The following is a 55353-nucleotide window of genomic DNA, read 5'->3' as shown; positions in this document are numbered from 1 at the left end:
AGAAGTCGTCGCACAAGAAGGCAGCGAAGGCTGAAGCCGCTTCGGCAGCTTCGGAGTAAGCCTGTTGTAAGACGCTTCGAGGAACGGCATTCGTTGCCGCTCTTCAGCGCAAAAGGCAGAGCGCCGCAAGGCGTTCTGCCTTTTTGTTTGCCCGCATTTTTTTTGGCCGTTTTTTTCGACATGCACGCCCCGCTGGACGACGCGCGCAGCGCATTTTGACCCGTTCTGACCTGGTCGCGTAACATGCGCGGATTAACCTGAAGCAAGGAGCCTCTCGTGCGATTTTCCCTGCGCCCGTTCTTCGTGCGCTGCGCGCTTGCCGTTGCATTGCCGTTTGCCGCTCTCGCGGCGCTGACGTTCACCACGACGGCAACGTCGAGCATCGCCCAGGCGCAACAGATGCCACCAGGCGCCAGGCAGCCCGGCGAATTTCCGCGCGTGAAGCTCACGGCCGGCATGTTCGTCATCGACGCTGCCGTAGCCGCGAACGACGCGGATCGCGAGCAAGGTCTCATGTACCGCTCGCAGCTCGGGCCCAATGAAGGCATGCTGTTCGTGTTCGGCGAGAACGCCGTGCACTGTTTCTGGATGAAGAACACGTTGATCCCGTTGTCGATCGCTTTTATGCGCGCCGACGGCACGATCACCGACATCGACGAAATGCAGGCCGAAACGACCAACAACCACTGCCCGCGCAACAACGGCGTGTTCGCGCTCGAAATGCCCAAAGGCTGGTTTTCGGCGAAGGGCATCAAGCCCGGCATGAAGATTCAGGGATTGCCGCCGCTGCAGTAACGGCGCCGCCATCACTCACGCTTTCGCACACGGCGCGCGAAGCGCAAGCCGGCCACCCGCTCGCAAGCGGCGCCGGCTTTTTTTGCGCCCGCGAGCGCCGCGACGCATTGGTCGGCCCACCTTTGGCCCCTTCCCGCCTGGCGCCGCCGTGCGCGCCTTCCGCGCCGCGACGCACGTCCTGCAAAAGCGCCGCGCAAGCGCTATCCTATAAATCCCGCGCATGGCGTGTGCCACTCGAGGCTCGCGCGATGCGACGCATCGGGCCGCGCGCTGGCCGCGCCGCGTGCCGCCCGGCAGCTTCCATGGCGCGTCATTCCAAGGAGATCACCGTGCCTCGCAAGACCCCCATCGAGCGCTATCGCAACATCGGGATCAGCGCTCACATCGACGCCGGCAAAACCACGACAACCGAGCGCATCCTTTTCTATACCGGCGTGAATCACAAGCTAGGCGAAGTTCACGACGGCGCGGCGACCATGGACTGGATGGAGCAGGAGCAGGAACGCGGCATCACGATCACCTCGGCCGCGACGACCGCGTTCTGGAAGGGCATGGCCGGCAATTACCCCGAACACCGCATCAACATCATCGACACCCCGGGGCACGTCGATTTCACCATCGAAGTCGAGCGCTCCATGCGCGTGCTCGACGGCGCATGCATGGTGTACGACTCCGTGGGCGGCGTGCAGCCGCAGTCGGAAACCGTGTGGCGCCAGGCGAACAAGTACAAGGTGCCGCGCATTGCGTTCGTCAACAAGATGGACCGCGTGGGCGCGGACTTCTTCCGCGTGCAGCGGCAGATCGGCGAACGTCTGAAGGGTGTGGCCGTGCCGATCCAGATTCCGGTGGGCGCGGAAGATCACTTCCAGGGCGTGGTCGACCTCGTGAAGATGAAGGCGATCGTCTGGGACGACGAGAGCCAGGGCGTGAAGTTCGCGTACGAGGAGATCCCCGCGAACCTCGTCGAGCTCGCGCACGAGTGGCGCGAGAAGATGGTCGAGGCCGCCGCCGAGGCCGATGAAACGCTGCTCGAAAAGTACCTCCACGACCACGAGAGCCTGACCGAGGAGGAAATCAAGGGCGGGCTGCGCAAGCGCACGATCGCCAACGAAATCGTGCCGATGCTCTGTGGCAGCGCATTCAAGAACAAGGGCGTGCAGGCGATGCTCGATGCCGTGATCGACTATCTGCCCTCGCCCGTGGACGTGCCCGCGATTCTCGGCCACGACCTCCACGACAAGGAAATCGAGCGCCATCCGAGCGACGAGGAGCCGTTCTCGGCGCTCGCGTTCAAGATCATGACCGATCCGTTCGTCGGCCAGTTGATCTTCTTCCGCGTCTATTCGGGCGTCGTGAATTCCGGCGACACGGTGCTCAACGCGACCAAGGACAAGAAGGAGCGCCTCGGCCGCATCCTGCAGATGCACGCGAACGAGCGCAAGGAAATCAAGGAAGTGCGCGCGGGCGACATCGCTGCCGCAGTCGGCCTGAAGGAAGCGACGACGGGCGACACGCTCTGCGATCCCGCGCACGCCATCGTGCTCGAACGGATGATCTTCCCCGAGCCCGTGATCTCGCAGGCCGTCGAGCCGAAGACCAAGGCCGACCAGGAGAAGATGGGCATCGCGCTCAATCGTCTCGCGCAGGAAGACCCGTCGTTCCGCGTGCAAACCGACGAGGAATCCGGCCAGACCATCATCTCCGGAATGGGCGAGCTGCACCTCGAAATTCTCGTCGATCGCATGAAGCGCGAGTTCGGCGTAGAAGCGACCGTCGGCAAGCCGCAGGTGGCGTATCGTGAGACCGTGAAGAACAAGGTCGAGGATGTCGAAGGCAAGTTCGTCAAGCAGTCGGGCGGGCGCGGCCAGTATGGCCACGCTGTCATCACGCTCGAACCGCAGGCGCCGGGCAAGGGCTACGAGTTCGTCGACGCCATCAAGGGCGGCGTGATTCCGCGCGAGTTCATCCCGGCGGTCGACAAGGGCATTCAGGAAACGCTCAAGGCGGGTGTGCTCGCGGGCTATCCCGTGGTCGACACGAAGGTCACGCTCACGTTCGGCTCCTACCACGACGTGGACTCCAACGAAAACGCCTTCCGCATGGCGGGCTCGATGGCCTTCAAGGAAGCGATGCGCAAGGCGAAGCCGGTTCTGCTCGAGCCGATGATGGCCGTGGAAGTCGAAACGCCTGAAGATTTCATGGGCAACGTGATGGGCGACCTTTCGAGCCGCCGCGGCATCGTGCAGGGCATGGAGGATATCGCGGGCGGCGGCGGCAAGATCGTGCGCGCCGAAGTGCCGCTCTCGGAGATGTTCGGCTACTCGACGTCGTTGCGTTCGCTCACGCAGGGCCGCGCCACGTACACGATGGAGTTCAAGCACTACGCGGAAACGCCGCAGAACGTGGCCGAAGCGGTCATCAACGCGAAGAAGTCCTGATCGCATGGCCGGGTACGAACCCGGCATGCGCGCCAACCAGCCTGTTCTCGTGCGTTGCCGCGAGAACAGGCTTTTTTCCGCCCGGCATGCGGGGCACCGGCGCGGCGCGGCGCCGAGCACGTCGCTATTTTGGCCGTGCCACAATGCGCCGATGTATCCGCAGGCAAGCGCACGGCTGCCAACGAAAAGGAGACACGACGATGAGCCACGACCACGGCCACGATCATCACGACGACGCGACGCCCGACTGGCGCGAGCACGGCGTGAAGGTGATTCGCGGCGATCAGCTCGACACCAACACCGCGCAAACGCCGGGCATGAACCGCGCTGCCGCAATCAACGCGGCGCGCGTGGGCGCGCAGAAAATCTGGGCGGGCACGGTGACGATCCATCCGAACGCGAAGACGGGCGCGCATCATCACGGCGCATTGGAGAGCGTGATCTACGTCGTGCGCGGACACGCGCGCATGCGTTGGGGCGAACATCTGGAATTCACGGCCGAGGCGGGCCCCGGCGACTTCATCTTCGTGCCGCCCTATGTGCCGCATCAGGAGATCAACGCGAGCACCGACGATCCGCTCGAATGCGTGCTCGTGCGCAGCGACAACGAGGCCGTGGTCGTGAACCTGAACATCGACGCCGTGGAGAAGCCCGAAACGGTCTATTGGGTCGATCCCATTCACCGCCATCCGCACGAGCATTGAGCGCCGAGCCGCACCCACCGCTTCCCACGACGATACGACCTGATGACGAGTACCGCCGCTTCGCTCCGCGCACGCCTGATTCCGCTCTATGCCGCACTCATCGCCGCCAATCTCGGCGCATGGGCGTGGGCGCTGATCGCGTTTCGCCACCATCCGCTGCTGCTCGGCACCGCGTTGCTCGCCTACGGCTTCGGCCTGCGCCATGCGGTGGACGCCGACCACATCGCCGCCATCGACGCCGTCACGCGCAAGCTCATGCAGCGCGGCGAGCGTCCGCTCGGCGTGGGGCTCGCCTTTTCGCTCGGCCATTCGACGGTCGTGATCGTTGCCACGCTCGGCATCGCGCTCACGGCCGTCTCGTTGCATGGCCGCTTCGAGCGGTTCCACGAGATCGGCTCGACCATCGGCACGCTCGTGTCGTCGACGTTCCTGCTGGTGCTCGCGGGCGTGAACCTCGTGATCCTGCGCGACGTGTGGTTGCGCTACCGGCGCGCGCAGCAAGGCGGCGATGCGGCGCTCGCCGCTGCGGTCGTAGCACCCGCGCCCGCGGGCCTCTTTTCGCGCGCGCTGCGTCCGCTCTTCGCGCTCGTCACGAAGAGCTGGCACCTGTACCCCGTGGGCGTGCTGTTCGGCCTCGGCTTCGATACGGCGACCGAAATCGGCCTGCTCACGATCGCCGCTTCCGAAGCGGGCAAGGGCCTGCCGATGTATTCGATCCTCGTGTTCCCCGCGCTCTTCACGGCAGGCATGACGCTTGTCGATTCCACCGACAACGTGCTGATGGTCCACGCCTACGGCTGGGCCATGGACGACCCCAGACGCAAGCTCTACTACAACGCGAGCATCACGTTCGTCTCCGCGCTCGTGGCGATCGTGATCGGCGGCGTGGAGGCGCTCGGGCTCATCGGCGAGAAGCTCGGTGCGAGCGGCGGCGCGTGGTCGTTCGTCGCCGGACTGAACGAGCGCTTCGGCGAGCTGGGTTACGCCATCGTCGCCGCGTTCATCGCGTGCTGGATCGGCTCGGTGCTGTTCCATCGCTGGCGGCGGCCCGCTGCGGCGCGTTGAGTCGGGCCTGCCCTTCTCGCACGGCGCCCGGCCGCGTGCAACCCAACGAAACCCTACCCTTCGCCTCGTTCGCCGAAAGCGCGTAAACTAGGCCCGGCTTTCGTGCTCGATAGCCGGAACACGCTGCACCCCGCTGCAGCCATTCGTCGTCTGCCGTACCGCATGCCGCCGTCGCGCGCCCTCGGGCCGCGCGTCCCCTGAACGGAACCGCACGGAAACCCGCACCGATGAACCGACCGCAGTCCCGCCGTCTGCTCCTGTCCCGCCTCGACCCGCTGCGCCCTCAGGCCGGCGAGCACGGCAACCACGCCCTCGACGAATTCCTTGCCGGCCGCCTCACGCGCCGCGAACTGCTGCGCTATGCGAGCGCGATCGGCCTCACGGCGCTGCCGGCCCTTGCCGGACTCGCCTTCCCTCGCAGCGCCAAAGCGCAAGGCGCGGCCGGGCCCGGCAACCAGACGATCCGCGTGGCGCACCTCATGCCCGCGGGCGCCGTCGATCCGCTCACCGTGACCGACGCGGGCGCGCTGTGCCTTCTGAACCAGACCGGTGAATTCCTCGCCAACGACGACGCCGAAGGCCATCTGCAGCCCGCCCTCGCGCTCTCGTGGCAAGCGAACGCCAAAGCAGACGTCTGGACGTTCAAGCTGCGCCCCAATGTGAAATTCCACGATGGCCAGCCGTTCGGCGCCAAAGACGTGGTGGCGACGTTCGATCGCCTCGCCGATCCGGCAAGCGGGTCGGCGGCGCTCTCGGTGCTCAAGGGCGTGCTCTCGAAAGGCGGCACGAAGGCCATCGACGATCACACCGTCGAGTTCCACCTCGATGCGCCCAACGGCAACTTCGCCTATTACGTTTCTTCGGACAACTACAACGCCGTAATGCTGCCCGCCAACTATGCGGGCAATTACGAAAAGAGCTTCATCGGCACCGGGCCGTTCAAGCTCGGCAAATTCGAGGCCCGGCGCGGCGCGAGTTTCGTGCGCAATCCCGACTACTGGGGCGACAAGGCGCTGCCCGCGCGCGTTGACTTCGCGTTCTATGCCGACGAGCAGGCGCAGTTGCTCGCACTCCAGGGCCATCAGGCCGACGTGATGGGCACCTTCACCGTGCAGGGCGGCATCGGCATACTCAACAATCCCGACTTCAAGGTGATCGGTGTGCGTTCGAGCGCGCACCGCCAGATCCACATGCGCAACGACTCGCCAGCGTTCAAGGACAAACGCGTGCGCCAGGCGCTCGCGCTCGCGCTCGACCGCGACGTGATGGTGCGCGGGCTTTTCAAGGGCCGCGCCGTGGTGGGCAACGACAGCCCGTTCGCGCCCATGTTCCCTTCGACGGCGACCGACGTGCCGCAGCGCAAGATCGATCTCGCGAAGGCTCGCCAGTTGCTCGCGCAGGCGGGCGTCGCCAACGGCTTCGACGCGACGCTCACCACCGAGAAGTACATGGAAATACCGGACCTCGCCGTGGTCGTGCAGAACGCGGCGAAGGCGATCGGCATTCGCATCGCGCTCAAGGTGGAGAGCCAGTCGCAGTACTACGGCGCGGGCACGTCCGGCAAATCGGACTGGCTCGATTCGCCGCTCGGCATTACCGACTACGGGCATCGCGGCGTGCCGAACGTGTTTCTCAACGCGCCGCTCACCTCGGGCGGCACGTGGAATGCTGCGCATTTTCGCAACGCGCAGTACGACAAGCTGGTCGCGCAGTTCGCGGCGACGCTCGACGTGGCCGCGCAGAAGCAGGTGGCGCGGCAGATCCAGACCTTGCTGCTGGAAGAAACGCCCGTGATCATCCCGTACTTCTACGACCAGTTGATCGCACAGCGCGCCGTGCTCTCGGGCGTGCGCTTCACGGCGCTCGCCCAGCTCTATTTCGACCGCGCGACGCTCGCCGCCTGAACGCGGCGCACGACACGAGCGCACCCGAAACGGAGGTTCGATGGCCACTCCGCTCCCACCAGCACCGCATCCGGCCCGCACGACGAACGCCCACTCGTTCGCCGCGCGCGCGGGCGTCGCGCGGTTTCTCGGCCGACGCGCCGCGTGGGCGATGTTCACGCTGTGGCTCCTCTCGGTGCTCGTATTCGCGGGCGGCCAGTTGCTGCCCGGTGACATCGGGCGCGCGGTGCTCGGACCGCTCGCCGACGCTCGCGCCGTCGCGGCCCTCAACCACGAACTGGGCGCGGACCGCCCGCTTCTCGTTCAATATCTCTCGTGGATCACGCATGCCGTGCGCGGCGACTTCGGCATGTCGTGGACCTACAAGCAACCCGTGGCGCCCTTCGTGGGCGAAGCGCTCGCGCAGTCGGCCAGGCTCGGCCTGCTCGCATTCGTCGTGGTGGTGCCGCTCGGTATTGCAGGCGGCGTATGGGCGGCGCTGCACGAAGGCCGTCTCGTCGACCGCGCGATCAGCACGGGCGGGTTGTGCGCGAGCGCCGTGCCGGAGTTCGTCTCGTCGATCGTGCTGATCCTCATCTTCGGCGTATGGCTGCGCTGGCTGCCGATCGAGGCCACCGCGCCGGAAGGCGCGGGCGTGCTGGCTCAATTGCGCCATCTCGTGCTTCCCGTGCTGCCGCTCGTGCTCGTGTTCTTCGGCTATCTCGCGCGTATCGCGCGCGCCGGCACGATCGCGGCGCTCGACGCCGACTACACGCGCACCGCGATCCTCAAGGGGCTGCCGAGCCATGTCGTGATCGTGCGCCACGTGCTGCGCAACGCCCTGCTGCCTACCGTGACGGTGGCGGCCACGCAGCTCGGCTACCTGATCGGCGGGCTCGTCGTAGTCGAGTCGCTGTTCCGCTATCCGGGCATCGGCTCTCTTATCTACAACGCGGCGAAAGCCAAGGACTTCCCGTTGCTCGAAGCGGGTGTGCTCGCCGTGGGCGCGGTGTACACCGTCGCCAATCTCGCCGCCGACGCCCTGCACGCACTGCTCGATCCGCGCTTGCGCACGCCGGGAGGCGCATGAACGATATGGCATCCGAAGCAATTTATCCGGGCGGCTCGGGCGACGAACCGCCGGGCGGCGACCCGCCCGACGATACGCTCAACGACACCCGCGTGCGCGACACGCTGCAGCTCTTGCTGCACTCGCCCTCGTTCGTCGCCGGCGCGTTGATTCTCGTGTGGTGGATCGTCTGCGCGCTCGCAGGAGCGGGGTTCGCGCCGCACGACGCCTATGCGTCCGACCCGCTCAGCTCGCTCATGCCGCCCGATCGCATGCACTGGTGCGGCACCGATCAACTCGGCCGCGACATCTGCTCGCGCGTGATCGTGGGCGCCCGCGACATCCTCACGATCGCGCCGCTCGCGACGCTCGTCGGCACGCTCGCGGGTGCGGCGCTCGGGCTCGTCACGGGCTATTTCGAAGGCGCATTCGGCACGCTCGTCGCGCGCACGCTAGACGCCGTGCTCGCGCTGCCGCTCGTGATCGTGGCGCTCCTCGTGCTGGCCGCCGTGGGCGCCTCGAATCTCGCGGTGGTGCTCGTGATCGGCATTACGTTCGCGCCGCTCGTCGCGGGCACGGTGCGCGCGGCGGTGCTCGCCGAGCGCCATCTCGACTACGTGGCGGCCGCGCGCCTGCGCGGCGCGAGCGCGCTCGCGGTGATGTTCACCGAGATCCTGCCGAACGTGTGGCCGCCCATCGTCGTCGAGGCAACGGTGCGACTGGGCTATGCGATCTTCGCGGTGGCGACGCTCTCGTTCCTCGGCTTTGGCATTCAGCCGCCGTCCGCGGACTGGGGGCTCGCGCTCGCCGAGTCGTATACGCTGCTCGCGGGCGGCGCGTGGTGGACCGTAGCGTTCGACGCGCTCGCCATCGCCTCGCTCGTGGTGGCCGTGAACCTCATCGCCGACAGTTTGGGGGAGGTGCTCGCATCGTGAACCGACCCGCCTCTGCGCGCCCCGCTCTCGCGACCTTCAGCGCCCCGCGCGACGACGACGCACTGGCGCTCGTCGGCCTGACCGTCGCCTACCGCGTGCGCGGCCGCGATCGCGACGTGCTCACCGACATATCGCTGCGCATCCGGCGCGGCGAAGCGTACGGGCTCGTCGGCGAGTCGGGCTGCGGCAAGTCGACGGTCGCGCTGGCCGCGCTGCGCTATCTCCCGCGCAACGGCCGCGTGAAAGCCGGGCGCATCGCGATCGCGGGCGACGACGTACTCGCACTCGACGCCGACGGGCTGCGCATGCTGCGCGCCAACGCCGTTTCGATGGTCTATCAGGATCCCGCCAGCGCGCTCAACCCCACGCTCACGATTGCGCGTCAGCTGAGCGAGGCATTCGAAGCCGCGGGTGCCGACGCGAGCACGGCGCGGGCGCGCTCACACGCGATGCTCGAACGCGTACGCATTGCCGATCCAGGGCGCGTGCTGGCGAGCTACCCGCATCAGCTCTCGGGCGGCATGCAGCAGCGCGTCGTGATCGCGATGGCGCTCGCGTCGAATCCCGCGCTCCTGATTCTCGACGAGCCGACGACGGGCCTCGACGCCACCGTCGAGGCCGAAGTGCTCGACCTCATCGCGAGACTGCGAGCGGAGCTGGGCATGGCGGTGCTGCTCATCAGTCACGACCTCGCGGTGATCGGGCGCATGTGCGAGCGCGTCGGCGTGCTCTACGCGGGGCGGCTCGTGGAGGAAGGCGCCACGCGCGACGTGTTCGAGCGCGCGCGGCATCCGTACACGGTCGGCCTGCTGCGCTGCTTGCCGACGCATGGGCGCAACAAGCATGCAGGCGCGCTCGACACGATACCCGGCGAGTTGCCCGCGCCGGGCGCGAGTACGCCTGGCTGCATCTATGCGCCGCGCTGCCGCCTGGCCGATGCGCGCTGCCGTGAAGTGGCGCCGCCGCCGCACCGCATGACGTCGCCGCATGGCGAGCAGATGTCGCGCTGTCACTATCACGAGCGCGCGATCGAATTGCCGTTTGCGAATCTGAGCGAAAGCGGCGATGGCTTGCATGGCTCCGGCGACCACGATCGCGAAACCGAGCCGCGCGTGGTGCTGCGCGCGCTCGACGTCTCGCGGACCTTCGGGCACGGCGCAAAAGCAGTGCGTGCACTGGACGCCGTATCGATCGAACTGCGCGCAGGCGAGACGCTCGGCCTCGTGGGCGAATCGGGCAGCGGCAAGACGACACTCGCGCGGCTGCTGCTCGGCCTGAACGCACCCGACGCGGGCGGCACCGTCGAACTCGATGGCCAGCGCCTGCACGCCCACGTGGCGCGGCGGCGCGGCGGCGAGCGCGCGGCCCTGCGCGTCGTATTCCAGCATCCCGACGCCTCGCTCAATCGCGCGCTGCCCGTGAAGCGGCTGATTGCGCGCGCACTTGTCCGGCGGCACGACAACGCCATTGACCACGATGCCCCGGACGAGTCGCGCATTGCGGGGCTGCTCGAAGCCGTGCGCGTGCCCGCGCGTTATCTCTCGGCGCGCGCACGGCAACTCTCCGGCGGTCTGAAGCAACGCGTGGCGATCGCTCAGGCGTTCGCGGGCGAGCCGCGTATCGTGATCTGCGACGAGCCGACGTCGGCGCTCGATGTCTCCGTGCAGGCCGCCATCCTCAATCTGCTCGCCCGCCTGCAGCGAGAACGCGGCGTGAGCTATCTGTTCATCTCGCACGATCTCGATGTGGTGCGTTATCTCGCCGATCGCATCGTCGTGCTCTACGCAGGCCGCATCGTGGAGACCGGGCCGGCCGGCGCAGTGTTCGACGGTCCCTGGCATCCCTATACAGAGACGCTGCTCGCGGCACGCTCCCCGGGCCCTTCTTCGACAAGCGGCACGCAGCGCACACCACACGGCTGCCCATTCAGCGCGCGCTGCCCGCGCAAGCTGGGCGCCCTTTGTGACGAGGTGGCCCCGCCGTTTGCCGATGCAGGCGACGGCCATCGCATACTCTGCCACATTCCCATAGACGAATTGCGCGCACTGCAGCGCGCCGCCGCAGACGCACAACCCGCGAACTGACAGTGCGCCGCCGCGCATATTGCGCGCAGATTCGTTGCGCAGTCCGCTTCTGCAACATGCATCGCCCACTTCGGCTGGTGCGTTTCATCATCGAAACGTTTTCAGCGGATTTCCGGGCAGACAGGCGATATATCGATTATCAAGTCCGCCCCGTACGCCACTCCCGGGCCGATGGCACAAAACTGGCTATATCCGCAACGGGCATTCGGACGCCGCTATCCAGCGCGACACACGCGGGGCGTCGCTCCTGGCGATCGGATGACTGGCCGCTCGACGCGCATGTGATCCGCCATCCCGTTCCGCGGGCTCCGGCGATCCACAAGCAGTCCTGCCTAAACCGGTCATCCGGCTCGCGGTCGAACCGGGTGCCTTTGAGGGGACGTTGTACGGAAGTACCGCAGCCGGAGCGAAGCAGATTATTGGCCAGACGGGGATCGGCGCCCGCGCAAAAGGCGGGCAACCCTGCACGGGGGCGTAGGCGGCGGCGTACACGACAGCCGCCTCGCGGGGAGAAAACGATGAAAAATACGGCAATGTGTGCGATGGGAGCGGGTGTGCTGTTTCCCGCGATCGCCGCGCACGCGGGAGGCGCCGACGACATCGTCAACCCGGTGATTCTCGTTGCCGACGCACCACTGCCGGTGAGCGGCGCGGAAGGCTTCGGGGCCTTCGGCGCGGCGGCTGCGCAATCGTTTGCCGGGGGATCGACTGCATCAGGAGCACTCGCGGGAACTGATTCGGAATCCGATTCATCGAATCTCGCGAGTGACGTTTCCACGGTGTTCGCAGCAGACGATTGCGTTCGCTGCCCAGGCGGCACTTGTATTCGGGGCAACGGCGCAAGCCATGGCGGCTCGGGTTCGTCGGGTGCGAGCGGCGGCAGCAGCGGCAGCAGTGGGAGTCACGGCGCGGGCGCTGCGACAGCCAGCACTGGGGGCCCGTCTGGCGGGGCGGGCCTCGGCCGCAGCGGCAGCGCGGCTGCAGGTGGGCCGGGACCGAACGGGTCGGGAGGTGCTTCCGGCAACTCCGGCGGCGGAAAAGGCGGTGGCGGAAACAACAGCGGCGGCAACAAAGGGGGCGGTAGTAATAGCGGGGTAGCAGCTCGGGCAACTGCGGTTGCGGCGCACACGGTGGATCGGCTAGCGGACCTTCGGGCGGACCCGCAGGCGGATCCGGCGGTGGCTTTGGTGGAGGCTTCGGCGGTTTCGGAGGTGGATTCGCAGGTGGATTCGGCAAGGGTGGACCGTCGGGCGGCCCGGGCGGCGGGTACGGCGGCGGCCACGGTGGCGGCCATGGCGGCGGTCATTGATCCTGTACGGCGGTGCAGGCAAGCCGCCGCAGCCACCCCGATCTGGCGCGACGGCCAGGCGCGCCAGTCCTGGCGTCGGCGGCGGCGTTCCGGTCCCCCGGCCGGGGGCCGCCGCCGGGGGCAGGTCGCCGGATACGCGGCACGCACTGCGTTCGGCCGTGGCGGCCTCGCCCGTTGCCTGCTCATCTGCCGCCGCCGCATGCCATGATCGTGCGCACCCGCGGGCACCCGGTCAGCCTTCTAGAGCATCTCCAGCGGACGCTTGCTGCGCGGCGGCTTGAAATACGCGTCGAGCGCCGCGTGGTCCTCGGCGCCGAGAACGAGATCGAGCGCCGCGCGGTTGTCGCGCACGTGCTCCACGCGCCCCGCTTTCGGAATCGCGCATACGCCGCTTCGGCTCAGCAACCACGCCATCGCCACGCGATAAACCGACACCCCGTGCGCATGAGCAATATCGTCGAGGGGCGAGCGCCGCGGCAGGCGCGCGTGATCGACGGGGCTATACGCCATCACCGGCATGCGATGCGACGCGCTCCACGGCAGCAGATCGAATTCGGCGCCGCGCCGTGCGACGTTGTAGAGAATCTGGTTGGTCGCGCAGGCATCGCCGCCCGGCGTCGCGAAGAGTTCTTCCATGTCGTCGGTGTCGAAGTTGCTCACGCCCCAGTGGCGGATCTTGCCCGCGCGCACGAGCGACTCGAAGCCTTCCACGGTTTCCGCCAGCGGCACGCCGCCGCGCCAATGCAGCAGGTAGAGATCGAGCCGGTCGGTGCGGAGACGCTTCAGGCTCGATTCGCACGCGCGCACGACACCGCTGCGGCTCGCGTTGTGCGGATACACCTTGCTCACGAGAAACACCTGCTCGCGCAGGCCCTCCAACGCCTCGCCGACGAGCCGCTCGGTCGCGCCGTCGCCGTACATTTCGGCGGTGTCGATGAGCGTCATGCCAAGCGCGACGCCCTCGCGCAGCGCGGCGATTTCCGCGGCGCGATGCGCGCTGCGCTCGCCCATCTCCCATGTGCCCTGCCCGAGCTTCGGAATGCGTTCGCCGTCCGGCAACGCGACGGTAGCGATATCGGTCGTCATGATGTCCCTTTGCGCCCGCTGCTGCGGCGCTGCTTCGACAACGAGCGACCAGTGTATCGCCTCGTGCGAAGTGCGGTCATACGCACTTTCGCAAGCCGTTCATTAGCGTCTTCGCACGCCGATGACATAAAATTGCCGTTCGCCTTTCATGCCTGCCTCTCATGAACGCTCCCACGGAAGACCGCTGGCGCGACCTGCGCCCGGACCCGGACAACGACACCCCGCTCTATCTGCAACTCGCTCGCAAGCTGAGCGTCGCGATCCACGACAATCGCTGGAACGCGGGCGAAGCGCTGCCATCGGAGCGCGTGCTCGCGGAATCGCTCGGCGTTTCGCGCATCACCGCGCGCAAGGCGATTGCGCTGCTCGTGGAGCAAGGTCTGATTCGCCGCACCCAGGGCGCGGGCAGCTTCATCACGCCGCGTTACGAAGACCCGCTCTCGCGCTTGACGAGCTTCAGCGAAATGCTGCGGCAGCGGGGCTTCACACCCAGTTCGCGCTGGCTCTCGCGCGAAATCCAGCCCGCGAGCCGCGACGAGGTGATCCAGCTCGGTCTCTCGCCCGCCGCGGCCGTCACGCGGCTCAAGCGCCTGCGTCTCGCCGACGGCATCGTGATGGCCGTCGAGAACTCCACCTTTCCCGCCGCGTTGATTCCCGATCCCAACGCCATCGGCGATTCGCTCTACAGTTTCCTCGAGCAGCGCGGCCTCGCGATCGTGCGCGCGCTGCAGCACTTTCGCGCCGTGAACGCGAGCGAGGAAATCGCGCGGCAAATGAGCATCGCGCCCAACGAGGCGCTACTGCTCATCACGCGCGTGGGCTACACCGCCGACCAGCGCGCCATCGAACTCACCGACACGTACTGCCGCAACGACTACTACGATTTCGTCGCGGAATTGCGCAAGTAAGCCTCGCGTATCGGTGCCGCACGCGAGGCGGTCCTCAAGCGATCCACACGGGCGCATCGGTGCCGATCGGCACCGGCGGCCGCGCGTGAAACGCCGGCGTGAGTTCGAGCCGCTCGGCGGGCGCCACCGCGCGCACGCGCCCGAACGGCGAATCGATCTCTTCGAGGCAATCGGCGATGTCGGCGGCAGTCACTTCGGGCGTGCGCTGGCCGTCTTCGAGCGTACCCATCGTTTGCAGCCAGCGGCCCGTTTGCGCGAGGGAAAGGCGCACGTGCCAGCTGCCGCCCTCGCGCATGCGCCGCGCGAGCGCGACCATCGCGCCGAACGCCGCGAGATAGCCCGTGGCGTGATCGAGCGCCTGGCACGGCAGCGGCCGGACCGCGGCGAATGGCGGCGCGTCTGCCTCGTTGCTCGCGCCACGGCCCGACTTCGCGGCGGCGACGCTTTCCGTCCAGACGATGCCGCTCGCCGACTGTACGAGGCTGTCGAAACCGCGCCGCTCGCGCCAGGGCCCGCGATGCCCGTACGCGCTGATGGAGACGCACACGATGCCCGGACGGATCTGCGCCAGCGCTTCGGGCGCGAATCCTCGCGCGGCGAGCGCGCCGGGCCGATAGCCTTGAACGAACACGTCGGCGTCGCGCACGAGCGCACGCAGCTGGTCGCACGCGGCTTCGTCGCGCAAGTCGAGCGTGGCCGAGCGCTTGCTGCGCCCGTTGTCGATCACGAGCGGCGCGATGTTCGGCAGATGCGCGCCGTTGATGAGCAGCACGTCCGCGCCATGCTGACCGAGCGTGCGCCCGGCCACCGGCCCCGCGATGATGCGCGTGAGATCGAGCACGCGCACGCCTTTGAGCGGGCGGGCGCCGGCTTCCGTGCCGCTGACCGCTCGCGGCGCCTCGGCGCTCGCGTCGCCGATGCGCTCGATCTCGAAGAGCGGCAGGCTCGCCACCGCCTTCGCCTGCTCGTGCGCGGCCCACTCGCGCGGCGTGCGCACGAGCGCGGCGCACAGGCCCGCTCGGGCGAGCGCGTCGTCGAGCGCCGCGCCTTCCCAGCCGAGGATCGCGCGCGCCACGGCGTCGCGGTCGTCCGCGCACTGCAGCACGCGCAAGATGCCCGCGAGATGATGCGGGAAATTCGCGTGCAGCTGGATCCAGCGGCCGTCGCCGGTGGGAAAGTGCCCCGTCACAGGATGGCGCAGCTCGGCGGGCGGCTTTCCATCCACATTCAGATACCGCTCGCTGCGGAACGCCGCGAGCGCGCGACGCACGTCGATCGCCACACGCTGCGCGCGACCCGTGCGCAGCTCATGCAGCTGCGCCGCGGCGAGCCCTGCCGCGCCAATGCTCACCGCCGCGAGCGCACCCACGCGGAAGACCGAAGGCAGGCCAGGATCGTCGCCCTCGATGTCGAGCCGGTCGAGCGCGGCAGCGTCGCAGCCGGCGAGCATCCATAGGTGTTCGAGCGCGTGGCGTGGTGTCATGGCGTGCGGTCCTTTTACGGGGGATAACGAGCCGAGGTGATGTCACGGATCGTCGCGCCGCTCGAATCCCGAATCAATCTTGATTATCATGATCAACATAGATTGATTTGTCCTGTTCGAGGAGGCAAGGCACCGTGTCCAGCTATATGACCGCGGAGGAAGCCGCCGCCGAACTCGGTATCAGCCGCGCCACGCTCTATGCGTATGTCAGCCGCGGGCTCATCGCGTCGGCACCTTCGCCCGACGGGCGCCACAACCGCTATGCCGTCGCCGAAGTGCGGCGCCTCGCTCGCCGCAAGGCCGATGGCAAGCGCGCGGGCAAGGTCGCGCAGAAGGTGCTCGACTGGGGCGTGCCCGTGCTCGAATCGTCGATCACGCTGATCGCCGAAGGCAAGCTTTTCTATCGCGGCGAGGACGCCATCGCGCTCGCGCGCCAGGCTTCGCTGGAGGAAGTGGCCGCGCTGCTCTGGCAATGCGCGCCGCGCCGCGTGCTGCAGGCGCCCGAGGCGCCCATCGCGGCGGCGCAATGGTCTGCATGGCTGAAGATCTGGAGCGGGCACACGCCGCTCGAACGCGCGCTCGTGCTCCTGCCCGCCGCCGCCGCGCAAATGCCGCGCATCTGGGCACAGGCCCGCGACGCGCAGATCGACACCGGCGCCATGCTCATGCGCCTGCTCGCGGCGGCGCTCGTTTCCACTGCGCCGTCGAACGAGCCGCTGCACCGGCAGCTAGGCGAGGCATGGGGCGTACGTTCGCGCGCGCAAACCGATCTGTTGCGCGCGGCGCTCGTGCTGTGCGCGGACCATGAATTGAACGCCTCGACGTTCACGGTGCGCTGCATCACGTCCACCGGCACGCATCTGTTCGGCGCGGCAACGGGCGGCCTTGCCGCCCTCGCCGGCCCGCGCCACGGCGGCGAGACCGCTCGCGTGGCCGCGCTCTTCGACGAAGCGGCCCGCGCCGGCGACCTCCATCGCTACCTGGCCGAGCGTCTTGCGCCTGACGAGCGCGGCGCCGCGCCGACGCTCTCCGGCTTCGGCCACCCGCTCTATCCCGCTGGCGACCCGCGCGCTCGCCTGCTGCTCGATCTGCTCGCGCAGCGCGCGAGCGCGCGCTCGCCGATGGACGAAGTCGATGCGCTCGCCCAGGCCGTGGCCGAGACGAGCGGCGCGCGTCCGACGCTCGACTACGCGCTCGCTGCGATCGAGCGCGTGCTGGGGCTACCGCGTGGCGCGGCGTTCACGCTGTTCGCCGTGGGACGCGTGACGGGCTGGGTCGCGCACGCGCTGGAACAAGCCGCCGATGGCCGGCTGATCCGCCCGCGCGCCCGCTACGTGGGCGACATGGCAAGCGATGTCAGCAAGGTCGTGGGGCACATCCCATAACGCACGCCACCGCCTCAGCCCGCTGCCCGAACGCCCCACTGCCCGCGCACCGCCCAGCCGCGCAGCGCCTCGCCGAGGCGCGCGGCCGCACCGCGCGCACCCGCCGCGCGTGCGCGTTCCACATCGACCGGCTCCGCCGTCCGCGCCGGTGCACCAGCGGTTGCGCCGCCCAGCGCGAGAGCGAAGCGCGCCCCTTCACGGCCCGCGCTCGCGTGGACGCGCACGCCCGCTACGAGCCGAATCGACTCGCCGGCGCGCAGCCAGTAGTCGCCGCCGTCGCCTGCGATCGTGAGCCAGAGTTCGCCTTCGCTCACGTGCAAGTGCATTGCCTCGGCCAGCCTCCAGCTTTCGACGGGCTCACCGTATTCCATTTCGAAGATTCGGATTTCGCGCATTGCCGTGCTCCTTGCAGATCGGCCGCCGAAACCCTCGGACGGCCACCGGAAGGCTTGCAGATGCGGACTTGAAGGCTCTTCCCGGTAGGAGCATTATTGCGGTCAGTGCCGCACGACCCCATGCACACTTACGCACAGTTAGCCCGGAACTGTGCAGCCGAAAAATCGAACAGTCCAGGCCGTGTCGAACTTCAGCCCGAAGCGAGACACCAGCGAGATCCCTATGAAACTCGAACTCGATCGCACGAGCGGCGTTCCGCTCACCGACCAGATCGTCAACGGCGTGCAGACCTGGATCCGTTCGCGCGTCGCGCATCCCGGCGCGCGCCTGCCGTCGATCCGCCAGTTCGCGGCCGACTACGCGATCAGCCGCTTTCCCGTGATCGAGGCGTACGACCGGCTCGTCTCGCTCGGCTACCTCGACTCTCGCCACGGCTCGGGCTTCTATGTGAGCGAGTATGCGCGCGCGGGGCTGTCGGGCATGGGCACCTGCGACCTCACGAACGCCGCCGACGAGTCGGGCCATCTGCTCAGCCAGATGGAGCGCGGGGGCGAACTGCTGCAGCTCGACAGCGGCTCGATTCCGGTGGCATGGCGCGACGTCGACGCGATCGGCCAGGCGATCCGCCACGTCTCGCGCAGCGACCCCGCGAGCCTCGTCGACTACGGCACGCCAATGGGAGACGCCACCCTGCGCGAGCACCTGCGCAACCGGCTCGCGCCGCTCGGCATCGCCGCGCAGTCGCAGCAGATCCTCGTCACCGAAGGCGCGAGCGAGGGCTTCGACCTGCTCCTGCGCTACATGCTCAAGCCCGGCGACACGGCCTTCGTCGAGGATCCCGGCTACTACAACCTGTACGGCCTGCTCAAACTGCATGGCGTGCGCCTCGTGGGCATCCGCCGCACGTCGAGCGGGCCCGACCTCGATCACCTGCACGCGATGCTCGCCGAGCACCGCCCGCGCGCGTTCTTCGTCAACACGGTGTTCCACAACCCCACCGGCTCGACGATCGCGCCACCCGTGGCGTTCCGGCTGCTCCAGCTCGCGCGCGAGCACCGCTTCACGATCGTCGAGGACGACATCTACGCCGATTTTCAGGCCGACCCGACCGACCGGCTCGCCGCGCTCGACCAGTTCGAGCACGTCGTGTACGTGGGCGGGCTCTCGAAAACACTCTCCTCGTCGCTGCGGGTGGGTTATGTGGTGGCGAACCCGGCGATCGTGCGCGATCTCGCGGCCATCAAGGCGCTCACCACCATCAGCGGCTCGCGTTTCGCGCAGGCCGTCGCCGCCACGCTGCTCGAGCGCGGCGCCTATCGCAAGTACCTCGACCGGCTGCGCCGGCGCATCGCCGAGGCGCAAGGGTCGGCCACGCGCACGCTCGAAGCCCATGGCTGGGAACTGTTCGGCGGCCCTGCGTCCGCAACGGCCGCAACGGCGAGCGCGGCGCGCGGCTATGCGCAGACGGGCGGCAAGTTCGTCTGGGCCCGCGTGCCGCACGTGGACGATTCGACGCGGCTCGCGGCCTGCGGCGAACCGCTCGGCGTGGCGGTCTCGCCGGGCAGTCACTTCCGCCCGCACGGCGAGCCGAGCCCGTGGATCCGCATCAACGTCGCGCTCACGCATGATCCGCGCGCCCAGGCGTTCTTCGCGGCGGCGGCGCAGCTACGCGGATAAACGCCTCCCGGGGACGCGGCGGCCGCGGCGCCGCGGAACCGCTAACTGCGCGTGCAGGGCGTTTTCCCTACAATGGCGCTTGCCTGCGAGCCCCACTCCCCGCCCATGTCCGAATCCGCCGCCGCGTCCAGCACTGCCCCGTCTCCCCGCTCCTTGTCCGTGATGCTGTGGCTCGTCGCCACCGGCTTCTTCATGCAGACGCTCGATTCGACCATCGTCAACACGGCGTTGCCGGCGATGGCCAGAAGTCTCGGCGAACTACCGTTGCGCATGCAATCAGTCGTGATCGCGTATTCGCTCACGATGGCGGTGATGATTCCGGTGTCGGGCTGGCTCGCGGACAAACTCGGCACACGCCGCGTGTTTCTCGGCGCGATCTTCGTGTTCACCGTCGGCTCGCTGCTGTGCGCGAGCGCGCATACGCTGAACCAGCTCGTGCTCTCGCGCATCGCGCAGGGCGTGGGCGGCGCGATGCTGCTGCCGGTCGGCCGCCTTGCCGTGCTGCGCACGTTTCCAGCCGAGCGCTATCTGCCCGCGCTCTCGTTCGTGGCGATTCCGGGCTTGATCGGCCCGCTCATCGGCCCGACGCTGGGCGGCTGGCTCGTGCAGATCGCCTCGTGGCACTGGATCTTTCTCATTAACGTGCCCGTGGGCGTGGTGGGCTGCGTCGCCACCTTCATCTTCATGCCGGACAGCCGCAACCCCGAGACGCCGCGCTTCGACCTGCCAGGCTACCTGCTGCTCGTCACGGGCATGGTGGCGATCTCGTTCGCCCTCGACGGGCGCGCCGAGTTCGGCATCCAGCACGCCACCGTGCTCGTGCTCTTCATCCTCTCGCTCGCCGCGTTCGTGGCCTACGGCCTGCACGCGGTGCGCACGCCCCAGCCCATCTTCTCGCTCGATCTCTTCAAGATCCACACCTTCAGCGTGGGCCTGCTCGGCAATCTGTTCGCGCGCATCGGCAGCGGCGCGATGCCGTATCTGATACCGCTGCTGCTGCAGGTGGCGCTCGGCTACACGGCGTTCCAGGCAGGTCTCATGATGCTGCCCACCGCAGCCGCGGGCATGTTCTCCAAGCGCCTCGTCACGTATCTCATCATGCGCCACGGCTACCGCCGCGTGCTGGTCTCGAACACGGTGCTGGTCGGCCTCATGATGGCGAGCTTCGCGCTTTCCACGCCCAACGAACCGCTGTGGATGCGCATCGCGCAGCTCGCGCTGTTCGGCGCCGTCAACTCGATGCAGTTCACGGCGATGAACACCCTCACGCTCAAGGATCTCGGTACCGGCGGCGCGAGCAGCGGCAACAGCCTCTTCTCGCTCGTGCAGATGCTCTCAATGAGCCTCGGCGTGACTGTCGCCGGTGCGCTGCTCACCACCTTCACGGGCATCATCGCCCACAAGACGGACGCGAACGTGATCCCGGCGTTCCACGCGACGTTCATTTGCGTCGGCATCATGACGGCGGCCTCCTCGTGGATCTTCGGGCAGCTCTCGCCGGACCTGCGGCGCACCGCGAAGCGGACCGATCCGTCCGAACGGACCTGACAACCGCGCGGCTGAGGCGCCGCGCTTGTCACACTGAGTTGCCACCCTGAACTCGCAGCCGGCGCGCGCACCGCGAAGGTGCAGCGCGCGCCTCCCGGCCGTGCGCGGCTCGCACCCACGACAGCTTCCCGCACCAGCGAGTGCACCATCGAGCGCATCTTTTACGAAACAGCGCGGCCCCTGCATGGCCAATGGCCGCGGGAACCGCGACTTGCATACTTTTTGCTGTCCTATCCTGTAAACTTGACGCTCACGCGTCCAGCCCGCCATGCGCCCCATCGAATATTCCTGACCAGCATGATCGACATCGATCCCCCCGGCTACCAGTCACGCCCGATCGCGGGCGAGGAAGGCGCCCGCCGCACGGTGCTATACGGCGGCTACACCGTCTTCAGCGTGTTTCAGCCCGTGTTTTCGGTCGCGCACCGGCGCGCGATCGGCTATCACGCATCACTGCGCGCGCACGACGAGCAGGGCCAGCAGGCGCCGTCGCAGGAGGTGTTCACGCAGGCGGCGCGGCGCGGCGACCTGCTGGAACTCGGCCGCCTCGCGGAATCGCTGCATCTGGGCAATTTCAACGCCTTCGATTCGCATGACGAATGGCTGTTCCTGAGCCTGCATCCGGCCGCGCTCATGGACACGAGCTACGGCGACGCCCTGCTTGCCGGCCTCAAGGCGCTCGGCCTGCAGCCGCAGCGCGTGGTGCTCGAAGTGTCGGAGCAGGCAGGCGGCGAGAACTCGCGCTTCGCGGAAATCATCGACGGGCTGCGCAAGGCGGGCTTCGTGATCGCGCTGGATGGCTTCGGCGCGAAGCATTCCAACATCGACCGCGTGTGGCAAGTGCGCCCCGACATCGTCACGCTCGACCGCAGCCTGCTCGCCCAGGCGAGCCGCCACGCGCATATCGAGCGCGTGCTGCCGGGGCTCGTCTCGATGCTGCACGAGTCCGGCCAGCTCGTGCTGGTGGGCGGTTTGTCGACCGAGCGCGACGCGCTGATCGCGCTGGAGAGCAACGCCGATTTCGTGCAGGGCGCCTGGTTTGCACCGCCCGATGTCGAGCCGGTGCCGCCCGCCAAGGCCGCACAGCTCATGGAAGACCTTTCCGCGCGCCTGCGCGAGTCCGTGAGCGCGCGCGAACGGGCACAATGCGCGCGCCTCGCACCCTACGTGAACGCGATCGAGGCCGCAGCGAAGCAGCTTGCCGGGGGCGCGAGCATGAGCGACGCCACCTTGCCGCTGCTCGGCCTCGACGACACGGCGCGCTGCTTTCTGCTCGATGCGTCCGGCCGCCAGATCGGCGACAACGTGCTGCCCGACGGCCGCACGTCGCAACGCGCCAAGCGCTTTCGGCCGCTGCTGCATTCGGAGGGGGCGAGCTGGGAGCGGCGGCCTTACTTCATCGGTGCGATGAAGACGCCGGGCAGCGTTCAGTTCACGCCGCCCTATCTGTCGATCAACGAGGCGCACCTGTGTGTGACAGCCTCGATCTCCGCGCAAACGCCGCACGGCGTGCAAGTGCTTTGCGTCGACATCAACTGGGAATCGGCGGCACGGCGCGTGTAGTTCACGCGACGAGCGGCTCGGCAAGCGTCGTCGCGCCGCCGTCCACGGCCCACGCCCGCGCGGTGGCGGCGCGCGTCAAGGCCGCACTGCTTTCCGTGGCAATGCGGGCGAGCAGCTTGTGCACCGCCTCGCCGCCGAAGGCGCGATTGGCCGCCGAGAGCGCGCGCCCAGCGCCCGCTGCGGCAACGCAGACAACCGGCTCGAGCCGACCGTCCCCGCCGTCGCACAGATGCAGCCAGGCCGCCAGCTCGCCGTCCTGCGCGACCAGCACCACGCCCGGTTCGCCTTCCAGCGAGAGCGCTTCCGCCCGCAGCAAAGACGCGGTGGGCGCCTCGTGCCCAGCCCGGCTGCTGGAAACGCCAGCCACGCTCGCCGCGACCAGCGCGGTTGCCGTCACGCCCAGCAGATCCATCAATCCCGCGCGATCCTGTGCATGCAGCACGTCGCGCAACCGCTCCACGGTGCGTGCATGGCGAGCCTTGTCCGCCGGAGCCGCGTGGGGCGCGGCCTCGCGCGCCAGCCGCAGGCGGGCGCGCCGCACGATCTGGCGGCAATGCTCGTTCGTGCAGCCGGTGAGCGCGCCGATCTGCGCGTAGTCGCAGTCGAAGGCCTCGCGCAGCACGAACACGGCCTGCTCGAGCGGTCCCAATCGCTCCAGCATGAGCATCAGCGCGTCCGAGAGCCGCGCCGCGCGCAGGCCCGCTTCCTCCGCCGAGGGTGCCGCCTCCTCGATCCACGCCGGCTCATATTCGCCCGCGCTCTCGCGCCGCAAGCGCCGCAGCCTGTCGATGGCGAGCCGCACGGTGACCGTGGCGAGCCAGCCGTGCGGTGCGCGCAACGCCTTCGCGTCGGCGGCGCGCCAACGGAACCAGGCGTCCTGCACGACGTCCTCGGCCTCCGCGCGGCTGCCCAGCACGCGCGAGGCCAGCGCGATCAGCCGCCCGCGCGCCTCGCCGAAGGCGGCGGCGCGGCGCGCTTCGGTCCACTCTTCGCACCACGTCTCTTCTTGCGGACCGGGTTCGTCGTGCGCCGGGGTCGCAGTCTCATTGCGCGCGACGTCCTCTCCACTCGCTCCGAGACGCGTCGAATCGATTGCCTGGGTCATCCTCTTCGCTCCTTCGCAGTGCCTGTTTCGCTCCTGCCGTTGTCCTCATGACGATCTGAACCCGGCCCGCGTGACAAACGCGTGCGAAAAAATTTTCGTCACGCGGCGGTCGCGCCGGGCGTCATGTGGGCAGTGGCGCGAGTGCGCCGCCAACTTCAACTGCGCCGATGGAAAAACGCGAGGATTCTCATGCCGCTCTTTGCCCCAACTTCTGCTTCGCCTTTCGCCCCACCCTTTGAACCGCATCATGCAGCATTGCCGCCGAGCGCGCTCAATCTCGTCCCGACCGTGATCGAAACTTCGGGTCGCGGCGAGCGCGCCTACGACATCTACTCGCGGCTGCTGCGCGAGCGCATCGTGTTCCTCGTCGGGCCGGTGACCGAGCAGACCGCGAGCCTCGTGGTCGCGCAGCTGCTCTTTCTCGAAGCGGAAAATCCGGAAAAGGACATCAGCCTCTATATCAACTCGCCGGGCGGTTCGGTCTACGACGGACTCGCGATCCACGACACGATGCAGTTCATCAAGCCCGATGTCTCGACGCTCTGCACCGGTTTCGCCGCCAGCATGGGCTCGTTTCTGCTCGCCGCGGGCACACACGGAAAACGATTCGCACTGCCAAACGCACGTATCATGATCCACCAGCCTTCCGGCGGCGGCCAGGGCACCGCCGCCGACGTCGAACTGCAGGCGCGCGAGATCATTTACCAGCGTGAACGCCTGAACGCGATGCTCGCTGCACACACCGGGCGCGACATCGAGCAGGTCGCGCACGACAGCGACCGCGACAACTTCATGTCGGCGCAGGCCGCGGCCGACTACGGCCTGATCGACCGCGTGCTGACTTCGCGCGATGATGCGCTACTGCGCTAAAGCGTCGGGCGGCGGCTCGCTGGCTCAAACTCGTGTTCGTTGAAGATGCCGCTTCGGGTCTGGGCAAAGCGATGCATCACGTCTCGTTCGAGAAGCTGTTTCGCCGGATGGGTCACGTGCTCGATGCAGGAAACCCTCGCCGCGTTTGCGTGAAGCGGCGTGAAGCGATTCGCGCACAAGCAAAAAAGCCCTCGATAAAATCGAGGGCTTTTTCATGCGCCCCGCAAACCGGCGGCGCAAGCAACGGACTTCGAATTACGCGAAGTTCTGCGCTGCGAAGTTCCAGTTCACGATGTTCCAGAACGCTTCGACGAACTTCGGACGCGCGTTGCGGTAATCGATGTAGTAAGCGTGTTCCCACACGTCGATCGTGAGGAGCGGCTTGGCGTCGGTCGTGAGCGGCGTGGCGGCGTTGCTGGTCGACACGATGTCGAGCGAGCCGTCAGCCTTCTTCACGAGCCACGTCCAACCCGAGCCGAAGTTGCCGACTGCGGCCTTCGTGAAGGCTTCCTTGAATGCGTCGTAGGAACCCCACTTGGCGTTGATCGCGTCGCCGAGCGCGCCCGACGGTGCGCCACCGCCCTGCGGGGAGAGGCTGTTCCAGAAGAACGTGTGATTCCAGATCTGGGCCGCGTTGTTGAACACGCCGCCCGACGACTTCTTGACGATCTCTTCGAGCGAGAGCTTTTCGAACTCGGTGCCCGGAACGAGGTTGTTCAGATTCGTGACGTAAGCCTGGTGGTGCTTGCCGTAGTGGAACTCGAGCGTCTCTTCCGACATGTGCGGAGCGAGGGCGTTCTTCGCGAACGGCAGCGGCGGGAGCGTAAATGACATGATGCGGTTCCTTCGTCGTGTTATGGGGAGTTCTGCGTGACAACCGGCATGGAGCACTCGATTGTAGGCGAGTTGGAATAACCCCGCAAACGCGCGGCCTTTATGCCGGTGATCCTTTTCCGCGGGGCTTTTGCGCATGTTCGGCCTCGCAGTTTTGCGCCGGTTCCCCGGGGGTCGATGGTGCAGTTGCTGCAGCGGCTGCAAGCCGCACGACGCGCCGTTTAGCGGCGCTCGCACAGTGCTTCCGACGCCGCGCGCGCGGATGCTTGCATGCCGCAATGCCGCTGCAAGATTCGCGCAACGGTCATGCAAACTTCCGGCAACGAAACGGCAACAATCGCCAGCACGCGCCAGCCGCCACAGCACGGCGTCGCGGCAGCGCGATCGCGCCAGCCCTTGCGTCGGGAGCAAGTCGCGCGCCTGGCGGCTTGCCTCGCGGCCCGTCGTTAGAAGCCGTCCGCCAGACGCGGCTGCACATCGGCGAGCGCGACGTCGGCGCTGCCTTGCGCGAGATGCACCGTGAGCCGCTTGCCGGGCTTGAGCGCGGCGGGCGAGCGCACGGCGGCACCGGTTTGCGCATCGAGCAGCGCCGCATAGCCGCGCTCGAACGTGCGCTGCGGGCTCAGCACTTCGAGGCGCGCCGCGAGTTCCGACACGCACGCCGCTTCGCGCTCGCGCCGACGCGCGAAGGCGCCGTCCAGACGCCGGCCGAGCGACTCCACGCGGGTGCGCTGCGCCGTGGCGTCGGGGCGTGCGCGCTGCCAGCGCATCTGCAAGACGTTCAGACGCGCGCGCGCCTCGGCGCTGGCGCGCGAGCCCGCCGATGCGAGCCGTATCGCGAGCTGGCGCAGATGCGCGCGCTGCTGCGCCAGCCGCTCGACGGGCGAGACGAGCCGGCGCGCCAGCCAGTCGAGCTGCTGCGCGCGCCGCTCGAGCAGCCGGCCGAAATCGCGCGCGAGCGCGGCATGCCGCTGGTCGAGATCGCGCAGCAGCACCGTGCGCTGCGGACTGACGAGTTCCGCCGCGCCCGTCGGCGTGGGCGCGCGCACGTCGGCGGCAAAATCGGCGATCGTGAAATCGGTTTCGTGCCCGACGCCGCTCACCACGGGGATCGCACTGGACGCAATCGCCCGCGCGAGCGTTTCATCGTTGAACGACCACAAATCCTCGATGGATCCGCCGCCGCGGCACAGCACGAGGACATCCACCTCATTGCGCGCGTTCGCGGTCTCGAGCATCGCCGTCAGCTTTTCGGCCGAGCCCGCGCCCTGCACCGGCGCCGGATAGATGATCACCGGCACGTGGGGCGCACGCCGGCACAAGGTGGTCAGCACATCGCGCAGCGCGGCGGCCTGCATCGACGTAATCACGCCGATGGCGCGCGGGTGCACAGGCATCGCTCGCTTGCGCGCGGGATCGAACAGCCCTTCGGCCTCCAGTTGCGCCTTCAGGCGCAGGAAGGCTTCGTAGAGCCGGCCCTGGCCGGTGCGCCGGACGGCCTCGACGTTCAGCTGCAACTCGCCGCGCGGCTCGTACATCGTGACCAGCGCCCGCACTTCGATGCGGTCGCCTTCGCGCGGCGTGAATTCAGCGTACTGGGCGCGACCGCGGAACATCACACAGCGGATCTGCGCCTGGGCGTCCTTGATCGAGAAGTACCAGTGGCCGCTCGCGGCCCGCGTGAAATTGGAAACTTCGCCCGAGATCCAGGCGAGGGGGAACGTGCGCTCCAGCATCGAGGCAATCGCGCGGTTGAGCGCCGAGACCGGCACGACGACGTCGCCCGAAGATGCTGAGGAAGCGGAGAATCGGTCGGATAGCATGCGAAAGGTAATGGAAATGCATCGGCCGGACAGACGATAGACCGTTCGGGGGGCGCGAGTCCAGCACGAATGAGACCCGGCCCGCAACCCTAGGCGAGGTGTCCACACCGGCTGCGTCATGCGGCGCGATGCCGTCGAAATCCATGCAAACGCTGACAAATATGCGCATCCGGTTGATTTGCAAAGGTTTTTTATCTCTATAACCCGCTCGCCGCCCGATGGAATGTCCGGAGAATGGGCCTTCCAGCCTCTCCGGCTCCTATTTCTCCACAAAGTTATCCACAGGCCGCGATTTTCCGGGGTTTCTCCCGGCTAGCGCGCAGCCGATGAATTGCGGGCGGACAGGCAACTTGCCGCGCGCCGCCGACCCGCGCTAGAGTGCCGGGTTCACGATCGCCTGCTCCCCATCAGGCGCATGGCGCTCACCTCGAACCGGAGAACCGACCCGATGCCCGCCCTGACCGTCAGCTTTGCGCATCCCGCGTCCGGCGCTTCGCGCGCTGATTGCCAATGAGCGGCCCCGCCCTCAGCCTGAAGGATCGTCTCGAAGCGCAATTCGCGCACGCGTGGCAGCGGCGCGGCGCGCTCGCCTGGGCACTCGCGCCGCTTGCCGCCGTGTTCGCCGCCGTGAGCGGCGCACGCCGCGCCGCGTTTGCGGCGGGCTGGCTCAAGAGCGTGCGCGTGGGCGTGCCCGTGGTGGTGGTCGGCAACGTGACCGTGGGCGGCACGGGCAAGACGCCCACCGTGATCGCGCTGGTCGAGGCGCTGCGCGCGGCGGGCTTTTCGCCCGGGGTGGTCTCGCGCGGCTACGGCGCGAAAATCGAGCGCCCCACGCTCGTCACGCCGGACACGCCGCCCCGGCTCTGCGGCGACGAACCTTTGCTGATCGCCCGCCGCACAGGCGTGCCCGTGTGGGTCTCCCCCGACCGCGTCGCGGCGGCCACGGCGCTATGCTGCGCCCACCGCGACGTCGATGTAATCGTGAGCGACGACGGCCTGCAGCACTACCGCCTCGAGCGCGACGTCGAGATCGTGGTGTTCGATCATCGCCTCGGCGGCAACGGCTTTCTGCTGCCCGCGGGCCCGCTGCGCGAGCCGCTTTCGCGCCGGCGCGACGCCACGCTCGTCAACAATCCATTCGAGCGCACGCTGCCGGCCTGGCCCAATACGTTCGCGCTCAAGCTCGAACCCGGCGATGCCTGGCATCTCGCCAGCCCGGCGCTGCGCCGCCCGCTCGCGCAGTTCGCAGCGGGCGCGGCCACATCGGGGCAAGGCGCCGGGGCGCACGGCTCGCAGGCGGCCGTGCGCCTCGTGGCGGCGGCCGGCATCGGCTCGCCGGAGCGTTTTTTCGCGACGCTGCGCGCGGCGGGCCTCGCGCCGCAAACCATGCCGCTGCCCGACCACTACGCGTACGCGACCAACCCGTTCGCCGATGTGGTCGCCGACGCGATCCTGGTCACGGAAAAGGATGCGGTAAAATTGGGGGCCTGGAACGATGCGCGCATCTGGGTCGTCCCCGTTGAAGCCGCGCTCGATCATCGCCTTATCACCCTGGTTGTGGAGAAACTCCGTGGACGCTCGTCTGCTTGAAATCCTGGTCTGCCCGATCTGCAAGGGTCCGCTCAGCTACGACCGCGCCGCGCAAGAGCTGATCTGCAGTGCGGACAAGCTCGCCTACCCGATCCGCGACGGCATCCCCGTCATGCTCGTCGACGAAGCGCGTCAAACCGTGGAAGGCACGCCGGTCGATCCGGCCGGCCCGGGCGCCGCATAAGACCCCGCGGGCCGCGCCCCTCCCCCGTCTGGAAGCCGAACCCTTGCGCGCCGCCTGCGGCGCGCTGCCGTTTCCAGATCCGGTTTTCTCTTTCCCCTCCCGTCTTCGTTCCTTGCTCGAACCGGTCATGACTGCTCCCGTGCAACCCTTTATCGCCGTCGTGCCGGCGCGTCTCGCCTCCACGCGGCTGCCCAACAAACCGCTCGCCGACATCGGCGGCAAGCCAATGGTGGTGCGCGTGGCCGAGCGCGCGCGCGATTCGGGCGCGCAGCAGGTGCTGATCGCTTCGGACGCGCAAACCGTGCTCGACGCCGCCCGCGCGCACGGCTTCGAAGCCGTGCTCACGCGCGCGGATCATCCCTCGGGCACCGACCGCCTCGCGGAAGTCGCCGAGCATTTCGGCTGGAGCGACGACACCATCGTGGTGAACGTGCAGGGCGACGAGCCGTTGATCGACCCGGCGCTCGTGTGCGACGTTGCGTCGCATCTCGCCGCGCACCCCGAATGCGCGATCGCAACCGCGGCGCATCCCATCTCGGCACCCGACGAAATCTTCAGCCCGAACGTCGTGAAGGTCGTGCTGGACGCGCGCGGCGTGGCGCTCTATTTCTCGCGCGCACCCATTCCCTGGGCCCGCGACGCATGGCAGCCGCACTGGTCGCCGGCGCGTCTCGATCTCGGCGCAATGCCCGCCCCGCCTGCCCCCGCGACGGTTTACCGTCACATCGGCCTGTACGCGTATCGCGCGAAATTCCTGCGCAGCTACCCCTCGCTCGAGCACTCGCCGATCGAGCAGGTCGAGGCGCTCGAACAGCTTCGCGCGATGTGGCACGGCGAGCGCATCGCGGTACTGGTCACGCAGGAAGCGCCGGCGCCGGGCGTCGACACCCCGGCTGATCTCGCACGCGTGCAGGCGCTATACCGGCCTTAATTCCGTCCGTGGAGCAAAAATCCCATGGCATAATCAATTGTTAGCGCGAGCCGTCTAAAGCCTCTATGCGTCGGGATTTCCCCGCTTTGAGGCACCGCCCCGCAGCGCCGCTCCGTGTCCCAGGCAGGTCACGGGGACCGGGCGAAAGCCGCGCGGGACGTCTCGCCGCCCCCGCCAGCACGCGCCTCGACGGCCGTGAAAGCATGGTCGAGGAGACGCACGAACGCCGCGGATACCGCCCCACCGTGTGGGTCAGCCGCCGCGCCGCAAGAATTCACACAGATCGGAGATTGTTCACATGCGTTTGATCCTGTTGGGCGCCCCCGGTGCGGGCAAGGGAACCCAGGCAAACTTCATCAAGGAGAAGTTCGGCATCCCGCAAATCTCGACGGGCGACATGCTGCGCGCGGCCGTCAAGGCCGGTACGCCGCTTGGCCTCGAAGCGAAGCGTTTCATGGACGCCGGCGAGCTCGTGACCGACGAGCTCATCATCAATCTCGTGAAGGAACGCCTTCAGGAGCCCGACTGCAAGAACGGCTACCTGTTCGACGGTTTTCCGCGCACGCTGCCGCAAGCCGAAGCGATGAAGCAGGCTGGCGTCGCGATCGACTACGTGCTCGAAATCGACGTTCCGTTCGACGAAATCATCACGCGCATGAGCGGCCGCCGCATGCACCCGGCTTCGGGCCGCACGTATCACGTCAAGTTCAATCCGCCCAAGGTGGACATGACGGACGACATAACGGGCGAGCCGCTGGTCCAGCGCGACGACGACAAGGAAGAGACGGTGCGCAAGCGTCTGGACGTGTACGTCGCCCAGACCAAGCCCCTCATCGCGTACTACAGCGACTGGGCGAAGCGCGGCGAGGAAAACGGCCTGAAAGCGCCGCAGTATCGCGCGATCTCGGGCCTCGGCAGCGTGGACGAGATTCGCGAGCGCGCGTTCGAAGCGCTCAAGTAAGCGATTCGAGCTCCGGATTCAAAGTCCTGATTCAAAGTCCTGATCCAAAGTCCGATTAGTGGCCGGTCTCGGCACACTTGCTGGTTTGCCTGCGGGCCGGCTGGCGCCGCACTCCCGATGTGACTCGGGACGCGACGCCAGCCGGCCCGCTTGGTTTTTGGTCGGCGTCGCGTGGGCCTGCTCGCTGCGCGCGGCATAGCCACATCGAAAGGAGACGAAACATGCAGATCCGCGGCAACGTATTTCTCATCACCGGCGGCGCGTCGGGGCTCGGCGCGGCCAGCGCGCGCCTGATCGCAAACGAGGGCGGCAAGGTCGTCATCGCCGACCTCAACGAGGACGTGGGCAACGCACTCGCCACGGAACTGGGCGGCGCATTCGTGAAGTGCAACGTCGCGAGCGAAGAGGACGGCGAGCGCGCCGTGGCCGCGGCAACGGCGCTCGGCACGCTGCGCGGCCTCGTGAACTGCGCGGGCATTGCGCCGGCCGTGAAGACCGTGGGCAAGGACGGCCCGCATCCGCTCGATGCGTTCTCGAAGACCATCTCCGTCAATCTGATCGGCACGTTCAACATGATCCGCCTTGCAGCGGCCGCCATCGCCCAGACGCCACCCAGCGAAGGCGGCGAGCGCGGCGTGATCGTCAACACGGCATCGGTGGCCGCGTACGACGGCCAGATCGGCCAGGCGGCCTATGCCGCGTCGAAAGGCGGGGTCGTCGCCATGACGCTGCCAATCGCGCGCGACCTCTCGCGCAGCGGCATCCGCGTGATGACGATCGCACCCGGCCTCTTCGAAACGCCGATGCTGCTAGGCATGCCCAAGGAAGTGCAGGATGCGCTCGGCGCGATGGTCCCGTTTCCGCCGCGCCTCGGCAAGCCTGAGGAATACGCGATGCTCGTCAAGCAGATCGTCGAGAACCCGATGCTCAACGGCGAGGTGATCCGCCTCGACGGCGCGATTCGCATGCAGCCGAAGTGACGGCGCGCGCGGCTCCCGCGCGATAAAAAAAGCCCGCGACTTCATCGCGGGCTTTTTCGTCCGGGCCTGTTTCAGTCGCGCATGTCACTCATTATCGAGCGCGCGCTGACGCAGTTCCTGCAACTGCGATTCGACGACGGTCGCATCTTCCGCTTCCGGGCGCTCGTCGAGATAGTGTTCGAGGTCTTCCAGCGCGGGCCGCAGATAGTCGAGCCGCGCGTAGGCGAAGCCGCGATCGCGCACCTCCTCGATCGTTTCCGGCAGCAGGATCACCAGCCGCTGCTGGATGGCAAGCAGGCGCTGCCAGCGTTCCGTCTGCAGATACACCGACTTCAGGTTGCGCAGCATGCGCGCGACGATCTCGCGGCGCGTGGCCGGCTCGAGCAGCATGCGCAGCGCGCGTGCCACCGAGTCCCCTGCATTGGCCACGAAGGGCTCGAGCATTTCCACCATGTCGGATTCGGTGAGCGTGCGGCCCGTAGTCGGATCGAGCATTTCGTCGCCTTCGGGCAGCGCGACGCGCAACAGGAAATGCCCCGGAAACGACACGCCCTTCACCGGGAGGCCTAACTGGGCCGCCATCTCCAGATACAGCACCGCGAGCGAAATGGGAATGCCGCGCCGGCGTTTGAGCACGACGTTCAAGTGGCTGTTGTCGGGGTCGAGGAAGTCGTTGAGATTGGCCGCGAACCCCATCTCGCGAAAGAAGCAACGGTTGAGCACGCCAACCTGTTGCCGCACGTCCGCGCCTTCCGGCATGCGGCGGCGCACACGCAGCGCGAGCTCGTCGATCTCGGCGAGCGTGCCTTGCAGATCGAGATCGGGGTAGGCGTCCTGCGCGATCGCGAGCGCCGCCTCGGTGAGCGGCAGACTCTCGTCGTCGGCAACGAGCGCGCTGAAATAATCCAGAACCCGCGTAGTCATCGTCGTCACTTCGCCCGCCTCTTGAAGTACGCGTATTTGAAGCCCATCAGCCACAGCATACCGAAATATAGCGCCGCGAACAGGACGAGGCACGCCCCGAGCAACGCGATGCGCGCGAGCGGTGCATGGCGCAGGCCGATCCAGTCGTAGCTGATCGCACACCAGTGCATGGCTCCTGCCAGCACGAGGCATGCCCCGAGCAACTGCACGAAAAATGTGGTCCAGCCCGAGGACGGCATATAGATGCCGCGGCGGCGCAGCCCGATGAAGAGCAGCAGTGCGTTCATGCAGGCGCCAAGGCCGACCGACAGCGTGAGGCCCGCGTGCGAGAAGACCGGCACGAAGAGGTAGTTGCTGATCTGCGTGGCGATGAGCACGCCTACGCCGATCTTCACCGGCGTCTTGATGTCCTGGCGCGCGTAGAAGCCCGGCGCGAGGATCTTGATGAGGATGAGTCCGACGAGCCCCACGCCGTAGGCGGCGAGCGCCCGGCCCGTCATGACGACCGAGTTGGCGTCGAACTTCCCGTAATGGAAGAGCGTCGCCGTGAGCGGCTCGGCGAAGAAGAACAGCGCGACCGCCGAAGGCGCGGCGAGCAGGAACGTCACGCGCAGGCCCCAATCGAGCAACGCCGAATACTCCTGCGGGTCGGCGTCGACATGCGCCTTCGAGAGGCTGGGCAGCAGGATCGTGCCGAGCGCCACGCCGAGCAGCGCCGTGGGGAACTCCATCAGGCGATCGGCGTAGTTGATCCACGACACCGCACCCGCCCCCAGACGCGAGGCGATATTGGTGTTGATGATGAGGCTGATCTGCGCGACGGAAACGGCAAACATGGCCGGCACCATCTTCGCGAGCACGCGCTTGACGCCGCGGTGCGCAAGCGCCTTCAGCGGGTTCAGGCCGATGCGCGGCATCATGTCGATGCGCTTCAAGCCCGGCAACTGCACGGCGAACTGCAGCACGCCGCCCACGATCACGGCCCACGCGAGCGCGTAGACGGGCTGCTTCATGTGCGGCGCGAACGCCACGGCCGCGACGATGAACGAGACGTTGAGCAGCACGGGCGCGAACGCGGGCAGCGAGAACTGCTTGTACGTGTTGAGCACGCCCGACGCGAGCGACGTCAGCGAGATGAACACGATATAGGGGAACATGATGCGCGTCATCGTGACGGCGAGCGGGAAGGCTTGCCCGTGGCTCTTCAGACCCGAAGCGACAACGATCACGACAAACGTGGCGCCAAAAATGCCCAGCAGCGAGAGGATCGCTAGCGCCCAGGCGAGGACGGTCGACGTGGCATCGACGAGTGCGCGGGTGGCGTCGTGGCCCTTCTGGTTCTTGAACTCCGCGAGAATCGGCACGAACGCCTGCGAAAAGGCGCCTTCCGCCGAGATGCGGCGCAGCAGGTTGGGGATACGAAACGCGACGTAGAAAGCGTCGGTGTACTGGCTCGCGCCAAATGCGCGCGCAATCAGCGTTTCTCGGGCCAGACCGGTCACGCGCGACAGCAGCGTGAAGCCGCTGACTGTCAGCAGGGCTCGGAATAGATTCATGGGGCGGTCATTATACGGGCCCTGCCCGATCCATCGCGGATGCGCACGATACGGGGCGTCAGGGCTCGGGCAAAGGCCTTCGCGGCAGCGCAAGCGACCGGCGGGCAACGGCAAAGGGCGCAGATCTGACCACGTCGCGCTGAAGGCGTTCATCCCTCGGAAGGACAGTGCCGCGCCGAGTTCCGGATGATTGCCAATCTCGCGCTCTTATTGCTATAATCGCCGATTCGAGTTCTCCAGCAGTTCTCGAAGCACGTCTCGGAAAGGAAGCGGGCATCTGCTTTGGCACAAGAGGCGTGGCTGGGAAGCAGTCAAAAGCAGTCAAAAAGAGCGATTGCAATCGAAGATTGCAGCGCACGCAACCCGGCAAATACCGTTTTGTCGTTTCAGGACTCGCTCCGGAAGGACAAATCCAGGCAAAGAGCGTCGCCCAGCCAGACTCGAAAGTCGGGCTCACGCTCCGCAAACACAAGGAATCGCAATGGCAAACTCCGCACAAGCACGCAAGCGCGCCCGTCAGGCCGTCAAGGCAAACGCCCACAACTCGGCACTGCGCTCGAAGTTCCGCACGGCCATCAAGGCTGTTCGCAAGGCAATCGACGCCGGCGACCAGGCCAAGGCTGCAGAAGTTCTGAAGGCATCGGCAAAGACGCTCGACATCATCGCCGACAAGAAGATCGTTCACAAGAACAAGGCCGCTCGGCATAAGAGCCGCCTGGCTGCTGCCATCAAGGCCATGCAAGCCGCTCAGTAAAGAGATGCGGACTGCCGGCCACGGCTGGCAGCACCCTCTTTGAACTGCACGACAAAAAACCCGCTTCGGCGGGTTTTTTGTTTTTTCGGCCTGGCTCGTCGCAGCGCTCATCGGCGTAAAAAAACCCGCCGAAGCGGGTCGTTCGTCGTACCGCGCCCGCACGCCACCGGTTAGCGCGCGCCGCCCTGCTGGGTCGCGTGATCTTGCGGCAGTTCGCATGCCTCGGTCACGACGAGATCGTTGTCCTTGGCGAAGGACATCACGAAATTGAAGGCCATCGGCTCGACGTCCTTCAGACGCGAATCCAGCACCACGACCTTGAGGTCGCCGATCATCGTCGGGCGGACATACAGCGAGTAGCGCAGATAGGCATTCGGTCCGCGCGCATTGGCCGGCGCCTTCGGGCCGAAGCTCGACATCACCCCTGCAAGACGCTCCGACCAGTCGCTCGGACGAAACTTCTTCCCCGTGCTGGTGATTCCTTGAATGAAGTATTCGGTTGGAGCTTCGTCGGCCATGCAGGTGTACCTGTGTGTGTAGCTGCTGGGTGCGTTTGCAGCATGTAACGGCGGCACGAGCGCTACGCCCACGCTGGCACCGCGGGATGCCGACCCGCCGCCATGCGCGTGAACAGTCCGATTGGATCAGGAACGGCTGCCCGCGCACCCGCCCGGCATCCAGTCTCGAAAATCGCCGCCGAGAGGTGTCACAAGGAAGTATTGCAACGCGATCGACGTCGTGCCTCGGTGGACTGCCAGTCACCGCACAGGCCGCTCCCACGGGCTTGCCTGCCGGGCTTGCCTGCCCGGCTTGCCTGCCGTCAGGCCGCGAGGTGATGCCATCGTGGCTCAGGTGTTGCCACCCCACGCTCAGGGCCCGTTTGTCGTGCCTAAGAAATCTCCCGGATTATAGCGTACCGACCGTTTTGACGCACCGCACACAAGACGGCCAATCGGCATAACCGGAGCGTGACGAGGCTCGGAAAATACCGACCAAAGGACGAGGCATGGTGCGCCTGCGCGCTTTGCCCAATTCCAGGGGCAACTCGTCAAACTGCGGAAAATCCTTTATGCTGCTTTGACTTACCACCAACCGCAGCGGCGTCGCCGGCTCCAACCTGCAGTTCGAGGCCGGATCGGGCGCCGTTTCCGTTTCATGACTTCCCGGACCATACGCCATTACCTGCAGTTCAAGGATTTCTCCCTTGACGAATATGATTATGTGCTGGAGCGCGCGCGCATCCTGAAGCGCAAGTTCAAGAACTACGAGACCTATCACCCGCTGCACGACCGCACGCTGGCGATGATCTTCGAGAAGAGCTCCACGCGCACGCGCCTGTCGTTCGAAGCCGGCATCTTCCAGCTGGGCGGCCACGCCGTGTTCATGAACACACGCGATACGCAGCTCGGCCGCGGCGAGCCGATCGAGGACTCGGCGCAGGTTATCTCGCGCATGGTCGACATCATCATGATCCGCACGTTTGGCCAGGACATCCTCCAGCGCTTTGCCGAAAGCTCGCGCGTACCGGTCATCAACGGGCTCACCAACGAGTACCATCCCTGCCAGGTGCTGGCCGACATCTTCACGTTCTACGAGCATCGCGGCCCGATCCGCGGCAAGACGGTCGCGTGGGTCGGCGACGCGAACAACATGCTCTACACCTGGATCGAAGCCGCACAGATCCTCGACTTCAAGCTGCGCATCTCCACCCCGCCCGGTTATCCCCTCGATCCGGCGCTGGTCGCACCGGAAAGCAAGCCGTTCTTCGAGGTGTTCGAAGACCCGCACGTCGCCTGCGACGGCGCGGACCTCGTCAGCACCGACGTTTGGACGAGCATGGGCTTCGAGGCCGAAAACGAAGCCCGCAAGCAGGCCTTTGCCGACTGGTGCGTCGACGCGCCGATGATGGCCCGGGCCAACGCCGACGCGCTCTTCATGCACTGCCTGCCCGCGCACCGCGGCGAGGAAGTGAGTGCCGAAGTGATCGACGGGCCGCAGAGCGTGGTTTGGGACGAGGCGGAAAACCGTCTGCACGTGCAGAAGGCGCTAATGGAGTTCCTGCTGCTCGGCCGCCTGAATCACTGAGCCGAATACACTCCGCCTTGCGAAAAAGCCGACTCCCGGGTGACCCGGGACTCGGCTTTTTTCGTCCGCTTTGGCGCTGTTGTCAGACCGTTTCGCCAAGCCGTCGCGCGAGCGATTTCAGGAGCGGCGCCACGCGCTCGCGGAACACTTCGGGCCCCATCGACGAAGCCGGCCCGCTACAGCTGAGCACGAGCCAGCGCCGCTCGCGCGGCTCGCGAAACGGCACGGCGACGGCGTTCACGTCTTCGTGCCAGTCGCGAAACGAATAGCAGCACCCTTCCCTTCCAAAGACCTCGATCTCGCGCTTGGCGGCTTCGACCAGCGCCGGCCCCCCGGCGCCCGCCGCTTTTTCCAGCTCCGCGAACAGTGCCGTGCGCACGTCGATCGGCTGCACGGCGAGGTACGCGCGGCCCATCGAACTCGTCAACATCGAGAGCCGCGAGCCCGAAGCGAGACCGAGCGTGAGCGCAGTCTCGCTGCGAATCGTCTCCAGATAGATCATGTCGAGGCCGTCGCGGCATCCCAGCGACACAGCCGCGCCCACCTCCCGCGCGAACGCGCGCATGTGCGGCCGCGCAAGTTCCAGCGTGTCGGTGCCCGAGAGCAGCGCAAAGCCAAGTGAAAGCACGCCGGCATCGAGCGCGTATTTGCCGAGCGTTTCATCGAGGCGCAGATAGCCGAGCACGGTGAGCGTGTAAGCGAGCCGGTTCACGGTCGCCTTCGGCAAACCGGTGCGCTCCACGAAATCGCGGTTGCCGAGGAGCGTCTCGCCCGGGCGAAACGCCCGCAGCAGGTCGAGCCCGCGAGCGAGCGCGACGACGAACTTGCGCTCGTCGATCGGACCCTCCGCCAACGAAGAAGTAAACGGTGAGCTAGTCGTCGATTCGGATGCAGACATGGGCGCGAGAGTGCTACACTAAAGTCAATTTGCAAAACATTGTTCCGCATAGCGGAACATTCGTCAAGCGCAAATTCGCCCATTTCAAGGATTTGAGGAAAGGAGAGACACCATGGCCGCACACGCCCAGTTCCATTGGGAAGACCCGCTTCTGCTCGACCAGCAGCTCACCGAAGAGGAGCGCATGGTGCGCGACGCCGCTGCCGCGTACGCCCAGGACAAGCTCGCGCCGCGCGTGCTGGAAGCATTCCGCCACGAAAAGACGGACGCTTCGATCTTCCGCGAGATGGGCGAGGTCGGCTTGCTCGGCCCGACGATCCCCGATCAATACGGCGGCCCCGGCCTGAACTATGTGAGCTACGGTCTGATCGCGCGCGAAGTCGAGCGCGTCGATTCGGGTTATCGCTCGATGATGTCGGTGCAGTCGTCGCTCGTGATGGTGCCGATCTTCGAATTCGGCTCGGAAACGCAAAAGCAGAAGTATCTGCCCAAGCTCGCCAGCGGCGAGTGGATTGGCTGCTTCGGCCTCACGGAGCCGAACCACGGCTCGGATCCGGGCAGCATGGTCACGCGCGCGAAGAAGGTGAACGGCGGATATTCGATCTCGGGCGCGAAGATGTGGATCACGAACTCGCCGATCGCCGACGTGTTCGTCGTCTGGGCAAAGCTCGAGGAAGACGGCAAGGACGACATCCGCGGTTTCATTCTGGAGAAGGGCTGGAAGGGCCTCTCGGCGCCGGCCATCCACGGCAAGGTGGGCCTGCGCGCGTCGATCACCGGCGAAATCGTGCTCGACGAAGTGTTCGTCCCCGAAGAGAACATCATGCCGGGCGTGAAGGGCCTGCGCGGCCCCTTCACCTGTCTGAACTCGGCGCGCTATGGCATCGCCTGGGGCGCGCTGGGCGCCGCGGAGGCGTGCTGGCACACGGCGCGTCAGTACGTGCTCGACCGCAAGCAGTTCGGCCGCCCGCTGGCAGCGAACCAGCTCATCCAGAAAAAGCTCGCCGACATGCAAACGGAAATCACGCTCGGCCTGCAAGGCTGCCTGCGTCTTGGCCGCATGAAGGACGAAGGCACGGCCGCCGTCGAGATCACGTCGATCATGAAGCGCAACTCATGCGGCAAGTCGCTCGACATCGCGCGTCTTGCGCGCGACATGCTGGGCGGCAACGGCATCTCGGACGAATTCGGCGTGGCGCGCCACCTCGTGAACCTTGAAGTGGTCAACACCTACGAAGGCACGCACGATATCCATGCCCTGATCCTCGGCCGCGCGCAAACGGGCATCCAGGCGTTCTTCTGATCGCCGCCCCGCTTGGCGCCACCAGCGCCTGATAGAAACGCCGCACGATTCCGTTCACGTGCGGCGTTCTTGTTTGGTCCTTGTCCGAACGGCTTATTTGTTCGGCTGCGGCGTCAAGCGCAGATACGGACGCAGCGCCTTGTAGCCCTTCGGGAACTTCTGCTTGATGACCTCTTCGTCCTTCAGCGACGGGACGATCACGACGTCATCGCCCTGCTTCCAGTTTCCGGGCGTGGCGACCTGATAGTTGTCGGTGAGTTGCAGCGAGTCGATCACGCGCAGCACTTCGTCGAAGTTGCGGCCCGTACTCGCCGGATAGGTGATGATGAGGCGCACCTTCTTGTTCGGGTCGATCACGAAGAGCGAGCGCACGGTGAGCGTCTCATTCGCGTTCGGGTGAATCATGTCGTACAGCGTGGATACCTTGCGATCGCCGTCGGCGAGAATCGGAAAGCCGACGTTCGCCGCCTGGGTCTCGTTGATGTCCTTGATCCACTCGTTGTGAGACTGGGCGCTATCCACGGAAAGCGCGATCGTCTTCACATTGCGCTTCTCGAACTCGTCCTTGAGCTTCGCGGTCAGGCCAAGCTCGGTCGTGCAGACCGGCGTGAAGTCGGCCGGGTGCGAAAACAGCACGCCCCAGCTATTGCCGAGCCACTCGTGGAACTTGATGTGACCAATGCTCGAATCCTGCTCGAAGTCGGGCGCGATATCGCCGAGACGTAGACTCATTTCGATTCCTTTGAACGCGGGGTGTACGCAGCTGGAACCAAACGGGGCATAGCCCGTTGATCCAGATCCAGTGGACGTTTACAACGCTCAAGCATACCGGTCTGGTCGCGCCCCGCTAACGAACTTCGCCTCACACCGGTATGAGTTTTTGTAATTTCGAGCCGATTGAGGGAAACTTTAGGTGCCGGATCAACTCAATGGTTCTTCCAACGCGCGTCGCTGCCCGGTTATCGATGCCGCGTTCGCTCGCGGCGGGAACAAGTTGTGCGAACGGGAGATCGTGGCGACGCGTCACGCTTGCCAGCGCCCGTATCTTTGTTACGATTCACGCGTGATGTGACACGATGGGAGCCAGTCAATGTCAGAAGTCAACAAGGAGAGGCTGATGTCCGATATCAAAACCGTCCTCGCGGATGCAGAGGACCTGCTCAAGCAGGCAGCGAGCGCTACGGGCGAGCGTGCCTCGGAGTTGCGCGAAACGGCACTGTCGCGTCTGAAACAGGCGAAAGAGAAGGCAGCCGACGTCCAGGTCGTTGTGGTCGAGAAAGGCAAAAAGGCGGCGCGCGCCACTGACGACTACGTTCACGAGCATCCGTGGGCGTCGATCGGCATCGCTGCCGGCGTGGGCGTGCTGGTCGGCTTGCTGATCAACCGCAAGTAAGCCGGCGCTCGCCGCCAGGCGTGGGCGCTCGCAGCGCTCGCGTCAAGCGGGCGAGCCATTCGAGCCGCCTGCGCGCTGACGACGTGTCGCTGGTCATCGCGCAGCGCAGCCTCGTCCCGCCGGGCGACACCGGCGGCTGTTTTTTGTTGTCCTCTGCCCGGGCACCCGCCTGCGCCACCTGCCATCGCCATGACGACAGACACCCACACGCAGCGACACGAACACGGGGCGTTGCGCCGATTGCTCGGCTCAGCGACCGCGATGGTTCAGACACGCCTCGAACTCATCGGCATCGAACTGGCCGAGGAAAAGGATCGCTTGATCGCCGTGCTCTTCCTCGGCCTCGCGGGGATGATGTTCGCGATGCTTGCCTTGATCGCGCTGACAGCGCTCATCGCCATCGCCTTCTGGGACACGTACCGTTGGCAGGCGCTCGCAGGGCTCACGTTCGTCTATGCGGCCTCGGCCGTTTTCTGCGGACTGAAGGCGCGTCGCGGCCTGCACACCGCGCCACTCGTCTTCCAGGAGACGCTCGAGGAGTTCCAGAAAGACCGCGATGCGTTGCGCAACCCGTAGCTGGCAATATTCACGATGCGCCGCGCGTTGCGAGGCGCAGTGCCAGAGGTTCTGCCGGGCGCGCTGCGCGCCTGCAACCGCCGGCGCCCCCAGCCTCTAACACGATAGCCGAGAGCCGACGCCATGAGCCATCCGCATCCGGACACCGCCTTCCGCCCCCGCCACAACCGCTCTCACGACCTCTCCGCACCGCAAATGCGGGCGCTGCGCAAGGAATTGCTCCTGGTGCGCGCGAGCGTAGAGCGCGCCGAAATGGCCGAATCGCTCGCGGAAATCCGCGCGTCGCTCAGCAATTTCCGCGCGCTGCGCTTCCTCGTGCCCGGCTTCGGTCATTCGAGCGCCGGCGGCATGGCTAGCGGCCTCGGTAAGCTGATCAAGCGGTATCCGCTCCTCGGTTCGCTCGCCTCGCTCATCCTTGCCAAGCCGCTGCGTACGCGCGTCTTTTCGGCCGCGCGACCCGTCATCAAGTGGGGCGGCCTGGCCTTTACCGCATGGGAGGCGTATCGCGTGTGGCAACAGGTGCGGCGTCAGCGCGGCGCCTCGACGGTCCGCCCAGCACGCGATACATCCGCCGAAGAAGATCTCACCGGCTGATCACCGGTCGCTCCCGGCACCCCGGCCTCACGCTCAACGGTCCCGCCAGCACATCTGCGAGGTGGCCGCCGCGACGCTGCCGCCCGCCACCTGATTGCTGCGCGCACCGGTGGCGTCGAGCACGAAGGCGCCACAAGCATCGCCGCGCATCGGCCCGCTTTCCACGGGATCCGCCGCAATGGCGTAGCCGCCGTTGGACTCGTCCGCAGGCAAGAGGTGCAAGCGGTAAGCAGGCGGCCCGGTCGCTGGAGCTCGATCGAAGCCTGCAGGCAATGCCGTCATCGACTTGGCCTGCATGTCGATGAACTGCGCCGCCCGATAGATCGCAGCGACGGCGTCGATACGATGTCCCCTCGCAATCTGCTCGCGCCACCCCGGCAGCGCGAAAGCGGCGACGATGGCCGCCGCTGCCAGCGCAATGACCAGCTCGAGCAATGTGAACGCGCCGCACCGATTGCTTCCCATCATTCTTCCAGCCTCCCTCTTCAAAACGGCCTTGCGACGACGTGACGCCAGTGATGCTCGACGCGCGTCACATCGCCCGCTGCTTCGACGACCACCTGGTCCTGCAGCCAGCTTTGCGTGTCTTCCGATGCACCGAAGCCGCGTGCCGTCACGAGATACGCGCGAGCCTGGGGACGGCTGTCGATCCGCCACGCCTCGACGAAGCATTGCGGCGCGCGCCCCGAGCCCGGCCAGCTGGCAACGGGCATCACGGCTTGCCGCTCGAAACTGTCCTGCCGCCGCCATGCTTGTGGCTCGCCGGATTGAACGGCATCGGCCGGTGCGGCCAGCGAACCATGGGTCAGCGCGCGCGAACACAGCAGGAGCGCGGCGTCGGCGGCATGGAAGGACTGCAGATGATCGGCTACGGCATCTGCGTTGCGTCGAGCCAGCAGCGCCGCCTCGAACCATGCCGCCGACGTCACCAGCATCATCGCGACAATGAGCAGTACGACGGGCAGCGCAACGCCGCGATGCGCGGGCCGCGTGCGGGAGAGGCGGCGATCCCGATGCGAGGTCGCACTCATGACGCCGCCTGCGCCACGTTCCGCAGCACGATGTGACGCCAGAAAGCTTGACGCGCTCGCCCATCGGAGCCGACAGCCTGCACACCATCGCAATCGACGTAGCGTTTGCGCCGGGGAAACGCGGCACCGCGCACCAGCACGCACAGGTCGACCGCGACGACCCCCGCCCACTGATCGCGCGCGAAGGCCGAAGCATCGAGCGCCTGCGCCGCACCCGCGGTCCAGTAGCGCACCCGCAGGCGCTCGACGCCCTCGACCAGGGGCTGCGCCGTCCCAACCTTGCCTGAGCCTTCGCAATAAAGCTCGGTGTCCCCCGTCGACCCGCTCACCTTGGCGTGATAGCGGTTCACGATCTCGACGCCCGCCGCTCCCACCGCCTGGCCGAGGCAATCGGTGGCCTGACCGCTTGCGGCGGGCCACGTCGATATGCCGTCGCCTTGATAGCGCACAGCGAGTCCGTCTGAGCGGCTCGATAGCGACTCGCAGGCCAGCGCGGCATCGGCACCGCCAGGCCGCCCGGCTGTGCAGCCAAAGATGGCCGGGCCGGCCAGGGGCGCGCGTGCATCCGCAGCAACGAATCCCGCCATCTGAATCTGCTCGCCGATCAACATCAACGCGTTCATGCCGGCCTCGTGGATGCGCGCAGTGTCGCTCGCATAGGCGAAGGCCTGGCGTTGCGACCGATAGGCCGACAACGCGCCAAGCGTCACTACGAGGCCAAGCGCGACGGCGATCGTGAGTTCGAGGAGCGTATGGCCCACTTGCGGGCGCACCTTGGCGGGGCGTCCGCTCATCGCAAAAACGCGAGAGCGACGCAGTCGCGCCCCTCAGGCACCGTTGCGTCGATACACGGCACGACGCGAGAGGGCGCCGCCGAACCCGGTGCCGCGACGAACCGGGCGGCCGCCCAACTGACGGTCGCGATCGACGCATCGCCTCCCGCGCTCGACGTGGACGACTGCCCGTCGGGCAGAATGGCCGCTGTCAGCGCCTTCCACTTGTCCGTTGCAGCAGTCGTTGGACCTGCGCCCCCCGCCGCGCGCAGGGCTTCGGCAAAGGCGGAAGCAGCAAATGCGGCACGTTCGCGAGCCTGCGCAACCTGCGCGTGCCTGGCCATCCCGAGATGGGTGCTCATCAGGCCGAGCGCGCACGTCGCCATCATGCCCAGTGCAACGGCGACTTCCAGCAGCGTCGCCCCCCGAAGGTCACGCTCTCTCCCCGCTCTCATGACGCCGCCGTGCATGAGCCGTCGCTGATGCGCGCGCGGCCGCCCGCCGCGATGCGTATGCAGCGCCGCCATGCTTTGCCGGGTTGCGAGGCAGACGCAACGCGCGGCCCGATCTCGAAGTTGCGCAAGGTGCCGATGGTCTGCCCCGCGGGCGGCGTGAACGTGATGGATGCGAGCCCCGACGCTACGGCGACGGCATCGAGCGCTGGTTGCACGCGCAACGGCACGTAGGCGCCGGCGCGCTCGATCATGACAGCCCAGCCGCACGACCAGTCGGCGAGTCCGGACGGACACGCTTTCGCGGCGGCAAGACAGTTGCGCGCCGCGTCGACGCGGCAGACGGTGACGCGTGCCTTACGCCGTATCGCCTCGTTGCGCGCATAGGCGAGCGTGCCCAGCATCGCATTGGCACGCGCATCGACCTGGTCGCGCACGCGCCAGGCAGTGAATACGGGCGTCGAAACCATCGCGCCGATCGCCAGCAGGGCGATGACGACCATTGTCTCGACGAGCGTGAATCCCGGGTATTTCATCAGCAATCCTCAGTGTTAGCGGATTGCCATCAATCTACGGACGAACGGGAAACGAAACAATTAGCCGAACGGCTAGCTGGTGCGCGCAGCGGCGGCTCGCGAGAATGCAAGCGTCACGGCAGCGGCAATGAAGGAGGAAAGAAGATGCGAATGCGCTCAGCGCTTTTTCGTGGGCGTGGCGCCAGTGCCGGCGCGGCGGAATTCCTCGATCACGTCTTCGAATTCGGAGACATCTTCGAAACGGCGGTACACCGAAGCAAAACGCACGAACGCGACCTTGTCGAGTTCGCGCAATTCGCCCATCACGAGCTCGCCAAGGCGCTCGCTGCGCACTTCGCGCTCGCCGCTGCCGAGCAGCTGATACTCGATGCGGGCAACCGCCGCGTCGATCGCGTCTGCCGCGACCGGGCGCTTGCGCAGCGCCAGTTGCATGCTCGCCATGATCTTGCGGCGGTCGAATTCCGTGCGGCTGCCATCCTTCTTGACGATGGCCGGCATCGCCAGCTCGACCCGCTCGTACGTCGTGAAACGTTTGTCGCAGGCCGGGCAACGGCGGCGGCGCCGGATCGCGGCGCCGTCTTCCGAAACGCGCGAGTCGACGACCTGCGTGTCTTCGTGCCGGCAAAACGGGCAGCGCATGCTAAGGCTCAGTCAGCGCGCGGCTTAGCGATAAACCGGGAAGCGCTTCGTCAGCTCGGCGACTTGCGCCTTCACGCGCTCGATCGTCGCGGCATCTTCCGGATTGTCGAGCACGTCGGCAATCAGGTTGCCCACCTGCTCGGCTTCCTTCACGCCGAAGCCGCGCGTCGTCATGGCCGGCGAACCGAGGCGGATACCGCTCGTCACGAACGGCTTTTCCGGGTCGTTCGGGATCGCGTTCTTGTTCACCGTGATGTGCGCGGCACCGAGCGCAGCTTCGGCGGCCTTGCCGGTGATCTTCTTCGCGCGCAGGTCCACGAGCATGACGTGGCTTTCCGTGCGGCCCGAAACGATGCGCAACCCGCGCTTGACCAGCGTTTCCGCCAGCACGCGCGCATTCTCGACCACGTGCTGCTGGTAGGCCTTGAATTCCGGCGAGAGCGCTTCCTTGAACGCCACGGCCTTGCCCGCGATCACGTGCATGAGCGGACCACCCTGGATGCCCGGGAAGATCGCCGAGTTGATCTGCTTCTCGAACTCGGCCTTCATCAGGATCACGCCGCCGCGCGGGCCGCGCAGGCTCTTGTGCGTGGTCGTGGTGACGAAGTCGGCGAACGGCACCGGGTTCGGGTAGACACCCGCGGCGACCAGGCCAGCGTAGTGCGCCATGTCGACCATGAAGTACGCGCCCACGCTCTTCGCGATCTTCGAGAGACGCTCGAAGTCGATGCGCAGCGCGAACGCCGAGGCGCCCGCCACGATCAGCTTCGGCTTGTGTTCCTGGGCGAGCTTTTCGGCCGCTTCGTAGTCGATGTCTTCGGCTTCGTTCAGCCCGTAGCTCACGACGTTGAACCACTTGCCCGACATGTTGACGGGCGAGCCGTGTGTGAGGTGGCCGCCGTGCGCGAGGCTCATGCCCATGATCGTGTCGCCGGGCTTGAGCATGGCGAAAAACACACCCTGGTTCGCCTGCGAACCCGAGTTCGGCTGGACGTTCGCGGCTTCGGCGCCGAAGATCTGCTTCACGCGGTCGATCGCGAGCTGCTCGACGATATCCACGTATTCGCAGCCGCCGTAATAGCGCTTACCGGGGTAGCCTTCGGCGTACTTGTTGGTGAGCTGCGAACCCTGCGCGGCCATGACCGCGGGCGACGTGTAGTTTTCCGACGCGATGAGCTCGATGTGCTCTTCCTGGCGACGGTTCTCGAGTTCGATCGCCTTGAAGAGTTCGGGATCGACGTTGGCGATGGTGCTTTCGGCTCTGTCAAACATACGGATTCCGTTAAGTGTGTTCAGGTTGACCGGGTCTCGCGCGGAACGCGTAGCGGGTACGCGGCGCTGCTGGCGAAGAGGCCAGCCTTGACGTGGCGGAAGGAGGTGCCGCACACACGAGGCAGGACAGCCCCGGCAGCGCTAACGAAAGCGCGCGGAATCAGGCTGCCCAGGCGAACGGCAAAACGGCGCCCTGCGCTTCACGGTGGGTCGTTCCACCTTGAGTCCCCAATAGCACGCGCGTTGCTGCCTTCAACACGGTCAGCACGGCTAATCCGGAACCCTATCGCCAGTCACGCAGGGATTGAGCGCGTTAGTGTATTGGAACGGCAACGAATAGGCAACCGCCTGCGCCAGGCCCCGGTGGGCGCGCCGCGACCGGGGCTCCCGCGAACACCGGCGCCGGCTACGCGGCCCCCACGTGTCCTGTCCCTTCCTTGCCGCAACGCGGCATTGGAAGTAGGCTTTCCCCTTTCCTCGCCTTTTACCGACCAGGGAGCCATCATGATCGTTTTTGTCACCGGCGCGTCTGCGGGCTTTGGCGCCGCCATCGCCCGGGCGTTCGTAAAGGGCGGACATCGCGTCGTCGCCACTGCTCGCCGCAAGGACCGCCTCGACGCCCTCGCCGCCGAACTCGGCAACGCCCTCCTGCCCATCGAACTCGACGTGCGCGACCGCGCCGCGGTCGAAGCCGCGCCCGCCGCGCTGCCGCCGGAGTTCGCAGCCGTCGACGTGCTCGTCAACAACGCCGGCCTCGCACTCGGCGTCGAGCCCGCCCAGAAGGCCGACCTGGACGAGTGGGAAACCATGATCGACACCAACTGCACGGGGCTCGTGCAGATCACGCATGCGTTCCTGCCAGGCATGGTCGCGCGCAACCGCGGCCACATCTTCAATCTCGGCTCGGTGGCGGGCCGCTGGCCGTATCCGGGCGGCAACGTCTACGGGGCGACCAAGGCATTCGTGCGCCAGTTCAGCCTGAACCTGCGCGCCGACCTCGCGGGTACCGCGCTGCGCGTGACCGACATCGAGCCCGGCCTGTGTGGCGGCACCGAGTTCTCGAACGTGCGCTTTCGCGGCGACGACGCGAAGGCGGCCAACGTCTACAAGGACGTGCAACCGCTCACGGCCGAGGACATCGCCGACTCGATCTACTGGATCGCCACGCGCCCTGCCCACGTCAACATCAATACGATCGAACTGATGCCGGTCGCCCAGACGTTCGCCGGTCTCAGCATCCACCGCGGCTAAATTTCCTTACATATCTGTTGCTTACGTCAGTCGGACGAAAGACGTAGGGGCAGCGCGTTCCGGTAGAATGCGCGGCATGGAAAATTCCACCAGCAAGCCGGATGCGGCGTCCTCACCGGCCGGGCGCGGCTTTTCGTGGCCGGTCCGGGTCTACTACGAGGACACCGACGCGGGCGGAATCGTGTTTTACGCGAATTACCTGAAGTTCTTCGAACGCGCGCGCACCGAATGGCTGCGCGCGTGCGGCGTCGATCAGCGTCGGCTCGCCGGGGAAACGGGCGTGCTCTTCGTCGTGCGCAGCACTGCGCTAGATTACCGGTCGCCCGCGCGCCTCGACGACGTCGTCACGACCGTGAGCCGCGTCGAGAAGCTTGGCCGTGCCTCCGTCGACTTCGTGCAGGAGGCGTGGCGCGACGACACGCTGCTCGCTACGGGCACCATTCGTGTAGCTTGCGTCGATGCCGCAGCCATGCGCCCGGCCCCAATTCCGGACCGCGTGCACGAAGCCCTGCAGCGCGGACCACAGAAAGACCTGTACGCCGTGTCAACGGCAGTGCAGTAGTTACCGTTGATACGACGCCAGTGAACTCGCGCCGCTCAATGCAGGACCAAGCAGGGTTCGGCCGCGACAGCGCGAAAGCTTCCCAAACGCCCAGGGGAAGCCTTGCGTCGTCTCGCAGCCGCTCGCCCCTTTCGGGACGTCACAACGAAACAATATGAACACTACGCAAGATCTGTCGATCATTTCACTCGTTCTTAATGCGAGCATACTGGCACAGGCGGTGATGGGGCTCCTTTTGCTCATGTCGCTGATTTCCTGGACTTTCATTTTCCGCAAGTGGTTTGCCATCCGCCGGGCGCGGTCCCAGACGGAGCGCTTCGAGCGCGACTTCTGGTCGGGCGGCGATCTGCAGGCGCTCTACCAGAGCGCAGCCAACAACCGTCACACGATCGGCGCGCTCGAGCGTATCTTCGAATCGGGCATGCGCGAATTCCTGAAGGCGAAAGAGAAGCGCCTGAATGATCCGAGCCTCGTGCTCGACGGCGCGCGCCGCGCCATGCGCGCGGCGTTCCAGCGCGAGATGGACGCGCTCGAAGCGAATCTCTCGTTCCTCGCTTCGGTCGGCTCGGTGAGCCCGTACATCGGTCTGTTCGGCACGGTGTGGGGGATCATGAACGCGTTCCGGGGCCTCGCGAACGTGCAGCAGGCCACGCTCGCCAATGTCGCGCCTGGCATTGCCGAAGCGCTGACGGCAACCGCGATTGGTCTGTTCGCCGCGATTCCGGCGGTGGTCGCGTACAACAGCTACGCGCACGACATCGATCGTCTGGCGATCCGCTTCGAAACTTTCATCGAAGAGTTTTCGAATATCCTGCAGCGTCAGGCCCACTAATCTTCACTAAGCAAGGAGTCGAAGATGGGAGGCTCAGTCCGTTCGAGCATGCGAGGCAGCCGCTCGCGCCGCGCGATGGCCGACATCAATGTCGTGCCGTATATCGACGTGATGCTGGTGCTGCTCGTGATTTTCATGGTGACGGCGCCGCTCGTCGCGCCGTCCATCATCAACCTGCCCACCGTCGGCGGTGCGTCGCAGCAACAACAAACACCGCCCGTCGTGGTCAACATTCGACCCGACGGCACCTTGAGCGTACGCTATAAGGATGACTCCGGCGCCACGCAGCAGGAAAGCATGACGCGCGCCGATCTCAACGGCTTCGTCGCCGACCGCGAGCAGAGCCATCCCGACCAGCCCGTGGTGATCGCCGCCGACAAGTCCGTCAAATACGAGACGGTGATGAACGTGATGTCCGACCTGAAGTCGCATGGGGTCAAACGTGTCGGACTGCTCGTCAAATCGCAATGACCCGGAAGAACGATTCCTATCCGCTGCAGCCTCCGCGCGAGCGTGGCACAGTACGTGCTATCGCGCTCGCGGTGCTGATGCACGTGCTGCTCGGTCTATTTCTCTATCACGGCATCCACTGGCAGAACAGCACGCCGGCCGGAGAGGAGGCGGAACTCTGGACCGAGGTGCCGGACGTCTCCACGCCGAAGCCGCTGCCGCCGCCCGCGCCGGTCGCCCCTGCCCCTGCCCCGCCGCCGCCGCAAGCCGAGGAAGCCGACATCGCCCTGCAACAGCAAAAGCGTAAGCAGCAAGAGGCAGCGCGCGAGGCGCAACTGGCCGAGCAGCAGCGCATGAAGCAGCAGGAAGCCGAGGCGAAGCGCCAGCAGCTCGCTGCGCAGCAGGCGGCGCAGCTCGCCGCTCAACAAAAGGCGGAAAAGCTCAAGAAGCAGCAGGAGCAGCAACAGGCCACCGCTGAAAAGCAGAAGCAGTTGCAACAGCAGGACGCGCTCAAGAAACAGCAGCAGGAAGAGGAGCAGCAGAAGCAGGCGAAGCTCGAGGCGCAGAAGAAGGCCGATGCCGAGAAGGCGGCCAAGGCGAAGGCGCAGGCTGACGCCCAGGCGAAGAAGCTCGACGCGGAACGCCGCGCCCGCATTGCGCAGATGCAAGGCGCCATGGGCGGCGGTGAGGGCTCGAGTGGCAACGGTCTTGCGAAGAGCGGGACCGGCAGCGGCTCGGGCGGCAATGCGACGTCGCCGGGCTATGCGGACAAGGTGCGGCGCCGCGTGCGTCCGAACATCGTCTGGTCGGGCGAAACGGCGGGTCTCGAAACGGAGATCGCGGTCCGATGCTCGCCAAGCGGCACGCTGCTAGGCGCGAACATCACGCGCAGTAGCGGCAACCAGTCGTGGGACGATGCCGCGCTGCGGGCGGTCCAGCGCTCCGATCCGATGCCGGTCGACACGGATGGCAAGACGCCTGCGAGCTTCAAGATCACCTTGCGCCCGGCTGGCTAACGGCGACCGCAAGGCATGGAAGGATTGATGAAAGCCGGCGCGCGACAGCGAAAAACGGAACGATTCGAACGTTCCCGGGTCACTCTGCTGTCGCGCGGTGCGACAAAAATCGCTTATTCAGGAAACATCACAGCATGAGTTTGATGACGAAGCTTGGCCTGCGAACCCTCGTCGCGTCCTGCCTGATTACGGCGGGCGGCGCAGCGAACGCACAACTCAACGTCCTCGTCACCGGCGTGGGCTCCACCCAGTTCCCCATCGCGACGGCAAACTTTGCCGGTGAAGCGAATTCGCCCGAGCAGGTCGCCGCCATCGTGCGCGCCGACCTGCAACGCAGCGGGAAATTCACCAATATCGACGCCGGCGGCGCGCCGGTTTCGGAAAACGACTCCGTCGATCTCGGCAGCTGGAAAGCCAAAGGCGCCAATGCGTTCGTCGCGGGCAGCGTGAACAAGCTCGCCAACGGCCAGTACGAAGTGCGCTTCAAGCTCTACGACACCGTTAAGGGCGAGAGCCTTGGCGGCCTCGTGCTCACGAGCCCGGCGACCGGTCTGCGCATGACCGCGCACAAGGTAGCGGATTACATCTATCAGAAGCTGCTCGGCGATCGCGGCGTGTTCGCCACGCGTCTTTCGTACGTGATCAAGACGGGCAACCGCTTCCAGCTGCAGGTTTCGGACTCCGACGGACAAGACGCGCACATCGCGCTCTCCAGCCCCGAGCCGATTATCTCGCCGGCCTGGTCGCCCGACGGTACGAAGGTCGCTTACGTATCTTTCGAAAAGAAAAAGCCGATCGTCTACGTGCACGACCTTCCCACGGGTCGCCGCGTGATCATCTCGGACCAGAAGGGCAACAACTCGGCGCCCGCCTGGTCGCCCGATGGCCGCACGCTCGCGGTAGCACTGTCGCGCACGGGCAACACGCAGATCTTCGCCGTCAATGCCGACGGCTCCGGCCTGCGCCGCCTCACGCAAGGCACGACGATCGACACCGAACCCACCTACTCTCCTGACGGACGCTGGATTTACTTCACGAGCGACCGCGGCGGCCAGCCGCAGATCTACAAGATGCCGGCCCAGGGCGAAAGCGCCGGAGCGGCGCAACGCGTGACGTTCTCCGGCAACTACAATACGAGCCCGAAGGTCAGCCCGGACGGCAAGCAGCTGGCGTACATCTCCCGCACGGGTGGCGGATTTAAACTGTACATTCAAGATCTGCAGTCCGGGGTCGCCACGGCGCTCACTGACACCACACACGACGAATCGCCCAGCTTCGCGGCGAACGGTCAGTACCTTCTTTACGCCACACAGGTGAACGGCCGTGGCGTGCTGGCCGCTGTTTCGACCGATGGTCGTACGCGGCAAATCCTGTCCGTTCAGGGCGGCACCGTACGCGAGCCGTCCTGGGGTCCTTTCATGCAATAACACTTCAGGAGAGAAAAGATGATGTCGAAGAAAGTCCGCCTGGCCCTGGCCGTTCTGATGATCGGTGCATTGGCAGCGTGCAAGTCGGGGGTCAAGGAAGAGAACGCGAACGCCGGTGCGATGAGCACCCAGCCGAACCCGAACGCGGTCGCCCAGGTGAACGTCGATGAGCTGAACAACCCGAACAGCCCGCTCGCCAAGCGCAGCGTGTACTTCGATTTCGACAGCTACGCCGTCAAGGACGAGTACCAGTCGCTGCTGCAAGCTCACGCGCAATACCTGAAGACGCACCCGGAACGTCACGTCCTGATCCAGGGCAACACCGACGAGCGCGGCACGAGCGAGTACAACCTGGCGCTGGGCCAGAAGCGTGCTGAAGCGGTCCGTCGCGGTCTCTCACTGATGGGTGTGGCTGATTCGCAGATGGAAGCTGTCAGCCTCGGTAAGGAAAAGCCGGTCGCAACGGGCCACGACGAAGCGTCGTGGGCGCAGAATCGCCGTGCTGACCTCGTGTATCAACAGTAATTGAGCATTGGATGAAGGGGCGTATGTCGCACCGTTTCTCCTCGCTGCGGATAGCCGCAGCCGCCTGTGTGGCTGGCGTCGCCTTTGCGGCGCTGCCCGCCCACGCAGGTCTCTTCGATGACGATCAGGCGCGCCAGGCGATTCTCGACCTGCGCGCGAAAACGGACAACCTGTCGACCCAGTTGTCCGCCGCTCAACGCACGATCCTCGACCAGTCCAACCACATCGACCAGCTCAACCAGCAGGTCGCCACGCTGCGCGGACAGAACGAGGATATGGCGAACCAGTTGGCGACCCTGCAGAAGCAACAGAAGGACTACTACACGGATCTCGACACGCGGCTCAAGAGGTTCGAGCCGCAGCAGGAGACCGTGGACGGCATGCAAGGCACCGTTCAGCCGGGTGAGATGGACGCGTTCAACGCCGCTTCACAGCAGTTTCGCAACGGCGACTTCAAGAACGCGGCTGCATCCTTCCGCAGCTTCATCGCGAAGTTCCCGCAAAGTCCTTATCAGCCGACCGCGCAGTACTGGCTCGGCAACGCGCTCTACGCGCTGAAGGACTACAAGGGGTCGACCGCGACCTGGCAAAACGTGGTCAGCAAGTATCCGCAGCATCCGCGCGCCCCTGAGGCGTTGCTGGCGATTGCGAACAATCAGATCGAGCAGGGGCAAAAGGCTGCGGCCAAGCGCACCCTCGAGCAGATCGTTTCGCAGTACGGCAGTTCGGATGTGGCCCAGACGGCGCAGAGCAAGCTTGCACAGCTCAAGTAAGCGCTGCTGGACGGTTGCGGCTCGGCTTTTGGCATCCGCTTTTGGCAGCATTCTGCGGCGCTGGCGTGTGCCAACACCGCGAAACGCGCCTCTCGCACACAGGAAAAGCCCGGGCACGGCGTGTCCCGAGCTTTTTCAATTGGTTTCACGACGGGAATGGGTTGACGCTTTGACCATGCGCCGCTATAATCCCGCTTCTCTTTTGGGTCGTTAGCTCAGCTGGTAGAGCAGCGGACTTTTAATCCGTTGGTCACTGGTTCGAATCCAGTACGGCCTACCAAAAGATTCAAGGGCTTACGTTGCTTCACGGCACGTAAGCCCTTTTCGTTTGTGCAATTCCTGCGCAACTGCGTCAGCAGCTTCCGCTGCCTCCGTAATCGGTCACGCAAGCTTCAGTAGCGCGTTCATAGCCTCGGTGATGTGCACACCGTCTCCATGCGAGTACCGCACGACCATTGCCAGCGCCTTGTGGCCGCTGATCTGCCGCGCGTTTTACCCATAGCCACTCGATGGGCGTACTCAACGGATGCGAAAGCACTCAAGCTCAGGACTGATGTTTCCGGGCAACGCCTTGCGCTCTTCACTTGCCGCGTTGCGCGTGCCGCTCTTCGACCTCGAACGTTTCGACAGGCGCACCGCTCAGATCATTCCACGATCGTTCTGGGCTGGCGCCTTACCAACGACAGCAACGAAGCGCAGTCTGCACTACATCGCCAGTTCGGCTATCGCTTTCAAGTCAATCTGCGTCCTGGTTCGCTGCTGGCAGATGCGCATGCGGCAGAACGAGACCGTCTATCTCACGGTCCTCAGGAAACGCGCTTCGCGCCTTTTCGGCAAGCTGGACGCCCAGATGTCAAGACTGGGTGCTGCCCTTTTATTTGATCTGGCTTAAGCCGCGCAGCGGCGCGTCAGAAAGACGGCGAAGTTCGCGGGAGCCGGTCGGCAACGAGGGCTGTCCGCAGCCCTGTGCTGTGTGCAGCGTCGATGTCCACGGGTCGTCGCTGAATAGCCGTCGTAACGAGTTTTAGACGCTGAGCAAAAACTTGACAGACCTTCTCAGGGCATGAATCTACCCGTTTTCTCATGCGCCCTATTCACGCATGCAGTATGTGTCAACGCCGATTTAAATCTGACCCATTTTTCGACGATGCGCCGAAGTAAAACTGACCCACCCGGGTCCTAATCACGCGGCTGCCTTCGCGCCCGCCCGCGTGCTCGTTTGTCCTGCTTTCCGCTTGTCCTTCAAGCGGTAACTCTCGCCGCTGATTTGCACGATGTGCGCGTGGTGCAACAGCCTGTCGAGCATCGCTGCCGTCAGCGTCTGGTCGTCGGCGAACGCCGAGGCCCATTGCGTGAACGGCAAGTTGCTCGTCAACACGATGGCGCCGCGCTCGTAGCGCTTGGCAACGACGTTGAAGAACAAGTCCGCTTCCTCCCGCCCAAACGGCAAATAGCCGATTTCGTCAATCACGAGCAGTCTCGGCCCGACGACCGCTCGATGGAAGAACTCCTTCAGCCGATTCTGCTGCCGCGCCGTCGCCAGCTGCATCATCAGGTCGGCGGCCGTGATGAACCGCGTCTTGATGCCTGCCTGCGTCGCGCGATATCCCAGCGCACTCGCGATGTGCGTTTTGCCGACGCCGCTCGGCCCGAGCAGCACCACGTTCTCGGCGCGCTCGATGAACGTCAAGCTGGCTAACTCTTGAATCTGCGCTCGCGGTGCGCCGCTAGCGAAGGCGAAGTCGTATTGCTCCAATGTCTTGATGCTCGGCAACGACGCGAGCTTCGTAAGCGTCTGTCGCTTACGTTCTTCGCGTGCATCGGATTCTGCCTGTAGCAATTGCTCTAGGAAGTCGGCCAGGCTCGCATCGCGCGTTGCCGCATGCTGCGCGAGCGAACCCCAATCGCGGGCCATACAGTCGAGCTTGAGCTGCATGCACAAGCCAGCAATGCGTTCGTGCTGCAAATTCATGCGGCCACCTCCAGCAGCGCGTCGTAGACCGCCAACGGATGTTGCAGGCTCTCACGCGGCAACACACGGCGAGGCCGAGACGCCGCCGGCAAGGGCGCCATCTTCGTTGCGGGCAACGGCAGCAACGAAGCCTGTTCAAGCATCAGCCTTGCT

55 protein-coding genes, 1 tRNA gene and 1 riboswitch (2 of these 57 only partly in view) are annotated in these 55353 nt (G+C 66.2%); of the genes, 36 read left to right on the top strand and 20 right to left on the bottom strand.

Translation table 11 applies throughout. The features are described 5' to 3' along the window. The 9 genes from VSR34_RS13440 to VSR34_RS13400 form a co-directional block, all read left to right on the top strand. Positions 1-59, top strand: partial view of a hypothetical protein gene (locus VSR34_RS13440; RefSeq protein ID WP_028213393.1) — the 3' end only. The gene continues 142 nt to the left of window position 1, outside the view; 59 of the gene's 201 nt are visible here — the last part of the coding sequence; its start codon lies beyond the left edge, outside the window; its stop codon occupies positions 57-59. A 217-nt stretch (positions 60-276) separates the two neighbouring features. Then, positions 277-795 (top strand): DUF192 domain-containing protein, encoded by a 519-nt coding sequence (locus VSR34_RS13435; RefSeq protein WP_028213394.1) that lies wholly within the window; start codon positions 277-279, stop codon positions 793-795. 329 nt (positions 796-1124) lie between these two features. Continuing rightward, positions 1125-3233, top strand: coding sequence for an elongation factor G (gene fusA / locus VSR34_RS13430; RefSeq protein ID WP_342962681.1), 2109 nt, complete (start codon positions 1125-1127; stop codon positions 3231-3233). Positions 3234-3433: 200 nt separating this feature from the next. After that, complete coding sequence (locus tag VSR34_RS13425) at positions 3434-3937, top strand: cupin domain-containing protein (RefSeq protein WP_342962680.1); 504 nt, start codon at positions 3434-3436, stop codon at positions 3935-3937. Between the two features lie 42 nt (positions 3938-3979). Next, on the top strand, positions 3980-5002 hold the full coding sequence (locus VSR34_RS13420) for a HoxN/HupN/NixA family nickel/cobalt transporter (RefSeq protein ID WP_028213397.1): 1023 nt from the start codon (positions 3980-3982) through the stop codon (positions 5000-5002). Between the two features lie 227 nt (positions 5003-5229). After that, entirely contained in the window at positions 5230-6906 is a 1677-nt protein-coding gene (locus VSR34_RS13415) for an ABC transporter substrate-binding protein (protein WP_342962679.1), read from the top strand. A gap of 40 nt (positions 6907-6946) precedes the next feature. Further along, a complete protein-coding gene (locus VSR34_RS13410) occupies positions 6947-7975 on the top strand; it encodes an ABC transporter permease (RefSeq protein WP_342962678.1) in 1029 nt (342 codons plus the stop codon). Beyond that, positions 7972-8889, top strand: a complete 918-nt coding sequence (locus VSR34_RS13405) for an ABC transporter permease (RefSeq protein ID WP_342962677.1) — start codon at positions 7972-7974, stop codon at positions 8887-8889. Before VSR34_RS13410 ends, VSR34_RS13405 begins: the two co-directional genes overlap by 4 nt. Then, positions 8886-10973, top strand: coding sequence for an ABC transporter ATP-binding protein (locus VSR34_RS13400; RefSeq protein ID WP_342962676.1), 2088 nt, complete (start codon positions 8886-8888; stop codon positions 10971-10973). The genes VSR34_RS13405 and VSR34_RS13400 overlap by 4 nt, the downstream gene beginning before the upstream one ends. 1549 nt (positions 10974-12522) lie before the next feature. Here VSR34_RS13400 and VSR34_RS13395 read toward each other — a convergent pair. After that, the gene (locus tag VSR34_RS13395) at positions 12523-13368 is read right to left on the bottom strand and encodes an aldo/keto reductase (RefSeq protein WP_342962675.1); all 846 of its coding nucleotides are present in this window, start codon (positions 13366-13368) and stop codon (positions 12523-12525) included. Positions 13369-13529: 161 nt separating this feature from the next. Here VSR34_RS13395 and VSR34_RS13390 point away from each other — a divergent pair, with 161 nt between their 5' ends. Further along, entirely contained in the window at positions 13530-14276 is a 747-nt protein-coding gene (locus VSR34_RS13390; RefSeq protein WP_028213402.1) for a GntR family transcriptional regulator, read from the top strand. A 34-nt stretch (positions 14277-14310) separates the two neighbouring features. On the opposite strand, the gene VSR34_RS13385 is transcribed toward VSR34_RS13390, so the two are convergent. Beyond that, positions 14311-15759 carry a CoA transferase gene (locus VSR34_RS13385; RefSeq protein WP_342962674.1) on the bottom strand — a complete coding sequence of 483 codons (1449 nt, stop codon included), beginning with the start codon at positions 15757-15759 and terminating at the stop codon, positions 14311-14313. A gap of 146 nt (positions 15760-15905) precedes the next feature. Between VSR34_RS13385 and VSR34_RS13380 the strand changes: the two genes are divergently transcribed. After that, a complete protein-coding gene (locus VSR34_RS13380; protein ID WP_036019896.1) occupies positions 15906-17144 on the top strand; it encodes a citrate synthase family protein in 1239 nt (412 codons plus the stop codon). Between the two features lie 14 nt (positions 17145-17158). On the opposite strand, the gene VSR34_RS13375 is transcribed toward VSR34_RS13380, so the two are convergent. Next, positions 17159-17539: a DUF2917 domain-containing protein gene (locus VSR34_RS13375; protein WP_342962673.1), complete on the bottom strand. Its 381-nt coding sequence runs from the start codon at positions 17537-17539 to the stop codon at positions 17159-17161. Positions 17540-17756: 217 nt separating this feature from the next. Here VSR34_RS13375 and VSR34_RS13370 point away from each other — a divergent pair, with 217 nt between their 5' ends. From VSR34_RS13370 to VSR34_RS13360, 3 genes are all read left to right on the top strand, one after another. After that, positions 17757-19217 carry a PLP-dependent aminotransferase family protein gene (locus tag VSR34_RS13370; RefSeq protein ID WP_342962692.1) on the top strand — a complete coding sequence of 487 codons (1461 nt, stop codon included), beginning with the start codon at positions 17757-17759 and terminating at the stop codon, positions 19215-19217. Between the two features lie 72 nt (positions 19218-19289). Further along, entirely contained in the window at positions 19290-20765 is a 1476-nt protein-coding gene (gene mdtD, locus VSR34_RS13365) for a multidrug transporter subunit MdtD (RefSeq protein WP_342962672.1), read from the top strand. Between the two features lie 297 nt (positions 20766-21062). After that, positions 21063-22328 carry an EAL domain-containing protein gene (locus VSR34_RS13360; protein ID WP_036019898.1) on the top strand — a complete coding sequence of 422 codons (1266 nt, stop codon included), beginning with the start codon at positions 21063-21065 and terminating at the stop codon, positions 22326-22328. Position 22329: 1 nt separating this feature from the next. Here VSR34_RS13360 and VSR34_RS13355 read toward each other — a convergent pair whose 3' ends face one another. Further along, positions 22330-23433: a sigma-70 family RNA polymerase sigma factor gene (locus tag VSR34_RS13355; RefSeq protein ID WP_342962671.1), complete on the bottom strand. Its 1104-nt coding sequence runs from the start codon at positions 23431-23433 to the stop codon at positions 22330-22332. Positions 23434-23622: 189 nt separating this feature from the next. Between VSR34_RS13355 and clpP the strand changes: the two genes are divergently transcribed. Further along, positions 23623-24303 (top strand): ATP-dependent Clp endopeptidase proteolytic subunit ClpP, encoded by a 681-nt coding sequence (gene clpP / locus VSR34_RS13350; RefSeq protein WP_081716119.1) that lies wholly within the window; start codon positions 23623-23625, stop codon positions 24301-24303. Between the two features lie 255 nt (positions 24304-24558). Here clpP and sodB read toward each other — a convergent pair whose 3' ends face one another. Beyond that, on the bottom strand, positions 24559-25137 hold the full coding sequence (sodB, locus tag VSR34_RS13345) for a superoxide dismutase [Fe] (protein WP_028213411.1): 579 nt from the start codon (positions 25135-25137) through the stop codon (positions 24559-24561). Positions 25138-25583: 446 nt separating this feature from the next. Then, positions 25584-26960, bottom strand: coding sequence for an exodeoxyribonuclease VII large subunit (gene xseA, locus VSR34_RS13340; RefSeq protein ID WP_342962670.1), 1377 nt, complete (start codon positions 26958-26960; stop codon positions 25584-25586). Positions 26961-27470: 510 nt separating this feature from the next. Between xseA and lpxK the strand changes: the two genes are divergently transcribed. The 5 genes from lpxK to VSR34_RS13315 all read left to right on the top strand — a co-directional run bounded on the left by lpxK (position 27471) and on the right by VSR34_RS13315 (position 31606). Further along, a complete protein-coding gene (lpxK, locus tag VSR34_RS13335; RefSeq protein WP_342962669.1) occupies positions 27471-28550 on the top strand; it encodes a tetraacyldisaccharide 4'-kinase in 1080 nt (359 codons plus the stop codon). Beyond that, the gene (locus tag VSR34_RS13330; RefSeq protein WP_028213414.1) at positions 28531-28734 is read left to right on the top strand and encodes a Trm112 family protein; all 204 of its coding nucleotides are present in this window, start codon (positions 28531-28533) and stop codon (positions 28732-28734) included. The genes lpxK and VSR34_RS13330 overlap by 20 nt, the downstream gene beginning before the upstream one ends. Positions 28735-28861: 127 nt before the next feature. Further along, a complete protein-coding gene (kdsB, locus tag VSR34_RS13325; protein ID WP_028213415.1) occupies positions 28862-29665 on the top strand; it encodes a 3-deoxy-manno-octulosonate cytidylyltransferase in 804 nt (267 codons plus the stop codon). A 298-nt stretch (positions 29666-29963) separates the two neighbouring features. Then, positions 29964-30626 carry an adenylate kinase gene (gene adk / locus VSR34_RS13320; protein WP_028213416.1) on the top strand — a complete coding sequence of 221 codons (663 nt, stop codon included), beginning with the start codon at positions 29964-29966 and terminating at the stop codon, positions 30624-30626. Positions 30627-30847: 221 nt separating this feature from the next. Then, positions 30848-31606 (top strand): 3-hydroxyacyl-CoA dehydrogenase, encoded by a 759-nt coding sequence (locus VSR34_RS13315; protein ID WP_028213417.1) that lies wholly within the window; start codon positions 30848-30850, stop codon positions 31604-31606. Positions 31607-31690: 84 nt separating this feature from the next. On the opposite strand, the gene VSR34_RS13310 is transcribed toward VSR34_RS13315, so the two are convergent. Then, positions 31691-32530, bottom strand: coding sequence for a SirB1 family protein (locus tag VSR34_RS13310; RefSeq protein WP_036019920.1), 840 nt, complete (start codon positions 32528-32530; stop codon positions 31691-31693). A gap of 5 nt (positions 32531-32535) precedes the next feature. After that, the gene (gene murJ / locus VSR34_RS13305) at positions 32536-34086 is read right to left on the bottom strand and encodes a murein biosynthesis integral membrane protein MurJ (protein WP_342962668.1); all 1551 of its coding nucleotides are present in this window, start codon (positions 34084-34086) and stop codon (positions 32536-32538) included. Positions 34087-34567: 481 nt separating this feature from the next. On the opposite strand from murJ, the gene rpsT reads away from it, so the two are divergent. Next, positions 34568-34840: a 30S ribosomal protein S20 gene (gene rpsT / locus VSR34_RS13300; protein WP_028213420.1), complete on the top strand. Its 273-nt coding sequence runs from the start codon at positions 34568-34570 to the stop codon at positions 34838-34840. A 170-nt stretch (positions 34841-35010) separates the two neighbouring features. Here rpsT and VSR34_RS13295 read toward each other — a convergent pair whose 3' ends face one another. Further along, the gene (locus tag VSR34_RS13295) at positions 35011-35358 is read right to left on the bottom strand and encodes a DUF3579 domain-containing protein (RefSeq protein ID WP_028213421.1); all 348 of its coding nucleotides are present in this window, start codon (positions 35356-35358) and stop codon (positions 35011-35013) included. 637 nt (positions 35359-35995) lie between these two features. On the opposite strand from VSR34_RS13295, the gene argF reads away from it, so the two are divergent. Beyond that, entirely contained in the window at positions 35996-36925 is a 930-nt protein-coding gene (gene argF / locus VSR34_RS13290; RefSeq protein ID WP_028213422.1) for an ornithine carbamoyltransferase, read from the top strand. 82 nt (positions 36926-37007) lie between these two features. Here the strand turns inward: argF and VSR34_RS13285 are convergent, their stop codons facing one another. Then, on the bottom strand, positions 37008-37823 hold the full coding sequence (locus tag VSR34_RS13285) for an IclR family transcriptional regulator (RefSeq protein ID WP_036019901.1): 816 nt from the start codon (positions 37821-37823) through the stop codon (positions 37008-37010). 112 nt (positions 37824-37935) lie between these two features. Between VSR34_RS13285 and VSR34_RS13280 the strand changes: the two genes are divergently transcribed. Continuing rightward, positions 37936-39126, top strand: a complete 1191-nt coding sequence (locus VSR34_RS13280) for an acyl-CoA dehydrogenase (protein WP_028213424.1) — start codon at positions 37936-37938, stop codon at positions 39124-39126. A gap of 93 nt (positions 39127-39219) precedes the next feature. Here the strand turns inward: VSR34_RS13280 and VSR34_RS13275 are convergent, their stop codons facing one another. Beyond that, positions 39220-39858 (bottom strand): peroxiredoxin, encoded by a 639-nt coding sequence (locus VSR34_RS13275; protein ID WP_342962667.1) that lies wholly within the window; start codon positions 39856-39858, stop codon positions 39220-39222. A gap of 358 nt (positions 39859-40216) precedes the next feature. On the opposite strand from VSR34_RS13275, the gene VSR34_RS13270 reads away from it, so the two are divergent. The 3 genes from VSR34_RS13270 to VSR34_RS13260 all read left to right on the top strand — a co-directional run bounded on the left by VSR34_RS13270 (position 40217) and on the right by VSR34_RS13260 (position 41689). Next, positions 40217-40519 carry a DUF883 family protein gene (locus VSR34_RS13270; RefSeq protein ID WP_007584918.1) on the top strand — a complete coding sequence of 101 codons (303 nt, stop codon included), beginning with the start codon at positions 40217-40219 and terminating at the stop codon, positions 40517-40519. A gap of 189 nt (positions 40520-40708) precedes the next feature. Next, positions 40709-41095 carry a phage holin family protein gene (locus VSR34_RS13265; RefSeq protein ID WP_028213426.1) on the top strand — a complete coding sequence of 129 codons (387 nt, stop codon included), beginning with the start codon at positions 40709-40711 and terminating at the stop codon, positions 41093-41095. Between the two features lie 123 nt (positions 41096-41218). Further along, a complete protein-coding gene (locus VSR34_RS13260; RefSeq protein ID WP_342962666.1) occupies positions 41219-41689 on the top strand; it encodes a DUF3318 domain-containing protein in 471 nt (156 codons plus the stop codon). A gap of 33 nt (positions 41690-41722) precedes the next feature. Here VSR34_RS13260 and VSR34_RS13255 read toward each other — a convergent pair whose 3' ends face one another. The 7 genes from VSR34_RS13255 to glyA form a co-directional block, all read right to left on the bottom strand. After that, on the bottom strand, positions 41723-42157 hold the full coding sequence (locus tag VSR34_RS13255) for a type IV pilin protein (protein ID WP_342962665.1): 435 nt from the start codon (positions 42155-42157) through the stop codon (positions 41723-41725). A 17-nt stretch (positions 42158-42174) separates the two neighbouring features. Beyond that, positions 42175-42720 carry a pilus assembly protein gene (locus VSR34_RS13250; RefSeq protein ID WP_042289177.1) on the bottom strand — a complete coding sequence of 182 codons (546 nt, stop codon included), beginning with the start codon at positions 42718-42720 and terminating at the stop codon, positions 42175-42177. After that, positions 42717-43514, bottom strand: a complete 798-nt coding sequence (locus tag VSR34_RS13245) for a PilW family protein (RefSeq protein WP_342962664.1) — start codon at positions 43512-43514, stop codon at positions 42717-42719. Before VSR34_RS13245 ends, VSR34_RS13250 begins: the two co-directional genes overlap by 4 nt. Next, positions 43511-43948, bottom strand: coding sequence for a hypothetical protein (locus VSR34_RS13240; protein WP_154671191.1), 438 nt, complete (start codon positions 43946-43948; stop codon positions 43511-43513). Before VSR34_RS13240 ends, VSR34_RS13245 begins: the two co-directional genes overlap by 4 nt. Further along, positions 43945-44481 (bottom strand): GspH/FimT family pseudopilin, encoded by a 537-nt coding sequence (locus VSR34_RS13235; protein WP_036021733.1) that lies wholly within the window; start codon positions 44479-44481, stop codon positions 43945-43947. The genes VSR34_RS13240 and VSR34_RS13235 overlap by 4 nt, the downstream gene beginning before the upstream one ends. 156 nt (positions 44482-44637) lie before the next feature. Next, on the bottom strand, positions 44638-45120 hold the full coding sequence (gene nrdR, locus VSR34_RS13230) for a transcriptional regulator NrdR (protein WP_028215206.1): 483 nt from the start codon (positions 45118-45120) through the stop codon (positions 44638-44640). A gap of 24 nt (positions 45121-45144) precedes the next feature. Beyond that, positions 45145-46392: a serine hydroxymethyltransferase gene (gene glyA, locus VSR34_RS13225; protein ID WP_028215207.1), complete on the bottom strand. Its 1248-nt coding sequence runs from the start codon at positions 46390-46392 to the stop codon at positions 45145-45147. Positions 46393-46552: 160 nt separating this feature from the next. After that, positions 46553-46699, bottom strand: a riboswitch (ZMP/ZTP riboswitch). A 197-nt stretch (positions 46700-46896) separates the two neighbouring features. Here glyA and ydfG point away from each other — a divergent pair. The 10 genes from ydfG to VSR34_RS13175 all read left to right on the top strand — a co-directional run bounded on the left by ydfG (position 46897) and on the right by VSR34_RS13175 (position 54120). Next, positions 46897-47643 (top strand): bifunctional NADP-dependent 3-hydroxy acid dehydrogenase/3-hydroxypropionate dehydrogenase YdfG, encoded by a 747-nt coding sequence (gene ydfG, locus VSR34_RS13220; protein ID WP_028215208.1) that lies wholly within the window; start codon positions 46897-46899, stop codon positions 47641-47643. A gap of 67 nt (positions 47644-47710) precedes the next feature. Continuing rightward, a complete protein-coding gene (ybgC, locus tag VSR34_RS13215; RefSeq protein WP_028215209.1) occupies positions 47711-48205 on the top strand; it encodes a tol-pal system-associated acyl-CoA thioesterase in 495 nt (164 codons plus the stop codon). 154 nt (positions 48206-48359) lie between these two features. Next, the gene (gene tolQ, locus VSR34_RS13210; protein ID WP_028205324.1) at positions 48360-49037 is read left to right on the top strand and encodes a protein TolQ; all 678 of its coding nucleotides are present in this window, start codon (positions 48360-48362) and stop codon (positions 49035-49037) included. Between the two features lie 24 nt (positions 49038-49061). After that, on the top strand, positions 49062-49508 hold the full coding sequence (gene tolR / locus VSR34_RS13205) for a protein TolR (RefSeq protein WP_036021737.1): 447 nt from the start codon (positions 49062-49064) through the stop codon (positions 49506-49508). After that, positions 49505-50503, top strand: coding sequence for a cell envelope integrity protein TolA (gene tolA / locus VSR34_RS13200; protein WP_028215211.1), 999 nt, complete (start codon positions 49505-49507; stop codon positions 50501-50503). Before tolR ends, tolA begins: the two co-directional genes overlap by 4 nt. A 134-nt stretch (positions 50504-50637) precedes the next feature. Beyond that, positions 50638-51930, top strand: coding sequence for a Tol-Pal system beta propeller repeat protein TolB (gene tolB / locus VSR34_RS13195; protein ID WP_028215212.1), 1293 nt, complete (start codon positions 50638-50640; stop codon positions 51928-51930). A gap of 18 nt (positions 51931-51948) precedes the next feature. After that, complete coding sequence (gene pal, locus VSR34_RS13190) at positions 51949-52455, top strand: peptidoglycan-associated lipoprotein Pal (RefSeq protein WP_028215213.1); 507 nt, start codon at positions 51949-51951, stop codon at positions 52453-52455. A 23-nt stretch (positions 52456-52478) separates the two neighbouring features. After that, positions 52479-53228, top strand: a complete 750-nt coding sequence (gene ybgF, locus VSR34_RS13185) for a tol-pal system protein YbgF (protein WP_028215214.1) — start codon at positions 52479-52481, stop codon at positions 53226-53228. Positions 53229-53432: 204 nt separating this feature from the next. Further along, positions 53433-53508 (top strand) — tRNA-Lys (locus tag VSR34_RS13180). A 273-nt stretch (positions 53509-53781) separates the two neighbouring features. After that, positions 53782-54120 (top strand): hypothetical protein, encoded by a 339-nt coding sequence (locus VSR34_RS13175; protein ID WP_028215215.1) that lies wholly within the window; start codon positions 53782-53784, stop codon positions 54118-54120. A gap of 291 nt (positions 54121-54411) precedes the next feature. On the opposite strand, the gene istB is transcribed toward VSR34_RS13175, so the two are convergent. Together istB and istA are read right to left on the bottom strand one after the other, a co-directional pair. Then, positions 54412-55200: an IS21-like element helper ATPase IstB gene (gene istB, locus VSR34_RS13170; protein ID WP_028215216.1), complete on the bottom strand. Its 789-nt coding sequence runs from the start codon at positions 55198-55200 to the stop codon at positions 54412-54414. After that, positions 55197-55353, bottom strand: partial view of an IS21 family transposase gene (gene istA, locus VSR34_RS13165; protein WP_342962691.1) — the end only. The gene runs 860 nt beyond the window's last position; the window shows 157 of its 1017 coding nt (coding positions 861-1017); its start codon lies off the right edge, out of view; it ends in the stop codon at positions 55197-55199. The genes istB and istA overlap by 4 nt, the downstream gene beginning before the upstream one ends.

Source organism: Paraburkholderia sp. JHI2823, assembly GCF_038900695.1.
In the GTDB taxonomy this organism is placed as follows: domain Bacteria; phylum Pseudomonadota; class Gammaproteobacteria; order Burkholderiales; family Burkholderiaceae; genus Paraburkholderia; species Paraburkholderia mimosarum.
This window is presented reverse-complemented; position numbering and strand designations above follow the sequence as displayed.

What these genes read in the sequence shown, in the direction of transcription:
- rpsT (WP_028213420.1), top strand. Translation starts at nt 34,568, where the DNA reads ATGGCAAACTCCGCACAAGCACGCAAGCGCGCCCGTCAGGCCGTCAAG.
- VSR34_RS13295 (WP_028213421.1), bottom strand. Translation starts at nt 35,358, where the DNA reads ATGGCCGACGAAGCTCCAACCGAATACTTCATTCAAGGAATCACCAGC.
- VSR34_RS13260 (WP_342962666.1), top strand. Translation starts at nt 41,219, where the DNA reads ATGAGCCATCCGCATCCGGACACCGCCTTCCGCCCCCGCCACAACCGC.
- glyA (WP_028215207.1), bottom strand. Translation starts at nt 46,392, where the DNA reads ATGTTTGACAGAGCCGAAAGCACCATCGCCAACGTCGATCCCGAACTC.
- VSR34_RS13275 (WP_342962667.1), bottom strand. Translation starts at nt 39,858, where the DNA reads ATGAGTCTACGTCTCGGCGATATCGCGCCCGACTTCGAGCAGGATTCG.
- xseA (WP_342962670.1), bottom strand. Translation starts at nt 26,960, where the DNA reads ATGCTATCCGACCGATTCTCCGCTTCCTCAGCATCTTCGGGCGACGTC.
- istB (WP_028215216.1), bottom strand. Translation starts at nt 55,200, where the DNA reads ATGAATTTGCAGCACGAACGCATTGCTGGCTTGTGCATGCAGCTCAAG.
- VSR34_RS13395 (WP_342962675.1), bottom strand. Translation starts at nt 13,368, where the DNA reads ATGACGACCGATATCGCTACCGTCGCGTTGCCGGACGGCGAACGCATT.
- ybgF (WP_028215214.1), top strand. Translation starts at nt 52,479, where the DNA reads ATGTCGCACCGTTTCTCCTCGCTGCGGATAGCCGCAGCCGCCTGTGTG.
- adk (WP_028213416.1), top strand. Translation starts at nt 29,964, where the DNA reads ATGCGTTTGATCCTGTTGGGCGCCCCCGGTGCGGGCAAGGGAACCCAG.
- tolR (WP_036021737.1), top strand. Translation starts at nt 49,062, where the DNA reads ATGGGAGGCTCAGTCCGTTCGAGCATGCGAGGCAGCCGCTCGCGCCGC.
- pal (WP_028215213.1), top strand. Translation starts at nt 51,949, where the DNA reads ATGATGTCGAAGAAAGTCCGCCTGGCCCTGGCCGTTCTGATGATCGGT.
- VSR34_RS13240 (WP_154671191.1), bottom strand. Translation starts at nt 43,948, where the DNA reads ATGAGAGCGGGGAGAGAGCGTGACCTTCGGGGGGCGACGCTGCTGGAA.
- tolA (WP_028215211.1), top strand. Translation starts at nt 49,505, where the DNA reads ATGACCCGGAAGAACGATTCCTATCCGCTGCAGCCTCCGCGCGAGCGT.
- VSR34_RS13235 (WP_036021733.1), bottom strand. Translation starts at nt 44,481, where the DNA reads ATGAAATACCCGGGATTCACGCTCGTCGAGACAATGGTCGTCATCGCC.
- ydfG (WP_028215208.1), top strand. Translation starts at nt 46,897, where the DNA reads ATGATCGTTTTTGTCACCGGCGCGTCTGCGGGCTTTGGCGCCGCCATC.
- argF (WP_028213422.1), top strand. Translation starts at nt 35,996, where the DNA reads ATGACTTCCCGGACCATACGCCATTACCTGCAGTTCAAGGATTTCTCC.
- VSR34_RS13280 (WP_028213424.1), top strand. Translation starts at nt 37,936, where the DNA reads ATGGCCGCACACGCCCAGTTCCATTGGGAAGACCCGCTTCTGCTCGAC.
- VSR34_RS13410 (WP_342962678.1), top strand. Translation starts at nt 6,947, where the DNA reads ATGGCCACTCCGCTCCCACCAGCACCGCATCCGGCCCGCACGACGAAC.
- sodB (WP_028213411.1), bottom strand. Translation starts at nt 25,137, where the DNA reads ATGTCATTTACGCTCCCGCCGCTGCCGTTCGCGAAGAACGCCCTCGCT.
- VSR34_RS13425 (WP_342962680.1), top strand. Translation starts at nt 3,434, where the DNA reads ATGAGCCACGACCACGGCCACGATCATCACGACGACGCGACGCCCGAC.
- tolQ (WP_028205324.1), top strand. Translation starts at nt 48,360, where the DNA reads ATGAACACTACGCAAGATCTGTCGATCATTTCACTCGTTCTTAATGCG.
- clpP (WP_081716119.1), top strand. Translation starts at nt 23,623, where the DNA reads ATGCCGCTCTTTGCCCCAACTTCTGCTTCGCCTTTCGCCCCACCCTTT.
- VSR34_RS13255 (WP_342962665.1), bottom strand. Translation starts at nt 42,157, where the DNA reads ATGATGGGAAGCAATCGGTGCGGCGCGTTCACATTGCTCGAGCTGGTC.
- tolB (WP_028215212.1), top strand. Translation starts at nt 50,638, where the DNA reads ATGAGTTTGATGACGAAGCTTGGCCTGCGAACCCTCGTCGCGTCCTGC.
- ybgC (WP_028215209.1), top strand. Translation starts at nt 47,711, where the DNA reads ATGCGCGGCATGGAAAATTCCACCAGCAAGCCGGATGCGGCGTCCTCA.
- lpxK (WP_342962669.1), top strand. Translation starts at nt 27,471, where the DNA reads ATGAGCGGCCCCGCCCTCAGCCTGAAGGATCGTCTCGAAGCGCAATTC.
- VSR34_RS13420 (WP_028213397.1), top strand. Translation starts at nt 3,980, where the DNA reads ATGACGAGTACCGCCGCTTCGCTCCGCGCACGCCTGATTCCGCTCTAT.
- VSR34_RS13405 (WP_342962677.1), top strand. Translation starts at nt 7,972, where the DNA reads ATGAACGATATGGCATCCGAAGCAATTTATCCGGGCGGCTCGGGCGAC.
- murJ (WP_342962668.1), bottom strand. Translation starts at nt 34,086, where the DNA reads ATGAATCTATTCCGAGCCCTGCTGACAGTCAGCGGCTTCACGCTGCTG.
- VSR34_RS13380 (WP_036019896.1), top strand. Translation starts at nt 15,906, where the DNA reads ATGACCGCGGAGGAAGCCGCCGCCGAACTCGGTATCAGCCGCGCCACG.
- VSR34_RS13175 (WP_028215215.1), top strand. Translation starts at nt 53,782, where the DNA reads ATGTTTCCGGGCAACGCCTTGCGCTCTTCACTTGCCGCGTTGCGCGTG.
- VSR34_RS13355 (WP_342962671.1), bottom strand. Translation starts at nt 23,433, where the DNA reads ATGACCCAGGCAATCGATTCGACGCGTCTCGGAGCGAGTGGAGAGGAC.
- kdsB (WP_028213415.1), top strand. Translation starts at nt 28,862, where the DNA reads ATGACTGCTCCCGTGCAACCCTTTATCGCCGTCGTGCCGGCGCGTCTC.
- VSR34_RS13310 (WP_036019920.1), bottom strand. Translation starts at nt 32,530, where the DNA reads ATGACTACGCGGGTTCTGGATTATTTCAGCGCGCTCGTTGCCGACGAC.
- VSR34_RS13385 (WP_342962674.1), bottom strand. Translation starts at nt 15,759, where the DNA reads ATGACACCACGCCACGCGCTCGAACACCTATGGATGCTCGCCGGCTGC.
- VSR34_RS13245 (WP_342962664.1), bottom strand. Translation starts at nt 43,514, where the DNA reads ATGAGCGGACGCCCCGCCAAGGTGCGCCCGCAAGTGGGCCATACGCTC.
- nrdR (WP_028215206.1), bottom strand. Translation starts at nt 45,120, where the DNA reads ATGCGCTGCCCGTTTTGCCGGCACGAAGACACGCAGGTCGTCGACTCG.
- VSR34_RS13360 (WP_036019898.1), top strand. Translation starts at nt 21,063, where the DNA reads ATGATCGACATCGATCCCCCCGGCTACCAGTCACGCCCGATCGCGGGC.
- VSR34_RS13270 (WP_007584918.1), top strand. Translation starts at nt 40,217, where the DNA reads ATGTCAGAAGTCAACAAGGAGAGGCTGATGTCCGATATCAAAACCGTC.
- VSR34_RS13250 (WP_042289177.1), bottom strand. Translation starts at nt 42,720, where the DNA reads ATGAGTGCGACCTCGCATCGGGATCGCCGCCTCTCCCGCACGCGGCCC.
- VSR34_RS13375 (WP_342962673.1), bottom strand. Translation starts at nt 17,539, where the DNA reads ATGCGCGAAATCCGAATCTTCGAAATGGAATACGGTGAGCCCGTCGAA.
- VSR34_RS13285 (WP_036019901.1), bottom strand. Translation starts at nt 37,823, where the DNA reads ATGTCTGCATCCGAATCGACGACTAGCTCACCGTTTACTTCTTCGTTG.
- VSR34_RS13265 (WP_028213426.1), top strand. Translation starts at nt 40,709, where the DNA reads ATGACGACAGACACCCACACGCAGCGACACGAACACGGGGCGTTGCGC.
- VSR34_RS13415 (WP_342962679.1), top strand. Translation starts at nt 5,230, where the DNA reads ATGAACCGACCGCAGTCCCGCCGTCTGCTCCTGTCCCGCCTCGACCCG.
- VSR34_RS13315 (WP_028213417.1), top strand. Translation starts at nt 30,848, where the DNA reads ATGCAGATCCGCGGCAACGTATTTCTCATCACCGGCGGCGCGTCGGGG.
- mdtD (WP_342962672.1), top strand. Translation starts at nt 19,290, where the DNA reads ATGGCGCTTGCCTGCGAGCCCCACTCCCCGCCCATGTCCGAATCCGCC.
- VSR34_RS13390 (WP_028213402.1), top strand. Translation starts at nt 13,530, where the DNA reads ATGAACGCTCCCACGGAAGACCGCTGGCGCGACCTGCGCCCGGACCCG.